Annotated in this window: 49 protein-coding genes, 1 tRNA gene and 2 pseudogenes; 22 read left to right on the top strand and 30 right to left on the bottom strand. The window is 71.3% G+C overall.

The window, feature by feature from the left end:
* Positions 1-154: 154 nt before the first annotated feature.
* Positions 155-226 (bottom strand) — tRNA-Val (locus tag ACFVYK_RS11040).
* 158 nt (positions 227-384) lie between these two features.
* On the opposite strand from ACFVYK_RS11040, the gene ACFVYK_RS11035 reads away from it, so the two are divergent.
* The 3 genes from ACFVYK_RS11035 (at position 385) to ACFVYK_RS11025 (ending at position 3,443) form a co-directional block, all read left to right on the top strand.
* A complete protein-coding gene (locus tag ACFVYK_RS11035) occupies positions 385-1,158 on the top strand; it encodes a DUF4097 family beta strand repeat-containing protein (RefSeq protein WP_389771452.1) in 774 nt (257 codons plus the stop codon).
* Positions 1,159-1,232: 74 nt separating this feature from the next.
* Positions 1,233-2,618: a hypothetical protein gene (locus ACFVYK_RS11030; RefSeq protein WP_389771449.1), complete on the top strand. Its 1,386-nt coding sequence runs from the start codon at positions 1,233-1,235 to the stop codon at positions 2,616-2,618.
* A 246-nt stretch (positions 2,619-2,864) separates the two neighbouring features.
* Positions 2,865-3,443 (top strand): DUF4383 domain-containing protein, encoded by a 579-nt coding sequence (locus ACFVYK_RS11025; protein WP_389771446.1) that lies wholly within the window; start codon positions 2,865-2,867, stop codon positions 3,441-3,443.
* Here the strand turns inward: ACFVYK_RS11025 and ACFVYK_RS11020 are convergent.
* The 3 genes from ACFVYK_RS11020 to ACFVYK_RS11010 all read right to left on the bottom strand — a co-directional run bounded on the left by ACFVYK_RS11020 (position 3,431) and on the right by ACFVYK_RS11010 (position 8,265).
* Entirely contained in the window at positions 3,431-4,603 is a 1,173-nt protein-coding gene (locus ACFVYK_RS11020; protein ID WP_389771443.1) for an amidase domain-containing protein, read from the bottom strand. The two genes, ACFVYK_RS11025 and ACFVYK_RS11020, sit on opposite strands and share 13 nt — an antisense overlap.
* 122 nt (positions 4,604-4,725) lie before the next feature.
* Positions 4,726-6,012 (bottom strand): hypothetical protein, encoded by a 1,287-nt coding sequence (locus ACFVYK_RS11015; RefSeq protein WP_389771440.1) that lies wholly within the window; start codon positions 6,010-6,012, stop codon positions 4,726-4,728.
* Between the two features lie 48 nt (positions 6,013-6,060).
* Positions 6,061-8,265, bottom strand: a complete 2,205-nt coding sequence (locus tag ACFVYK_RS11010) for a transglycosylase domain-containing protein (RefSeq protein ID WP_389771591.1) — start codon at positions 8,263-8,265, stop codon at positions 6,061-6,063.
* A gap of 285 nt (positions 8,266-8,550) precedes the next feature.
* On the opposite strand from ACFVYK_RS11010, the gene ACFVYK_RS11005 reads away from it, so the two are divergent.
* Positions 8,551-8,778 (top strand): zinc ribbon domain-containing protein, encoded by a 228-nt coding sequence (locus tag ACFVYK_RS11005; RefSeq protein WP_389771437.1) that lies wholly within the window; start codon positions 8,551-8,553, stop codon positions 8,776-8,778.
* A gap of 29 nt (positions 8,779-8,807) precedes the next feature.
* Here ACFVYK_RS11005 and ACFVYK_RS11000 read toward each other — a convergent pair whose 3' ends face one another.
* Genes ACFVYK_RS11000 through ACFVYK_RS10990 form a run of 3 tightly spaced genes read right to left on the bottom strand, consistent with a single transcriptional unit; the run spans position 8,808 to position 13,446 of the window.
* Positions 8,808-9,617, bottom strand: coding sequence for an HAD family hydrolase (locus tag ACFVYK_RS11000; protein ID WP_389771434.1), 810 nt, complete (start codon positions 9,615-9,617; stop codon positions 8,808-8,810).
* On the bottom strand, positions 9,617-12,253 hold the full coding sequence (locus ACFVYK_RS10995; RefSeq protein WP_389771431.1) for a phosphoribosyltransferase: 2,637 nt from the start codon (positions 12,251-12,253) through the stop codon (positions 9,617-9,619). The genes ACFVYK_RS11000 and ACFVYK_RS10995 overlap by 1 nt, the downstream gene beginning before the upstream one ends.
* A 26-nt stretch (positions 12,254-12,279) precedes the next feature.
* A complete protein-coding gene (locus ACFVYK_RS10990; RefSeq protein WP_389771428.1) occupies positions 12,280-13,446 on the bottom strand; it encodes an HpcH/HpaI aldolase/citrate lyase family protein in 1,167 nt (388 codons plus the stop codon).
* Positions 13,447-13,634: 188 nt separating this feature from the next.
* Here ACFVYK_RS10990 and ACFVYK_RS10985 point away from each other — a divergent pair, with 188 nt between their 5' ends.
* Positions 13,635-14,381: a TerD family protein gene (locus tag ACFVYK_RS10985; protein ID WP_389771426.1), complete on the top strand. Its 747-nt coding sequence runs from the start codon at positions 13,635-13,637 to the stop codon at positions 14,379-14,381.
* A 46-nt stretch (positions 14,382-14,427) separates the two neighbouring features.
* Here the strand turns inward: ACFVYK_RS10985 and ACFVYK_RS10980 are convergent, their stop codons facing one another.
* From ACFVYK_RS10980 to ACFVYK_RS10955, 6 genes are all read right to left on the bottom strand, one after another.
* Complete coding sequence (locus tag ACFVYK_RS10980; protein WP_389771424.1) at positions 14,428-15,165, bottom strand: Tellurium resistance; 738 nt, start codon at positions 15,163-15,165, stop codon at positions 14,428-14,430.
* Positions 15,166-15,284: 119 nt separating this feature from the next.
* Complete coding sequence (locus tag ACFVYK_RS10975) at positions 15,285-16,433, bottom strand: DUF475 domain-containing protein (RefSeq protein WP_389771423.1); 1,149 nt, start codon at positions 16,431-16,433, stop codon at positions 15,285-15,287.
* A 185-nt stretch (positions 16,434-16,618) separates the two neighbouring features.
* Positions 16,619-17,194: a TerD family protein gene (locus ACFVYK_RS10970; protein ID WP_389771420.1), complete on the bottom strand. Its 576-nt coding sequence runs from the start codon at positions 17,192-17,194 to the stop codon at positions 16,619-16,621.
* Positions 17,195-17,319: 125 nt separating this feature from the next.
* Positions 17,320-17,895, bottom strand: a complete 576-nt coding sequence (locus tag ACFVYK_RS10965) for a calcium homeostasis/redox stress adaptation protein (RefSeq protein WP_389771417.1) — start codon at positions 17,893-17,895, stop codon at positions 17,320-17,322.
* Between the two features lie 183 nt (positions 17,896-18,078).
* Entirely contained in the window at positions 18,079-18,537 is a 459-nt protein-coding gene (locus tag ACFVYK_RS10960; protein WP_389771414.1) for a peroxiredoxin, read from the bottom strand.
* Positions 18,538-18,672: 135 nt separating this feature from the next.
* The gene (locus ACFVYK_RS10955) at positions 18,673-19,110 is read right to left on the bottom strand and encodes a DUF3052 domain-containing protein (protein WP_057583034.1); all 438 of its coding nucleotides are present in this window, start codon (positions 19,108-19,110) and stop codon (positions 18,673-18,675) included.
* 427 nt (positions 19,111-19,537) lie between these two features.
* Here ACFVYK_RS10955 and aceE point away from each other — a divergent pair, with 427 nt between their 5' ends.
* Together aceE and ACFVYK_RS10945 are read left to right on the top strand one after the other, a co-directional pair.
* Positions 19,538-22,285, top strand: coding sequence for a pyruvate dehydrogenase (acetyl-transferring), homodimeric type (gene aceE, locus ACFVYK_RS10950; RefSeq protein ID WP_389771411.1), 2,748 nt, complete (start codon positions 19,538-19,540; stop codon positions 22,283-22,285).
* A 72-nt stretch (positions 22,286-22,357) separates the two neighbouring features.
* Positions 22,358-23,134, top strand: a complete 777-nt coding sequence (locus ACFVYK_RS10945) for a potassium channel family protein (protein ID WP_389771408.1) — start codon at positions 22,358-22,360, stop codon at positions 23,132-23,134.
* Between the two features lie 29 nt (positions 23,135-23,163).
* Here the strand turns inward: ACFVYK_RS10945 and ACFVYK_RS10940 are convergent, their stop codons facing one another.
* Both ACFVYK_RS10940 and ACFVYK_RS10935 read right to left on the bottom strand, forming a co-directional pair.
* On the bottom strand, positions 23,164-23,469 hold the full coding sequence (locus ACFVYK_RS10940; RefSeq protein WP_389771406.1) for a small hydrophobic protein: 306 nt from the start codon (positions 23,467-23,469) through the stop codon (positions 23,164-23,166).
* 257 nt (positions 23,470-23,726) lie between these two features.
* Complete coding sequence (locus ACFVYK_RS10935; protein WP_389771403.1) at positions 23,727-25,346, bottom strand: MFS transporter; 1,620 nt, start codon at positions 25,344-25,346, stop codon at positions 23,727-23,729.
* A 66-nt stretch (positions 25,347-25,412) separates the two neighbouring features.
* Between ACFVYK_RS10935 and ACFVYK_RS10930 the strand changes: the two genes are divergently transcribed.
* The 3 genes from ACFVYK_RS10930 (at position 25,413) to ACFVYK_RS10920 (ending at position 28,299) form a co-directional block, all read left to right on the top strand.
* Positions 25,413-26,075, top strand: a complete 663-nt coding sequence (locus ACFVYK_RS10930; RefSeq protein WP_389771400.1) for a TetR family transcriptional regulator — start codon at positions 25,413-25,415, stop codon at positions 26,073-26,075.
* Positions 26,076-26,167: 92 nt separating this feature from the next.
* On the top strand, positions 26,168-27,385 hold the full coding sequence (locus ACFVYK_RS10925; RefSeq protein ID WP_389771397.1) for an alpha/beta hydrolase: 1,218 nt from the start codon (positions 26,168-26,170) through the stop codon (positions 27,383-27,385).
* A gap of 68 nt (positions 27,386-27,453) precedes the next feature.
* Complete coding sequence (locus ACFVYK_RS10920; RefSeq protein WP_389771394.1) at positions 27,454-28,299, top strand: DUF4429 domain-containing protein; 846 nt, start codon at positions 27,454-27,456, stop codon at positions 28,297-28,299.
* A 21-nt stretch (positions 28,300-28,320) separates the two neighbouring features.
* Here ACFVYK_RS10920 and ACFVYK_RS10915 read toward each other — a convergent pair whose 3' ends face one another.
* Complete coding sequence (locus ACFVYK_RS10915) at positions 28,321-29,337, bottom strand: aldo/keto reductase (protein WP_389771392.1); 1,017 nt, start codon at positions 29,335-29,337, stop codon at positions 28,321-28,323.
* A 122-nt stretch (positions 29,338-29,459) separates the two neighbouring features.
* Positions 29,460-29,933: pseudogene (locus ACFVYK_RS10910) on the bottom strand (MerR family transcriptional regulator); the annotation flags it as partial.
* Positions 29,934-30,030: 97 nt separating this feature from the next.
* Between ACFVYK_RS10910 and ACFVYK_RS10905 the strand changes: the two are divergent.
* Positions 30,031-30,513, top strand: a complete 483-nt coding sequence (locus tag ACFVYK_RS10905) for a GNAT family N-acetyltransferase (RefSeq protein WP_389771389.1) — start codon at positions 30,031-30,033, stop codon at positions 30,511-30,513.
* A gap of 19 nt (positions 30,514-30,532) precedes the next feature.
* The gene (locus ACFVYK_RS10900) at positions 30,533-31,351 is read left to right on the top strand and encodes a serine hydrolase domain-containing protein (protein WP_389771387.1); all 819 of its coding nucleotides are present in this window, start codon (positions 30,533-30,535) and stop codon (positions 31,349-31,351) included.
* 17 nt (positions 31,352-31,368) lie between these two features.
* On the opposite strand, the pseudogene ACFVYK_RS10895 reads toward ACFVYK_RS10900, so the two are convergent.
* Positions 31,369-32,019, bottom strand: a pseudogene (locus ACFVYK_RS10895) (pirin family protein); the annotation flags it as partial.
* Between the two features lie 129 nt (positions 32,020-32,148).
* On the opposite strand from ACFVYK_RS10895, the gene fasR reads away from it, so the two are divergent.
* From fasR to ACFVYK_RS10870, 5 genes are all read left to right on the top strand, one after another.
* On the top strand, positions 32,149-33,351 hold the full coding sequence (fasR, locus tag ACFVYK_RS10890; protein WP_389771384.1) for a fatty acid biosynthesis transcriptional regulator FasR: 1,203 nt from the start codon (positions 32,149-32,151) through the stop codon (positions 33,349-33,351).
* Positions 33,352-33,440: 89 nt separating this feature from the next.
* Positions 33,441-34,358, top strand: a complete 918-nt coding sequence (locus tag ACFVYK_RS10885; protein WP_389771382.1) for an ACP S-malonyltransferase — start codon at positions 33,441-33,443, stop codon at positions 34,356-34,358.
* Positions 34,359-34,367: 9 nt separating this feature from the next.
* Complete coding sequence (locus ACFVYK_RS10880) at positions 34,368-35,363, top strand: ketoacyl-ACP synthase III (protein WP_389771379.1); 996 nt, start codon at positions 34,368-34,370, stop codon at positions 35,361-35,363.
* 81 nt (positions 35,364-35,444) lie between these two features.
* Positions 35,445-35,693, top strand: coding sequence for an acyl carrier protein (locus ACFVYK_RS10875; RefSeq protein ID WP_019067091.1), 249 nt, complete (start codon positions 35,445-35,447; stop codon positions 35,691-35,693).
* A 104-nt stretch (positions 35,694-35,797) separates the two neighbouring features.
* Positions 35,798-37,078, top strand: a complete 1,281-nt coding sequence (locus ACFVYK_RS10870) for a beta-ketoacyl-[acyl-carrier-protein] synthase family protein (protein WP_389771375.1) — start codon at positions 35,798-35,800, stop codon at positions 37,076-37,078.
* A 128-nt stretch (positions 37,079-37,206) separates the two neighbouring features.
* Here ACFVYK_RS10870 and ACFVYK_RS10865 read toward each other — a convergent pair whose 3' ends face one another.
* Positions 37,207-37,701 (bottom strand): DUF3145 domain-containing protein, encoded by a 495-nt coding sequence (locus tag ACFVYK_RS10865; protein WP_389771373.1) that lies wholly within the window; start codon positions 37,699-37,701, stop codon positions 37,207-37,209.
* 265 nt (positions 37,702-37,966) lie between these two features.
* Here ACFVYK_RS10865 and ACFVYK_RS10860 point away from each other — a divergent pair, with 265 nt between their 5' ends.
* Complete coding sequence (locus ACFVYK_RS10860; RefSeq protein ID WP_389771370.1) at positions 37,967-38,869, top strand: SGNH/GDSL hydrolase family protein; 903 nt, start codon at positions 37,967-37,969, stop codon at positions 38,867-38,869.
* 15 nt (positions 38,870-38,884) lie between these two features.
* A complete protein-coding gene (locus tag ACFVYK_RS10855) occupies positions 38,885-39,862 on the top strand; it encodes an aldose epimerase family protein (protein ID WP_389771367.1) in 978 nt (325 codons plus the stop codon).
* 87 nt (positions 39,863-39,949) lie between these two features.
* Here the strand turns inward: ACFVYK_RS10855 and ACFVYK_RS10850 are convergent, their stop codons facing one another.
* Together ACFVYK_RS10850 and ACFVYK_RS10845 are read right to left on the bottom strand one after the other, a co-directional pair.
* The gene (locus ACFVYK_RS10850) at positions 39,950-40,231 is read right to left on the bottom strand and encodes a fibronectin type III-like domain-contianing protein (protein ID WP_389771364.1); all 282 of its coding nucleotides are present in this window, start codon (positions 40,229-40,231) and stop codon (positions 39,950-39,952) included.
* A 237-nt stretch (positions 40,232-40,468) separates the two neighbouring features.
* Positions 40,469-41,266: an EI24 domain-containing protein gene (locus ACFVYK_RS10845; RefSeq protein ID WP_389771361.1), complete on the bottom strand. Its 798-nt coding sequence runs from the start codon at positions 41,264-41,266 to the stop codon at positions 40,469-40,471.
* A gap of 422 nt (positions 41,267-41,688) precedes the next feature.
* On the opposite strand from ACFVYK_RS10845, the gene ACFVYK_RS10840 reads away from it, so the two are divergent.
* Complete coding sequence (locus tag ACFVYK_RS10840; RefSeq protein WP_389771358.1) at positions 41,689-42,864, top strand: serine hydrolase domain-containing protein; 1,176 nt, start codon at positions 41,689-41,691, stop codon at positions 42,862-42,864.
* Between the two features lie 299 nt (positions 42,865-43,163).
* Here the strand turns inward: ACFVYK_RS10840 and ACFVYK_RS10835 are convergent, their stop codons facing one another.
* On the bottom strand, positions 43,164-44,183 hold the full coding sequence (locus tag ACFVYK_RS10835) for an NADP-dependent oxidoreductase (protein WP_389771354.1): 1,020 nt from the start codon (positions 44,181-44,183) through the stop codon (positions 43,164-43,166).
* 100 nt (positions 44,184-44,283) lie between these two features.
* Between ACFVYK_RS10835 and ACFVYK_RS10830 the strand changes: the two genes are divergently transcribed.
* On the top strand, positions 44,284-44,802 hold the full coding sequence (locus ACFVYK_RS10830; RefSeq protein WP_389771351.1) for a MarR family winged helix-turn-helix transcriptional regulator: 519 nt from the start codon (positions 44,284-44,286) through the stop codon (positions 44,800-44,802).
* 512 nt (positions 44,803-45,314) lie between these two features.
* On the opposite strand, the gene ACFVYK_RS10825 is transcribed toward ACFVYK_RS10830, so the two are convergent.
* Genes ACFVYK_RS10825 through ACFVYK_RS10815 form a run of 3 tightly spaced genes read right to left on the bottom strand, consistent with a single transcriptional unit; the run spans position 45,315 to position 46,845 of the window.
* Positions 45,315-45,515 carry a hypothetical protein gene (locus ACFVYK_RS10825; protein ID WP_389771348.1) on the bottom strand — a complete coding sequence of 67 codons (201 nt, stop codon included), beginning with the start codon at positions 45,513-45,515 and terminating at the stop codon, positions 45,315-45,317.
* A complete protein-coding gene (locus tag ACFVYK_RS10820) occupies positions 45,512-46,306 on the bottom strand; it encodes a GntR family transcriptional regulator (RefSeq protein WP_389771345.1) in 795 nt (264 codons plus the stop codon). Before ACFVYK_RS10820 ends, ACFVYK_RS10825 begins: the two co-directional genes overlap by 4 nt.
* Positions 46,303-46,845 carry a GntR family transcriptional regulator gene (locus ACFVYK_RS10815; protein WP_389771342.1) on the bottom strand — a complete coding sequence of 181 codons (543 nt, stop codon included), beginning with the start codon at positions 46,843-46,845 and terminating at the stop codon, positions 46,303-46,305. Before ACFVYK_RS10815 ends, ACFVYK_RS10820 begins: the two co-directional genes overlap by 4 nt.
* Before the next feature lie 194 nt (positions 46,846-47,039).
* On the opposite strand from ACFVYK_RS10815, the gene ACFVYK_RS10810 reads away from it, so the two are divergent.
* Positions 47,040-47,444, top strand: coding sequence for an ATP-binding protein (locus ACFVYK_RS10810; RefSeq protein WP_389771340.1), 405 nt, complete (start codon positions 47,040-47,042; stop codon positions 47,442-47,444).
* 13 nt (positions 47,445-47,457) lie between these two features.
* On the opposite strand, the gene yjfF is transcribed toward ACFVYK_RS10810, so the two are convergent.
* The 5 genes from yjfF to ACFVYK_RS10785 form a co-directional block, all read right to left on the bottom strand.
* The gene (gene yjfF / locus ACFVYK_RS10805) at positions 47,458-48,492 is read right to left on the bottom strand and encodes a galactofuranose ABC transporter, permease protein YjfF (RefSeq protein ID WP_389771338.1); all 1,035 of its coding nucleotides are present in this window, start codon (positions 48,490-48,492) and stop codon (positions 47,458-47,460) included.
* Positions 48,492-49,613 (bottom strand): ABC transporter permease, encoded by a 1,122-nt coding sequence (locus ACFVYK_RS10800; RefSeq protein ID WP_389771335.1) that lies wholly within the window; start codon positions 49,611-49,613, stop codon positions 48,492-48,494. The genes yjfF and ACFVYK_RS10800 overlap by 1 nt, the downstream gene beginning before the upstream one ends.
* A complete protein-coding gene (locus ACFVYK_RS10795) occupies positions 49,610-51,142 on the bottom strand; it encodes a sugar ABC transporter ATP-binding protein (protein ID WP_389771333.1) in 1,533 nt (510 codons plus the stop codon). The genes ACFVYK_RS10800 and ACFVYK_RS10795 overlap by 4 nt, the downstream gene beginning before the upstream one ends.
* Positions 51,143-51,238: 96 nt before the next feature.
* Positions 51,239-52,246, bottom strand: coding sequence for an ABC transporter substrate-binding protein (locus ACFVYK_RS10790; protein WP_389771330.1), 1,008 nt, complete (start codon positions 52,244-52,246; stop codon positions 51,239-51,241).
* 135 nt (positions 52,247-52,381) lie between these two features.
* Positions 52,382-53,428, bottom strand: coding sequence for a LacI family DNA-binding transcriptional regulator (locus ACFVYK_RS10785; protein WP_389771327.1), 1,047 nt, complete (start codon positions 53,426-53,428; stop codon positions 52,382-52,384).
* Between the last annotated feature and the right edge of the window lie 673 nt (positions 53,429-54,101).

Raw genomic sequence — 54,101 nt, 5'->3', positions numbered from 1 at the left:
CCCCAGCCCCTGCCCCGCGTGTCGGGCCGCGGGCCCCGCAGGGTGCCCGCGGGGGGTCTGACCCCATCCGCACCATGGGCCCCCCTCGGCGCCCCTCCGTACCGTTCCGGAGGGCCGCGGTCGGGACGCCTGGCACGTCCGGCGTCGTCCTCGGTGGGCGCGGACGGTTTCGAACCGCCGACATCCTGCTTGTAAGGCAGGCGCTCTACCCCTGAGCTACGCACCCGAGACGAGTCGACAGCCTACATGGACCGGGGCCGTGCCCCGCAAACCCCTGTCGGGGGTTATCCCCACCCCGTGTCCGGGAGTCTGCCGGATCGTCCGGACGGCCCCGTCTCCCTAGGGTCGTAACCGCATCGTCCAGCAGCTCAGGGGGAGAACACCATGGCCCGTACGGCCCTTTCCGCCCGCGCGGTCCTCGTCACCGCGGTCGTCGTGGCCTTCGCCGCCGGCACGGCCGGCTGCGGCGCGTCCGCCGCCGACGACGAGCACCCCGACCACCGCTCCTTCGCCCTGCAGGGCTCCACTCTCACGATCGACTCCGACGACTCGGCGCTGGAGATCGTCGCGTCGGACGCGGCGAAGACGGGCACGGTCGCCGTCACCCGGTGGTTCGAGGGATCCGTCACCGTCGGCGAGAGCCCCGAGGTCACATGGTCGATGAAGGACGACCGGCTGACGCTGCGGCTGCACTGCTCGGGCGTGATCGCCGACTGCTCCGCCAAGCACCGCGTCGAGGTGCCCCGCGATGTCGCCGTGAAGGTCGAGGACGACGACGGCAGCGTCCGCGCGCAGGGCTTCCGGGAGGCGCTGAGCGTGCACGCCGCGGACGGCTCCGTGCACGTCACCGACTCCAGCGGGCCGCTGGACCTGCGCACGCAGGACGGCTCGGTGCGCGCCGAGGTCTCCTCGCGCTCGGTGCGCACCCGCACCGAGGACGGCTCGGTCCGCCTCGACCTGAGCACCGTGCCCGACCGGGTGGACTCCGTCAGCGGGGACGGGTCCGTCACGATCGCGCTGCCCGCGGCCTCCTACCGGGTGACCGCCGAGACCGGCGACGGCGGAGTGGACGTGTCCGTGCCGCGCGACGAGTCCAGCGCGCACGTGGTGAGCGCGCGCACCGCCGACGGCAAAGTCACGGTGCGGAACGCGAACTAACGGGCCCGTGTGTTCGTCCTTAACGGGTGGGAGAATGACACCGGGCAGGGCGGATCACAGCACGGGAGAGGGATGTGACGGCGACACCATCGCAGCCGTATTCGCCGTCGAAGCCGCGCGCACGGGCCCGTGCCCGCGGCCGTGCTCTGCGTGATTCCCTCGCCCTCGCCGTCCTTCCTCTCGTGCTCGCCCTGGCGCTGCCCGCCGCGTTCGCCGGCGGCGGCACCCGGCGCTGGTTCGGCGGGCGGGCGGAGGGGCAGCGGGCCGAGGCCCAGGCCGCGAAGGACGCGGCGGCGGCCGCCTTCTACGAGCTGGACAGCGCCCAACGCGACCTGCGGATCTCGATCGAGACGATCAGAGCGGTGGACGATACGCCGGCCGCCCGCCGCGCGGTGTCCGACTTCGAGGCCGTCGGCAGGCGCATCGACGAGGCCAGCCGCCAGTACATCGACGCCGTCGACGCCCACGACCTCGACCGGGACGACCTGGAGGCCGCCGCGGCGTCTCAGGCGCGCACCGAGCTGACCCGCGCCAAGGACGAGCTGGGCCGCGTCAAGCGGGAGCTGGACCGGTTCGCCGAGGGGCTGGGCCCGCTGCTCGGCAAGGCGGAGACCCAGCTGGCCCGTCTCGCGCCCGCCGTGGAACGGGCCCGGCAGACGCTGCTGGCGGCGTCGAACGCCCTGGACGCCGTGCGGGAGAGCGGGCTGAGGGCGGACGATCTGGCGGCGCGGCTGGCGGCGCTGGCGCCCGAGCTGACCAAGCTGAACCAGGGCGCGGGACAGCACGGGGTGCCGCTCACCCTGGAGCGGGCGGAGCGGGTCTCGCGGGAGGCCGAGGCGGTCCGGGTGGAGGCCGGGCGGCTGCCGGAGCGGGCCGCCGAGATCGACCACCGGCTGGTCTCGCTGCGCACCCGCGCGCAGGCGCTGACCACCCGCTCGGACCAGGTGGAGCCGATCCTGAGCGAGCTGCGGCGGCGCTTCTCCGCCGCCTGCTGGCAGGACCTCCAGCACGTCCCCGAGCAGGCCGGGGAGCACGTCCGGCAGGCCGAGGCCAAGCTGGACGAGGCCCGGGCGGCGCGCGACGCGCAGCGGTGGCCGGACGCGACCTCGCTGTTGTCGACGGCGCGGGCCCTGCTGAACACCACGGACGAGGCGGTCTCGGCCGCCGGTGACCGGCTGACCAGGCTCAACGCGGTCCAGAAGGATCCGCGGGCGGAGATCGACCGGACCAGGTTCGCGATCCGCGACGCCCAGCGGCTGGCCATGGCGGGCCGCAACACGCCCGATCCGCGGCACGCGCGTCCGCTGGACGACGCGGTGGCCCGGCTGGAGCAGGCGATCGTCACGCTGGAGGGCCGGCACCCCGACTACTGGCACTTCCTGACCGAGACGGAGGCCGTCCGGCGGACGGTGGCCGGCGTGGTGGCCGCCATCCGCGAGGATCGCGGCGCGGGGCACTGACGCCCGCGACGAGCACCGGGGCGGCCGCGGGGCGCGGGGGTTCGAGCAGGCGCGGGGACGGTTGAGCGGGCGCGGGACGTCGGCCCCCGGGCCGGCGCGGGACGCCGGGCTCGACGGGCCGGCGCGGGACGCCGGGCTCGACGGGCCGGCGTTGCCCGTCGGGCTCGACGGGCGGATATTGAGAGGGGTACGGCCTCGTCGGCCTGTCCCACCACGCCGGCACGACTCACCCTCCGGGAGGCGGAGATGGCGGCACACGCGGTGCGTTCCGAGTCGCGGCGTATCAGGTTCAACGACCATCTGCCGCTCGACCACCGGCTGAACCTGGTCTACCGCATCGGCGCCGGGCTCATGGGCCTGGGTCTGCTCGTCTTCGGGATCTTCGGCATCATCGACAAGATCGGCTTCTTCGACACCGGCGGGGACCAGGTGTGGAGCCTCAACACCAACGGCGCGCTCAGCTGGCTGTCGGTGGCCGTGGGGCTGTTGCTCTTCGTGGGCATGGTGATCGGCGGGAACTTCGCGTCCACGCTGAACATGACGCTCGGCGTCCTGTTCATCCTCAGCGGGTTCCTGAACATGGCCCTGCTGCAGACGGACTACAACTTCCTGGCCTTCGAGATCCAGAACTGCATGCTCAGCTTCGTGATCGGGATCCTGCTGATGGTCTTCGGGATGTACGGCAGGGTGGGTTCCGCCCTGCCGCACGACAACCCCTACTGGCGGTCCCGCCATCCCGACCTCGTGGAGGAGCGGGACCGCCACCGGGAGCTCAGGGAGAACTGGCCTTCCTCGTCGCCCCCGTCGTCCGATCAGGTGCGGTAGGCGTAGAAGTAGGCGGTCGGGTACGACGAGACGAGGCTCGCGACGGACCGGCGCAGGGTGTTGTTCGAGTGGTACGTCACGTACGGCACGCCGTTGCTCTTGGCGGTGACGATCATCGTGTGGTCCTTGGACCCGTCGCGGTCGAAGTCCATCTGGAGGACGTCGCCGACCTCGAGCTGGTAGACGTTGGCGAGCGGGGTGGTCCGCTTGGAGTTCTGCGCGAACCAGGACCACTCGTTGACGCCGACGAACGAGTCCGACTGGATGTCGGCGTTGCCGAACCACTTCGTGTAGTCGTACACGTAGCCGGGGACGTGCTTCCAGCCGCCGGCCTTCAGCGACTGGCTGACGAAGTTGGTGCAGTCGCCGCCCGCGGTGTGGTTGTTGTAGTCCGGGTAGTCCTTGTTGTACGTGTACACGTACTTCTCGGCGTAGGCCGCCATCGCCTTGTAGTCGTAGGCGGTGCCGGTCTTCGGGACGGCGACCGGGTTGCGGGTGGTGGCCGCGCGCGGGGCGTTCGGCATGGTGTCGTCGGCGGTGGTCGCCGTCTTGACCGAGACCGGCTTGGACAGCGTGTTCACCGCCAGACCGCCCTGGTCGGTGTCCCGGATGGTGGTGAGCTGCCAGTCGCCGTTCCGGTCGGCCCTGAAGGTCAGCTCGTGCGTGGCCTGGAACCCGGTGGTCTTCGGCGCGTTGCCGCGGGCCTGCGCGTAGGTCAGGGTCGTGGTCTCCGTGACGTCCGCCTTGGCCGTGCGGCCCGTCACGCGGGTGGCGTTCAGGGTGACGGTGGTGGTGGCCTCGCTGTACTTCTCGCCGGCCTTCGCCAGCTTGTCCTTGCGCTGCCCGAGGGAGGACAGGGTGGCGTCCTCGGTGCGGGCCGTGCCGGAGGACAGCTTGACGTCGCCGGAGAAGCCGTTGGCCAGCGGCTTGTCACGGTCGCCCTGGGCGCCGGTGACCAGCGCGTCGGTGCGGTCGGTGAAGACCGCGTCGGCGAGCCGCTGGAAGGTGGCCTTGGTCCGGGCGTCGACCGTGGGGTCGTCGACGACCGCGGCGCCCGCGGACCAGTTGGGCAGCAGTGCGACCCCGGCGACGACCGAGGTGGCGGCTGCCCCGAGTATCGTGACGCGGCGGCGCGTGCCGCTCAATTTCCTTGACTTCACTGGTGTTTCCCCTCTTGCCCCGGCGGAGGGATGCCGGGAGGGCATCTTTGCACGGGGTGTGCGGCGGTTGTGAAGGGGGTAGCGGTTGAGGTTTGGTTACGTCACCGCCGCCCCCGGGCGGGTCACTTCACGACTGTCGACCAGTCGGGATTCTGGGCCGGATCAAGGCTGCGCAGCCGTTCCAGCGTCGCGGGTGACTGGACGTCCATCCAGTCGGACAGCTCCTTGAAGGACACGCACCTGACGCCCTTCTTGGTGCACACGGTCTTGATGACCTCGTCGACGGCCTTCATGTAGATGCCGCCGTTCCACTCCTCGAAGTGGTTGCCGATGAACAGCGGGGCCCGGCTGCCGTAGTAGACCCGGTTGAAGCCCGCCATGTAGGCGTCGAGCGTCTCCTGCTCCCACTGCGGGTACTTGGCGGGGTCGCCCTCGGGCTCGCCGTCGGACTGGTTGGCGAGGAAGTTGAAGTCCATGGACAGGCCCTGGTACTTGCCGCCGTCGTACGGGAGCGCCTGGAGGGGGAAGTCCCACAGGCCGTTCTTCTTCGTGGGCCAGATCTGGAAGTCGCCGGAGGAACTGGCGTCGTAGCGCCAGCCGTAGGCCTTGGCGGCCTTGAGGAGGTTCGCCTGGCCCTCCAGGCAGGGCGCCCGGCCGCCGGTGACCTCCTTCTTGAAGTCGAAGGGCAGCGGGGGTATGTCCTTGTAGCCGGTGTTGGTCTTCCAGTTCTCCACGAACTTGTAGAACTGGTCGATCTCGCTCTTCCACTCGTCGACGCTCCAGAAGCCGCCGCCCTTGGCTCCGCAGAAGTGGCCGTTGAAGTGGGTGCCGATCTCGTTGCCCTCTTTCCACGCCTCGCCGAGCTGTTCCAGCGTGGTGCGGATGTGTTCGTCGGTCGGGTAGCTGATCGCGGCCGAGCCCACCGGGTGCTGGGGCGGGGAGTACAGGTCCTTCTTGCTCTTGGGCAGCAGGTAGATGCCCGTGAGGAAGAACGTCATGTTGGCGTTGTACTGCTCGCCGAGCTTGCGGTAGTGCTCGAAGAGACCGTCGTCACTCTGCAGCGCGCCGTCCCAGGAGAACACCACGAACTGCGGCGGCTTCTCGCCGGGCTTGAGCGGGACGGCCTTCAGCTGCCCCGTCTGCGGCCCGGTGTAGGAGGTGGAGCCGTCCCCCAGGACATGGGTCTTGCCGTCCCACTTCGGCTCCTTGGTGGCCTCCGCCGACGCCTTCTTGCTGTCCCCGGAGGAGGCGGTCGGCTGGGTGTGGGAGGTGCGGTTGAGCACCAGGTAGCCGCCGACCAGGGACGCGACGACGAGGAGCGCCGCCAGCGTGAGGAACCCCGGGTGCGTGGCAGCGGGGCGGCGCGTTGTTGCCGGGGCCTTGCGGCGGCGGCCCGACGGTGACTTCATGGGCGGATCATTCTCCGGGGTTCGGGGGCGCGGGTGCCGGTTCGGTGGTCAGCCGAGCGGGCTCATGGCACCTGACCAGATGCCGTACGGGACGCTGTCTCGGGTCGTGCCGGCGATGCCCTTCAGGGGAAGCGGTTCGAGGCTCTTGCCGAGGTCGATGCGGTAGACGACGACCGCCGTGGACACCGTCTTGGCCGTGCCGACGTACCAGGCGGCGGTGTCGTTCTGGGTGGTGCCCGCCTTCCCGGCGACCTGGCCGAGCGAGCCGGTCCGGGTGGACTGCGCCTGCGAGGCGGGCACGTCGTCCGGGTGGGCGGTGCGGAAGGAGTCCGCGAGCGCGGAGTTGACCTCCTCGGCCGCTTCGGCGCCGAACGCCCGGCTCGCGCTCGGCGTCTCCAGCGCGATCTTGGTGCCGTTCCTGGTGACCAGGCGCACCGAGTAGGGCTCGGTGTGCTTGCCGCCCGCGGCGAAGGTGGAGTAGCCGCTGGCCATGCGGATCGCGCTGGGCGTGACGCTGCCCGTGGACAGCGCGGGCACCTGGGCCCCGAAGCTGGAGGGCAGCAGCCCGGACTTCTCGGCGGTGGAGCGCACCACGTCCAGTCCGGTGTCCATGCCGAGCTGCATGAACGGCGTGTTCACCGACAGTTCCAGCGCGCGGTGCAGGGAGATCCGCCCGTAGGAGGTGCCGCCGTCGTTCCTGGCGGCCGCCTTCTTCCCGTTGCGGTCCCAGTACGGCCCCTCGGGCGTCGTCACCGGCACCGCGTCGTCGCCGTCGTAGAGCGTCTGTCCTGTGACCGTCTCGGTGTCCCCCTCGCGGGTCTTGTGGACGCCGTGCTCCAGAGCGGCCGCGTACACGAACGGCTGGAAGGCCGATCCGGCGGGGACGGTCGTGGCGTTGGACTCGTTGTAGCCCTGCGTACGGTGGTCGGGGCCGCCGTAGACGGCGAGGATCCGGCCGTCGGAGGCCACCGAGGAGGCGCCGAAGTGCGCGTCCTTGGCGTTCTTCGGGTCGTCCTTCAGGGCCTTCTTGCGGGCCGCGGTGACGGCGTCGGTGAGCTGGCTCTCGCGCTTCTTGTCGAACGTCGTGTAGATCTGGTAGCCGCCGAGGTCGTAGTCCTTGTCGGAGATGTCCCCGGCCTTCTTGGCGTACTGGGAGGCGAGCTCCACCAGGTAGTCGCTCTGCTGACCGGTGTCGTACAGCGGGTTCGTCTTGAGCGGCTCGGGGAACTTCTTGTACTTGGCGCGCTCGGCCTTGGACAGCTTGCCGATGTCGACCATGCGGTCCAGGGTCCACGACCAGCGCTCGACGGCCCGGGCGCGGTTGGCGGGGCCGAGCGTGGGGTCGTAGAGGCCGGCGCCCTTGAGGAGGGAGGCGAGGAACGCGGCCTCGCTCGCGTTGAGCTCGCCGACGTCCTTGCCGTAGTAGGCCTGGGCGGCGCGCTGGATGCCGTAGGTGCCGCGGCCGAACCAGCTGGTGTTGAGGTAGCCCTCGAGGATGTCGTCCTTGCTCATCTGGTTGTCGAGCTTGAGGGCGATCATCGCCTCGGTGAACTTGCGGCTGACCGTCTGGTTCTGGTTCAGGTAGACGTTCTTGACGTACTGCTGGGTGATCGTCGAGCCACCCTGGGTGTCGCCCTGGCCGATGGTGCGGAACAGGGCGCGGCTGATGCCCTTGAAGGAGATGCCGGGGTCGCTGTAGAAGCTGGCGTTCTCGGCGGCGAGCACCGCCCAGCGGACGTCCTCGGGAATGTCCTTCAGCGGCATCGCCTGGCGCTGGACCCATCCGGTGCGGGCCATCGGCGTGCCGTCGGCCCAGAAGTACACGTTGTCCTGCTGGGTGGCGTACGTGTTCAGGTTGTCCGGGATGTCGGTGGCCGCGTAGGCCACGACCAGGAGCATGCTGCTCAGTCCTATGGACGCGAGGACGCCGCCGAGGCACTGGCGCCAGGAGGGTATCCAGCGCCGCCAGTCGGTGCGGCCGGGCCGCGGGTACAGCGGGCGCAGCTTGCGGGCGTACGGCGTGACACGAGCCACATACGGCGTCAGGACGGCGATGAGGGGGGCCAGTCGGGGCCCCAGAGCGGCCCATATCCGGACATGGGGTGAAAGGCGCGGGGCCTTTCTCCTGTTCTTCGAAGAGCGCGTCTTGTCGTCGTCACCCTCTTCGGACATGTCCGGAAGCGCCGGTATATCCGACACCCGCAGTTGCATGGTCTCGTCCGCCTTGAAAGAGGCAGGAACCTTCAACTGCATGGTCTCGTCCGGCTTTTGGGGCTCCTCCCCCTGCCCCGCCTGGGTCACGACGCGTCTCCCTCCGCATTCCGTATTGCTCGCGGGCAGACGTACAGACTTACGAGGGCCTGACATGGTTGCCGTTGACGCGGCCGCAAACCTCGAACCCTCCCGACCTCGGGGTTCAACACGGCGCTCTCAAATTACCAGCGCCCTTCGCAAATTCTCCACATAAGTAATCGACAGAAGTGAACAGAGGTCAAAGTACTGACGCCACCACCGAGCATAGGGCCTTACTCTGACGGCATGCCTCGCTATGAGTACCGCTGCCGGACCTGCGGCGACACCTTCGAAGTCAGCCGCCCGATGGCACAGTCCGCCGACCCCGCCGACTGCCCCGCGGGCCACGACGACACAGTGAAGCTTCTCTCGACGGTGGCGGTGGGCGGCACGAAGTCCGCCTCCGCCCCCGCGCCCGGCTCGGGCGGCGGAGGCGGAGGCGGTGGCTGCTGCGGCGGCGGCTGCTGCGGCTGACCGCGGCGACGGCCGGGGCCGCCCGGCCGCTACCTGACGCGCGAGCCCTTCAGGAACTCCCGCAGGATGCGCTCGCCGGCCAGCACGCCCCGCTCGGGCAGGGCGGTGATCCGGGGGGCCGTCCAGGCCGCGTCGGCCAGCTCGCCGTGGCCCGGACGCCAGCCCCGGTCCGCCGCCAGCAGCAGATCGGCGTCGAGCAGCGAGTCGCCCGCCGCCAGCGTCAGTTCGGCGCCGGTGCGGAGGGCCACCTCGCGCACGGCCGCGCTCTTGGTCAACGGCTTGGGCACCGCGTAGATCTTGCGGCCCTGCAACGACACCGTCCAGCCCCGGCCCTCCGCCCAGGCCGCGAGCTCCTTCACCCACTCCTCGGGCAGCAGCTCGCGCTCCACGACCAGGTAGGCGAAGAGGTCCTCGGCGATCCGCTGCTTGCGCAGCCACAGCGGGTCCGCCGTCTTGGTCAGGTACTCCTGCACCTCCGCGAGCGGCGCGCACTCCGCGGCCAGCCGCGCGAGCACGGCCGCGTGCCAGTCCTGGTCGGTCGCCCCGTCGACCAGGAGATGGCCGCCGTTGGCGCAGATCGCGTACGCCGGCGGCGGGCCCGGCAGGTTGATGCGCTGGTACTGCTTGCGGGTGCGCGTGGTCGTCGGCACGAACACGGCCGTGTCGCCGAGCTCGGTCAGCAGCTGCGCGGACGTCTCCGTCATGAACGACAGCGGCCTCGCCTCGTGCACCTCCACGCACAGCAGCCGCGGCGCCCGCGCGTCCGGCATGGTCAGCGCCAGGGCGGCCGCCGAGTAGATGAGCGTACGGTCCAGGTCGCTCGCCACCAGCACCGGCATCAGACCGTCACCGCCCTGCCGTCGGCGCCGGTCGCCCCGCGGGTGTACTGCGGGTGGATGAGCCCCACGCAGGTGTACGGCAGGTCGCCGACCTCCTCGACGGGCACCCCTCGCTGCTCGGCGAGCAGGCGTACGTGGTCCAGGTCGGCGCCCGCCCCGGCCCGCGCCAGGATCTTCCACGGCACCCGGCGCAGCAGCACCCGGGTGGTCTCGCCGACGCCCGGCTTGACCAGGTTCACGTCGTGGATGCCGTACTCCTCGCTGATCCGCTCGACGGCCGCCCAACCCTCCCAGCTCGGCGTGCGGTCCCCGGCCAGCAGCTCCTTCACCGCGCCGGCGACGGCCTCGGCGACCTCCGGGAAACGGGCGGCGACGGCGTCGAGGAAGGCCACCGAGACGTCCGTGCCGGCCAGCTCGCGGTAGAACTTCGCGCCGTGGAAGTCGTCGGGTCCGACCAGGTCGGCCCGCAGCACGGTCCGCGAGATGAGCCCCGAGACGGTCGAGTTGAGGCAGGCGGACGGGATGAGGAAGTCGTCGCGGGTGCCGAAGGTGCGCACGCACGAGCCGGGGTCGGCCAGCACCGCGATCTCGGGGTCGAAGCCGGCCGCTCCGCCGCCCGCCTCGAACTCCTCGACGGCCGCGGCCAGTTCCCGGGTGATCGCGCCCTTGCCGGTCCAGCCGTCCACGAAGACGACGTCCCGCGGGTCGTGATGGGCGGCCAGCCAGCGCAGCGCGTTGGCGTCGATCCCCCGGCCGCGCACGATGGACACCGCGTAGTGCGGCAGGTCGAGTCCGTGCCGGAACTGCGCCCAGCGGCGCATCAGCACGCCGACGGGGGTGCCGGCCCGGGCCAGCGAGACCAGGACGGGCCTCGGCGAGCGCTCCGCGATCACGGTGTCCGTGACGACGCCGACGGCCTGTGCGATCCGCGCCGACGAGGTCTGCAGAGCCGCGTGGAACAGCTCCTGGTACTGCTCGCTGGGCTGGTACTCGACGGGCAGCGACTCCGCGTAGTGCGCGCCGCCGCTCTGGATGGCCTCCTCCCGCTCCTCGGTCGGCGCCTCCAGCGTCACGTCCGAGAGGTCCTGGAGCAGCCAGCCGACCTCCTCGGGCGCGTACGAGGAGAAGGCGGGGCCGCGGAGGGGCTCGGGCAGCATGGCGGGTCTCTCTTCAGACAGGGCGGCTACGTACAGCGGCTCGGGGACGTACGAGGGGACGACCGCGAGGACCACGTGCGGCGTGTGCGCGGCGAGCTGGGACAGCAGGCCGTCCGGGGCGTGCAGCTCCGGGGTGTCGGCCACGGAGTCCACGACGGCGACGACGGCGTCGAAGCCTGCGTCCGCGACGTTATAGGCATAGCGCTCGCCGGGTCCGTCGGCCGGGTCGTCGTGGGCCGGGAATACGAGACGGCTGCGGATCGCGTAGCCCGGGTCGGCGACCGCGAGGACGGGCGAGCGGGTGGTGGTCGAGTAGCGGACCTCGGCGGGGACGCTCCCCTCCAGCTCCAGGGCCAGTCGGAGCGGCGCGTACATCAGCTCCTCGAAGCCCAGCACGAGGACGCGCCGCGCGTCCTCGGGTATCGCCTCGGCGAGGCGGGCCGTCATGGCGGGGAGGGCGGTCTCCAGGCGTGTGCGGTGTCGCGGGGTGAAGCCGTGCCGGCCGCCGTCGGGGAGGCCGCGGGGCCAGAAGAGGTCCACGCGGCTTGTCCGGCCCACCGGCCGCGTCTGCCGCATCCGGTTGTCGTCCGGGTGCAGGTGCGGTGTGGCCGGTCGCGCAGTTCCCCGTGCCCCGAGGGGGTCGGACTTCACGTCGGCTTCGAGGTCGACGGCCTTCTCCAGGGGCGCGCGGCCCTGTGCGAGGGGCCCGCGCGGACCGGCGGACGGCCGGCCGTCGCTCGCGGGGCCCTCGGCCTCGTACCGCGCGACCAGCTCCTGTCCCTTCTCCAGCACCCCCTCGGGGAGCCGCACCGAGCCGGAGGCGGTGGCGATCAGATCCACCCGGGCGTCGATCTCGCGGGCGAACTCCGCCAGCCGGCCCGCGTCGGCCGCCGAGCGCATGTCGACGAGGGCGACGACGACGTACCGCCGTCGCGGATACCGCTCGTGCAGCTCGCGGATCGTGTTCAGGACCGTGTTGCCGGTGGAGAACTCGTCGTCGACCAGGACCAGCGGGCCGTCCCCGACCAACAGCGAGGGGTCCTCCGGGAGCAGCAGGTGGGAGGTGGCGTGGGAGTGCGACTCCTCGAAGCCGCCGGCGGTGACGACGCCCGCCACGGGGCGGCGGGTGGAGTGCAGGTAGGGGGCCGTTCCCAGGCCGTCGGCGACACAGTGGCCGAGGCCGGTGGCGGTCTCCGCGTAGCCCAGGACGACCGCGCGGGCCGCCTCCTCGGCGCCGAGGAGCTCGCGCACCCGGCGGCCCAGCGTGAAGCCGTGCCCGTGCACCACGGACGGTGACTGCGGGACGTGCTTGCCCAGCACGTGGGAGACCAGCAGATGCGCCCGCTTGGGGTTGCGGCGCAGCGCCAGCCCCAGCAGGTCCGTCAGCGAGTCGTCGCCGACGAGCTCGACGCCGAGCCGCTCGGCGACCCAGGTCCCGGACCAGATCGCGTCGTCCCCGTTGTTCACTGCGTTGTTCATGCGTCCCTTGTGGATGAGATGGGTGTTCAGCCGGGTATGCCGGCGGCGAGCAGGTCGACGAAGCTGACGTCCTCGTGGGCGACGCCGAAGACCTCCGCGCGGAGCATGGTGCGCTCGGCCCAGGCGCGGTGTGGTTTCACCTCGTTCATCTTGTTCGTGTACTGCGAGCGCAGGACACCTCCGCCGCCGCGTTCCGGCCGCAGGATGTCCGCCGCGTCGCTGTACTCCTCGTGACTGACCACGGACAGTGCGTGCACGGCCGGCACGTGCGAGGGGTGGATGCAGGTCTTGCCGAGCAGACCGTTGGCGTGGTCGAGGGAGATCTCACGCAGCAGTCCGTCCATCGCGTGCTCGATCAGTCTCTCGCGCAGCTCCACGGCCTGTCCCTCCAGGAAGGGGCTGTGCCGCAGCATCGGCTTGAACATGCGCTCGGGGACCCGGAAGTACTCCCAGACCGGGCCGGTCACCGTGAATCCGGTGCCGTCGGCGCGTCCCAGCATGTTCACCACGTCGGCGATCACCGAGGCGACGATCTGGACGTCGTAGGCGGTCATGTCGGGCGCTCTGCGCAGCCCGTAGGAGGAGCAGAAGTCGGTCACGCCCAGGCGCAGCGCGAGGACCCGGCTGCGGTACTTCTCGACGGCGCGGGCGATGCCCTCCAGGGCGTCGACGCGCGACTCGCGGTACATCAGCTCGGGCGTCTCCAGCACGGGCATGCCGAACAGCCGGCGGCCGCTCGTCGCCTCGGCGTCGGCCAGGGCCTCCAGGAAGGGGATGCCCCGTTCCTCCGTGAACTTCGGGAAGACGAACCCGCTGAGCAGCTCGGCGGTGGCCCCCAGGCGCCGGACCAGGTCGGGGATCTGCTCGGGCGTGCGCACCCGGATGAACAGCAGCGGCTGCTCCAGGCCCGGCCGGGTCGCGAGGTCGGCGAACTGGCGGACCAGGTTCTCCTCGCCGGCCTCGACGTCCTCGTCGCCGATGGAGTCCTCCAGGCACAGCACCATCGACACGACGCCGCGCTCGGTCTGCTTGACGATGTCGTCCGCCAGGCGGGGCCGCGTGGCCGGGCTGTAGAGCGTGGCTCCCAGGGCGGCGGAGAGCAGCTTGGCCGGGGAGCCGGCGTCGAAGACGCAGGGCTCCCGGTAGAAGAGGCGGTGCCGCACCTCAGGGGCGAGGTGCCCGAAATGACGCATGAATCTCCCCCGTGGTGCAAGGTAAGGCGATGGATTCGGCAAGAGGTGGCCGGTAATAGTACGTAGGGATCCGTGTCGCGGGTTCCCACCGGTCATGAACTTCAGGTAACTCGGACCCGCACACTCGTGTGCGGGTCCCCGAGTACCCCGCATTGTCGTGAGCAGGCCCGAGAAGGCAGGATGACCGCATGACGCACGCGATGCTGAAGGGGTCGAACGTCCCGCTGGAGGCCACCACGGTCCGCGCCGTGCTGCGCTGGACCCCCGGGCAGGGGGTCCCGGACGTCGACGTCTCGGCGCTGCTCCTCGGTCTCGACGGCCGCGTGCGCTCCGACGAGGACTTCGTCTTCTACAACCAGCCCCGGCATCCGTCCGGGAAGGTGTGGCGGCTCGGCAAGAAGCGCGTCGCCGAAGGCCTTACCGACACCATCCAGACGGATCTCTCCGGTGTCGAGTCCGGCGTCGGCCAGATTCTGCTGGTCGCTTCGGCGGACGGCGTCACGTTCGACCGCGTACGTTCCCTCAGCATCCTGCTGTACGACGCGGCAGCCGACGGCGAGCCCCTGGCCACCTTCGACATCCGCCCCGAGACGGGTGAGGAGACGGCCCTGATCTGCGGTGAACTGTACCGGCGTGGCGAGGGCTGGAAGTTCCGCGCCCTGGGCGAGGGCTACTCCAACGGCCTCAAGGGGCTGGCCACCGACTTCGGCATCTCGGTGGACGAGTCGGAGGAGGCCGTCGCCGACCCGGCGCCGGCCCAGGAGCCGCAGACCCCCGGCCCGTCCCAGCCGCTGCCGCCGGAGCAGCCGGCGTCGGCCGTGCCCCAGCAGCAGCCCGCCTACGGCTACCCGGCGAACCTGCCGACGTACGGCTACGGCTACCAGGACGGCGCCTTCCGCCTGCCGCCGCAGGGCCCGCAGTTCATCGGGCGGTGAGACGCGGGCGGGCCGGCGCGGGCGCCGGGACGAGCGCCGCGCGGCGCTACTTCCCGGCCTTCGCCTTGTAACCCCGCCCCCACTGCAGCCCCCACCCGTAGAGCCGGTCGAGTTCCGCCTGGAAGCCGTAGACGAAGCGCACCTCGCGCCGCACGATCAGCTCGTCCTTGACGTTCTCGATCATCACCACCGCGCAGGAGCGGGCCTGCGGATGGCGCTCGTCGAGGCCTATCTCGATCCGCGGCCCGTTGCTCGGGTAGAGCGTGACGATCGCGTGCGTGCGGTCGAAGGCCGGCGTCTGGTCGTAGATGTAGACGAAGACCAGCAGCCGCTTGATCTGCTCGCGGTGGTCGAGGTTGACGTACATCGTCTCGCCGGAAGCCGACCCGAACCGGTCGTCTCCGCTCAGCTTCACGTAGGGTGCCGCGTTCACGTCGCCCAGCAGGCCGCCCAGCGGCTGGACGACGCCCTTGGTGCCGTCGGCCAGCTCGTACAGGCAGCCGAGGTCGAGGTCGACGTTGACCATGCTCTGGCTGTGCTCGATGACCTCCGGGGGCCGCAGCGCCTTGAAGGGATGGCGCAGCAGGCTCTCCCGCTGCGGCCCGCCGATGTCGGACGTCCGCATCCGCCAGGCCAGGTTCACGCGCAGGTTGCCGGTCGCGGCTCCCTGTTTGGTCAGCGACACCGTGTGGTGCCGCTTGGTCAGCTCGATCGCGTTGGTGGCCGCGCTGCCCGAGTCGAAGTCGGCCGCCCTGCTGCCCAGAAGTCCGTCGAAGAATCCCATTTCTCGCCCCCCACATCCCCGTCCACGGCGCCCGCCGGGACAGACCGGCGGGGCGGCCGCGTGCAGGACAGTGTCCGCACCGGCCGCCCCGCTCAGAGCGTTCCTCACTCGGCGTGCGGTCACACCCCGGACGAGACCTCAGTCTTGTCGTCCGAGCCCGCCGCTTTTCCCTCTGCCGCTGCCAGGGCCCGGTTGCGGCGCACGGAGGACCAGAAGGACCAGGCGATCAGGACGACGCCGACGAGGCCGGTGATGACCTCGTTGATCTGGTACTGGATGGTGACCATGAGGAGCACGGCGAGGGCGCCGATCGCGTAGTGGGCGCCGTGCTCCAGGTAGACGTAGTCGTCCAGGGTGCCCTGGCGGACCAGGTACACGGTCAGCGAACGGACGTACATCGCGCCGATGCCCAGACCCAGGGCCATGAGCACGATGTCGTTGGTGATGGCGAACGCGCCGATCACGCCGTCGAAGGAGAACGACGCGTCCAGGACCTCCAGGTAGAGGAACATGAAGAACGCGGCCTGACCGGCGAGGACGACCGGCGAACGCTTCTTGCCGGTGCGCGCGGCCTCTTCCTCCTCGTCGTGCTCCCGCTCCTCCTCTTCCTCGAGCTTGTCCTCGAAGTAGCCGGAGAGGCCGCCGACGACCATGTACGTGATCAGACCGGCGATGCCGGAGATCAGGACCGTCTGCGCCTTGTCGGCGTGCGCCCCGCCGTGCTGGTGGGCGTGGGTGGCGAAGGTGAAGGAGGTGATCAGCAGGACGATCAGCGCGATGCAGACCGACAGCATGTCGACCTTGCCGAGCTTGGCGAGCGGGCGCTCGATCCAGCGGAGCCACTGGATGTCCCGGTCCTCGAAGATGAAGTCCAGGAAGATCATCAGCAGGAACATGCCGCCGAAGGCGGCGATCGAGGGGTGGGCGTCGGTGACGAGCTGCTGGTACTTGTCCTTGTCGTTGAGCGCGAGGTCCACCGCGTCGATCGGACCGATCTTGGCGCTGATGGCGACGATGACGACGGGGAAGACCAGCCGCATGCCGAAGACGGCGATGAGCACGCCGACCGTGAGGAAGATCTTCTGCCAGAAGGCGCTCATCTTCTTCAGGATTCCGGCGTTGACCACCGCGTTGTCGAACGACAGCGAGATCTCGAGGATGGTGAGGATCGCGACGATCCCGAGAGCCTCCCACCCCCCGTAGAAGACCGCTGCGACCAGGCCGAGCGCGGTGACCGCGAACGACCAGCCGAAGGTTTTCAGAAGCACTGGCTACCCAATCCCTGTATCGGGGGCACCTCCCAGACGGAGTCTGGGGGAGGGTCTCCCCCGCGCCGCACTCGGCTTTACGAAACGTTGACTATCAGTTGCAGAGTCTAAGGGTCGATCGTCGCGTGCGGTACGGGTGACCCCGTACCCGTCGGTAGCCGGGAGGCCGGGGGACCCGAGGTGCGCTACGAGACGTTGACCCCGAAGTCCAGGGCGATGCCCCGCAGTCCCGACGCGTACCCCTGTCCCACGGCCCTGAACTTCCATTCGCCCTGATACCGGTAGAGCTCGCCGAAGATCATCGCGGTCTCCGTGCTGGCGTCCTCGCTGAGGTCGTAGCGGGCGAGTTCCTGGCCGTCGGCCTGGTTGACGACCCGGATGAAGGCATTGGCGACCTGGCCGAAGGTCTGGCCCCGCTCGTCGGCCAGGTGGATGGAGACCGGGAAGACGATCTTGTCGCACTGCGGCGGCACCTTGGGGAGGTTCACCAGGAGCGACTCGTCGTCGCCCTCGCCCTCACCGGTGAGGTTGTCGCCGGTGTGCTCGACCGAGCCGTCCGGGCTCTTGAGCTGGTTGTAGAAGACGAACCACTCGTCCCCCATCACCCGCCCGTCGGTGCACAGCAGCGCGCTGGCGTCCAGGTCGAAGGGGGCTCCGGTGGTGGAGCGCGCGTCCCAGCCGAGTCCGACCATCACCTGAGTGAGGTTCGGCGCGGCCTTGGACAGGGAGACGTTGCCTCCCTTGGCGAGCGTGACGCCCATGTTGCTGGTCCTCCCCTAGGTGGTGCTCGGTGCTGCTTCTTGGTTGTCCTGCACGTCCGGCGCCGACCGTAAACGGTGCGGCGCCGGACGGACGGACGTTCAGGCGACTTCGGCCCTGCGGTGGCTCAGACGTTGACGCCGAAGTCCTGCGCGATGCCGCGCAGGCCCGACGCGTAGCCCTGGCCGATGGCGCGGAACTTCCACTCCGCGCCGTGCCGGTAGAGCTCGCCGAAGACCATGGCGGTCTCGGTCGAGGCGTCCTCGCTCAGGTCGTAGCGGGCGATCTCCGCACCGCCGGCCTGGTTCACGACGCGGATGAACGCGTTGCGGACCTGGCCGAAGGACTGCTGACGGTTCTCGGCGTCATAGATCGAGACCGGGAAGACGATCTTCTCGATGTCGGCCGGGACGGCGGCGAGGTTCACCTTGATCGCCTCGTCGTCGCCCTCGCCCTCACCGGTGGTGTTGTCACCGGTGTGCTCGACCGAGCCGTCGGGGCTCTTGAGGTTGTTGAAGAAGACGAAGTTGGCGTCGCTGCCGACCTTGCCCGAGCTGTTCAGCAGCAGTGCGCTGGCGTCCAGGTCGAAGTCGGTGCCGGTCGTGGTGCGCACGTCCCACCCCAGACCGACGATGACCGCGGTCAGGCCCGGGGCCTCCTTCGTCAGCGAAACGTTGCCGCCCTTGCTGAGGCTGACTCCCACGAGTCCTCCATTGGTGTCCTGGGGCGGGGAGCCCCGTCGAGCATCGGATATCGGATCAACGAGTCGATCCTACTGACGGGTTCCCGCCCTACGCAGGCCCCGCACCCGAGAATCCCAGGGTGTCGGCGTCCAGGAATCCCAGGGTGTCGGCGTCCAGGGTCCGCGAGTACCGGACCGGCGGGATCAGAGGGTGTCGAGCGCCTTGACGTAGGCGCCGAGGTCGCGGGCGTCCGGCAGCGCGTTGACGACCGTCCAGCGCACGACGCCCTCCTTGTCGATGACGAAGGTGCCGCGCACCGCGCAGCCCTTGTCCTCGGCGAAGACGCCATAGGCGCGGGAGACCTCGCCGTGCGGCCAGAAGTCGCTGAGCAGCGGGTACTCCAGGCCTTCCTGCTCGGCGAAGACGCGCAGGGTGTGGATGGAGTCGTTGGAGACGGCGAGCACCTCGGTGTCGCGGTCCGCGAACCTCGGGAGGTTGTCGCGCACCTCGCACAGCTCGCCGGTGCAGACGCCGGTGAAGGCGAAGGGGTAGAAGATCAGGACGACGTTCTTGCTGCCCCGGAAGTCGGAGAGCCTCACGTCCCGGCCGTGGTTGTCCTTGAGCTCGAAGTCGGGGGCCTTGTCGCCGACCTGGATCGCCATCGCCTGGATGTCCCTTCGTGGGCTGTCTGGGTGGAACCAGCCTACGCAGTGATCACCGGAGCCGACGGACGGGCCGGGCCGCGGGGGCCCGGCCCGTCCGGGCTCGATCACTTCTCGGACGTCACTCCCTGGACGTCACTTCTTGGACTTGGCCGCCTTGGGCGTCACCAGCCGGCTGCCGCTCCAGTCCTTGCCCACGCTGACGCTCTTGCTGGCCGACAGACCCGCAGTCGTCGCGGCTTCGGAGATGTCGCTCGGCTCCACGTATCCCGTTCGGCCGGTCTTCGGCGTCAGGAGGAGGATCGACCCGCCTTCTTCGATGTACGTGGTGGCGTCCACCAGCGCATCCGTCAGGTCTCCGTCATCGTCGCGGAACCAGAGCACTACGGCGTCGGCGACGTCGTCGTAGTCCTCGTCCACCAGATCGCTGCCGATGACTTCCTCGATGGACTCGCGGAGCTCCTGGTCGACGTCGTCGTCGTAGCCGATCTCCTGGACCACCTGCTCGGGCTGGAAACCCAGCCTGACGGCAGGGCTGGTCCGCTCCTCCGCGTGGTCCGCGGTCGCGCTCACGGGTTGCCTCCTGATCATGTTTCGGATGGGGTGCCCCCCGGGCCCGTCCAGGGCGTGGGGGAAACTCAGCCACGCGCGTGCGCGCAGCATTGGCCGTAGTCCACACGGGCGGGACGGATCGCGCAAGTACCCGGCGGTTCGGACCGCCGAAACGGTGACGATCCTGGCCGTGTCGACGCAACTCCAGGCACTCGATGGGGACAGATGGTGACGTACACCACACCTACTTGCCCTGTTTGCGCATTTGAGAACCATCCAAGGGTACGAGATTCGAACGGGTGCCGGTTACCTAGGGGTAGAGATGACGTTTGCGGCCCCTAGGTAGACGATGGGGGCGGTGCAGCTACTGGACAAGCAGCTCGATGCCCGCCGGACCCCCCAGCGGGAGAAACAGCCCCACACAGCCCTCTGACAGGTAAGGAACAGCGTGGCTTCCGGATCCGATCGCAACCCGATCATCATTGGCGGCCTTCCGAGTCAGGTTCCTGACTTCGACCCCGAGGAAACCCAGGAGTGGCTCGACTCCCTCGACGCCGCGATCGACGAGCGCGGCCGGGAGCGGGCCCGCTATCTGATGCTGCGCCTGATCGAGCGGGCCCGCGAGAAGCGCGTGGCCGTGCCCGAGATGCGCAGCACGGACTACGTCAACACCATCCCCACCAGGGCCGAGCCGTTCTTCCCGGGCAACGAGGAGATCGAGCGCAAGATCCTCAACGCGACCCGCTGGAACGCGGCGGTGATGGTGTCCAGGGCCCAGCGCCCGGGCATCGGCGTGGGCGGTCACATCGCCACCTTCGCCTCCTCCGCGTCCCTCTACGACGTCGGCTTCAACCACTTCTTCCGCGGCAAGGACGAGGGCGACGGCGGCGACCAGGTCTTCTTCCAGGGCCACGCCTCGCCGGGCATCTACGCGCGCGCGTTCCTGCTCGACCGGCTCAGCGAGGACAACCTGGACGCGTTCCGCCAGGAGAAGTCGAAGGCGCCGCACGGGCTGTCCTCGTACCCCCACCCGCGTCTGATGCCCGACTTCTGGGAGTTCCCGACGGTGTCGATGGGCCTCGGCCCGATCGGCGCGATCTACCAGGCGCGGATGAACCGTTACATGCACGCGCGCGGGATCGCCGACACGTCGAAGTCGCATGTGTGGGCGTTCCTCGGCGACGGCGAGATGGACGAGCCGGAGTCGCTCGGCCAGCTGACCATCGCCGCCCGCGAGGGCCTGGACAACCTGACCTTCGTCGTCAACTGCAACCTGCAGCGGCTCGACGGCCCGGTGCGCGGAAACGGCAAGGTGATCCAGGAGCTGGAGTCGGTCTTCCGCGGCGCCGGCTGGAACGTCATCAAGCTGATCTGGGACCGGTCCTGGGACCCGCTGCTCGCGCAGGACCGCGACGGCATCCTCGTCAATCGGATGAACACGACTCCGGACGGCCAGTTCCAGACCTACGCCACCGAGTCCGGCGCCTACATCCGCGACCACTTCTTCGGCGACGACCAGCGGCTGCGCGCGATGGTCGAGGGCATGACCGACGACCAGATCCTGCACCTGGGCCGAGGCGGTCACGACCACAAGAAGATCTACGCGGCCTTCAAGGCGGCCGTGGAGCACACCGGCCAGCCGACGGTCATCCTCGCCAAGACGGTCAAGGGCTGGACGCTGGGCCCGAACTTCGAGGGCCGCAACGCCACGCACCAGATGAAGAAGCTGACGGTCGCCGACCTCAAGGGCTTCCGCGACCGGCTGCACCTGCCGATCTCCGACAAGGAGCTGGAGGGCGGCCTCCCGCCGTACTTCCACCCCGGCCGGAACTCGGAGGAGATCCAGTACATGCACGACCGCCGCAAGGGCCTCGGCGGTTACGTGCCGACCCGCGTGGTGCGCTCGAAGCCGCTCGCGCTGCCGGACGACAAGACGTACGCGACCGTGAAGAAGGGCTCGGGTCAGCAGTCGATCGCCACAACCATGGCGTTCGTGCGGCTGCTCAAAGACCTCATGCGGGACAAGGAACTGGGCAAGCGGTTCGTGCTGATCGCGCCGGATGAGTACCGCACCTTCGGCATGGACTCGTTCTTCCCGAGTGCGAAGATCTACAACCCGCTCGGTCAGCAGTACGAGTCGGTCGACCGGGAGCTGCTGCTGGCGTACAAGGAGTCCCCGACCGGGCAGATGCTCCACGACGGCATCTCGGAGGCCGGCTGCACGGCGTCGCTGATCGCCGCGGGCTCGGCGTACGCCACGCACGGCGAGCCGCTGATCCCGGTCTACGTCTTCTACTCGATGTTCGGTTTCCAGCGCACCGGTGACCAGTTCTGGCAGATGGCCGACCAGCTGGCGCGCGGATTCGTCCTCGGCGCGACCGCCGGCCGTACGACCCTGACCGGCGAGGGCCTGCAGCACGCGGACGGCCACTCGCAGCTGCTCGCCTCGACGAACCCGGGCTGCGTCGCCTACGACCCGGCGTACGGCTTCGAGATCGCGCACATCGTGCAGGACGGCCTCAGGCGGATGTACGGCAGCTCCGCCGAGCATCCGCACGGCGAGGACGTCTTCTACTACCTCACCGTCTACAACGAGCCCATCCAGCACCCGGCCGAGCCGGAGAACGTGGACGTCGAGGGCATCATCAAGGGCGTCCACCGCTTCAGCGAGGGCGTGTCGGGGTCGATCCCGGCGCAGATCATCGCCTCCGGCGTCGCCGTGCCGTGGGCGGTCGAGGCGCAGAAGATCCTCGCCGAGGAGTGGGACGTCCGGGCGGACGTCTGGTCGGCGACCTCCTGGAACGAGCTGCGGCGCGAGGCCGTCGAGGTCGAGCGGCACAATCTGCTGCACCCGGAGGAGGAGCAGCGGGTGCCGTACGTGACGCGCAAGCTGGCCGGCGCCGAGGGGCCGTTCGTGGCCGTCTCGGACTGGATGCGGTCGGTGCCGGACCAGATCGCCCGCTGGGTGCCGGGCCCCTACCAGTCGCTGGGGGCGGACGGCTTCGGCTTCGCCGACACCCGCGGGGCCGCTCGCCGGTTCTTCCACATCGACGCCCAGTCGGTGGTCGTCGGCGTGCTCACCGAGCTGGCCAAGGAAGGCAGGATCGACCGGTCGCTGCTGAAGCAGGCCATCGACCGGTACCAGCTGCTGGACGCGTCGGCGGCGGACCCGGGGGTCGCCGGGGGCGACGCCTAGCGGCCACGCGCGCGAGGGGCGGGGGGAGCTTCCGGCTCCCCCCGCCCCTTACTCGTTCTTTACTATGCGGACATGCGACGACGAACGGCACAGGACCGGCAGGACCGGTGGGAGCAGTGGACCCAGCGGCCGTTGCTGGCCCTCACCGTGGTGTTCGCCGTCGCCTACGCGGTGCCGATCGTGGACACCTCGGCCGGCCGCCCGCTGACGGTCGCCTGCACCTCGGTGGAGTGGGCGGTGTGGGGGGCGTTCGCCGCGGACTACCTGGTCCGGCTGGCGCTGACGCCCGAACGGCGCCGGTTCGTGCGCAGCCACTGGCTGGACCTGTGCGCGGTGGTGCTGCCGTTGCTCCAGCCGCTGCGGCTGCTCCGGCTGGTCGCGACGCTGCTGCTGGTGGGGCGGCGGGCGCGGATGGCCTCGCAGATCCGCATGACGACCTATGTGGTGGGGGCGGTCGTCGGGCTGCTGATGTTCGGCTCGCTGGCCGTGCTGTCGGTCGAGCGGGGGTCCCCGGACGGGAACATCCGCACACTGGGTGACGCCCTGTGGTGGTCGTTCACCACGATGACGACCGTGGGATACGGCGACCACTCGCCGACCACCGGGCTGGGACGGATCATCGCCGTCGGGTTGATGCTCTCCGGGATCGCGCTGCTCGGTGTGGTGACCGCGAACATCGCGGCGTGGTTCATCGAACGGTTCGAGAAGGACGACGTCGAGGAACGCGCCCAGACGGCGGCGATCCTGGCGCTGACGGAGGAGGTGCGGGCGCTGCGGCAGGAGGTCGCGGCGCTGCGGGACGGGGTCCGCGAGGCCCGGCCGCTGACCACCCGCCACCCCTCGGGGTAACGGCGGGGCGACGGGGAGGCCCGGCCGACTCAGAGCAGCCCGTTGCCGGATCCCGTCGCGCCTGCCAGCCAGACGATCGCGAGCAGTGTGTCGATCGCGCCCAGGACGACGGCGACCAGGGCCGGGACCGGGCGGGAGCCCGCCCAGCTGCGGCCCATGGCCAGCCAGCCGCAGACGATCGCCGCGGGGCCGAGGACGATCCCCAGCGCGAAGAATCCGGCGACCGCGCAGACGAGGCCGATGATGCCGAGCGTCGCGCGATCCGGCCCGGACTGTGACCCCGTGCGGCCACTCGAACGGGGGTACCTGCGGGCGCCGTTTCCGAAGCCGGCCATCGTCAACTCCCTGGATTCCGGGGCTGTTCGATGCTCGGGTACCCGCGACACGGGGACTATGCCCCGCAGTTGCCGGGCAGTCGGCGCGCTGTCCCCCTCCGGCAGCGCGCCGCGGCCCTGACCGCCCTGCCATCCGGAGGGCATGACTAACTGTGACCTGCGGCGTGTGCCGGATGCGAGGAACCTTTAGCGTTGTCACCCTGATAGGGGAATTTCGTTGACATCCCGTCAGGTTCGACCGGTCGGCGGTAAGCGCCTCAGATGTGGCCCACCCCGGCGCCCGCGTCCGCGTTCTCCCCACGCTTGGTGAAAAGCGCGACGACGACGGCGACGACCGCGACCCCGGACGCCACCAGGGACGCCAGGCTCATGCCGGAGATGAACGTGTCGTGGGCGACGTCGGCGATCTTCGCGGCGATCGCCTCGGGGGTGCCCTTGGCCACCGGGGCCGCGCCGACCTGAACCGCCTCCGACGCCTGGTCCAGTTGGGCGGGGGTGAGCTCGGGCAGGCCCGCGCCCTTCCAGTTGACCGGTAGGTCGCTGTCGACCTTGGAGGCCATCACGGCGCCGAGCACCGCCGTGCCGAGGCTGCCGCCGATCTGCATGGCCGCCTGCTGGAGACCGCCCGCCACGCCCGACAGCTCCATCGGCGCGTTGCCGACGATGACCTCGGTCGCGCCGACCATGACCGGCGCGAGGCCGAGGCCCAGCAGCGCGAACCAGACGGACATGACGCCGCTGCCGGTGTCCGTCTCCAGCGTGGACATGCCGTACATGGCGATCGCGGTGGCCGCCATGCCGCCGGCCAGCGGGATGCGCGGGCCGAGCTTGGTGATCAGCGCGCCGGCGAGCGGGGAGCCGACGATCATCATGCCGGTGAGCGGAAGGAGGTGCAGGCCCGCGTCGATGGGGCTCATGCCGTGCACGTTCTGGAGGTAGAACGTCACGAAGAACAGGCCGCCCAGGAAGGCGATGGCCATCAGGACCATCAGGACCACGCCCGCCGACAGCGGGACCGAGCGGAACAGCCCGAGCGGGATCAGCGGTTCGCGGACCTTCGTCTCCCAGTAGGCGAAGACGGCGAACAGCACCGCGGAGCCGAGCACGAACGCCCAGGTCGCCCCGTCGCCCCAACCCCAGGCCGGAGCCTTGATCAGGGCCCAGACCAGGCAGAACATCGCACCCGAGAGCAGGGCGATGCCGAGGACGTCGAAGGAGCGGGGGGCGTTCTCGGCGCGGTGGTCCAGCAGGATCAGCACGCCCAGGACCAGGGCGAGGCAGCCGACCGGCACGTTGATGAAGAACACCGACTGCCAGTTCACGTGCTCGACGAGGACGCCGCCGAGGATCGGGCCGCCCGCGGTGGACGCGCCGATGACCATGCCCCACAGGCCGATGGCCATGTTGAGCTTCTCCGCCGGGAAGGTCGCGCGCAGCAGACCGAGCGCGGCGGGCATCAGCAGGGCGCCGAACACGCCCTGGAAGACGCGGAAGACGACGACCAGAGCGATGCTGTCGGACAGGCCGATCGCGCCGGAGGCGGCGGCGAAGCCGACCACGCCTATGAGGAACGTCTGCCGGTGGCCGAAGCGGTCCCCGAGCTTGCCCGCGGTGATCAGGGAGACGGCGAGGGCCAGGAAGTAGGCGTTGGTGATCCACTGGACCTCGGCGAAGGTGGCGCCCAGGTCGCTGGCGATGGCCGGGTTGGCGATGGCCACGATGGTGCCGTCGAGGGCCACCATCATGACGCCGACGGCGACGGTGAGCAGAGTGAACCACGGGTGGCCGCGCAGCCCCTCGGCACGCGGTCCCTCCGACGGGCCTGCCGGCGTCCTGCCCTCCGGCCCCGTCGAGTCGATGGCGGTCTGACTAGTCATGTGTTCGAGGCTAGTGACAGCCGCTGACAATTGACAAACGAGTTCACAAGTCGGTAACTGACACGTATGCACACACTGCGCGAACGCAAGAAGCAGCGCACCCGGGACGCGCTGCTGCGGGCCGCCGTGGAGCTGTTCACCTCCCAGGGCTACGACAGGACGACGGTCGACGAGATCGCCGAGGCCGTCGACGTCTCCCAGCGCACCTTCTTCCGCTACTTCGCCGGCAAGGACGAGGCCGCGCTCGGCCTGGTGGAGATGACGGTGGCCCGGTTCGTCGAGGCGGTGCGCGCCCGCCCGCCGCACGAGGCGCCGATGCGGGCGCTGCGGCAGGCCGTCGTCGACGGCTGGTACTCGATCAACGAGGTCGTCGAGTCCGTCGTGCCGGTCGAGCTCTACCTGCGCATGTACCGGGTGATCGAGGCGACGCCGGTGCTGCTCGCCGCGCATCTGAGGCGCTCGGCGGAGGTGGAGGAGGACCTGGCCCGGGTGATCGCCGAGCGCGAGGGGCTGGACGTGGACGCCGACCCGCGGCCGCGCCTGGCGGTGGCCGTGTTCAGCGGGGTGATGCGGGCGGCGGAGCGCCAGTGGTCCGCGGGCGAGGACGTCGGCCCGGAGGGGATCCGGCTGCTCACCGCGCGGTGTCTCGACGGGGTGGGACCCGCGCTGCTGGGCGAGTGGCGTGAGTTGGAAGCGGGCCGCGGGGCCGGAAGCGCCTCACAGGCCTGAAGAGGATCATGACCATCTCTGCGCCACTTGAAACGTGATACGCGTCACTTGGTTCACCCGAGACCCTCCCGTTCTCCTAGTGTGTCCTTACAGTGACTTCCTTCGACACATCCCCGCAGCTCAGCGTCTGGCGCGCACTGGCCGCTCTGGCCGTGGTGTTCGTGATGCTGACGACCACCGGCTGGACCGCCCTGCACCAGCACCGGGGCACCACCGCCCTGCAGGACTCGCGCACGGCGTGGGAGCACGGCCGGGTCGACGGCCGGCGGCTGCCGGACCTCGACTCCGCCCCCGCCCGGCTCTCCCGCTTCTTCGCCGCGCTGACCACGCCGCAGCGCAGCGCACTCGCGCACGACTACCCGCTCGCGGTGGGCAACATGAACGGCGCCCCCGCCGAGCTGCGCTACCGCGCCAACCGCCTCGCCCTGCTCCAGCAGATCCGGCTGGAGCGCAGACGGCTGCACGACAGCCGGCTCACCCTCGCCGGGCAGCGGCTGGCCGACCGGCGCATGCACCGCTACGAGGCGTTGAGCACCCCCGACCGGCAGATCCTCGCCTTCGACCCGGAAGGCTCCGGCCGCGCCGCAGAGGTGTTCGGCAGTCTCGACGAGGCCGAGCGGATCTCCGTGGTCGTCCCCGGCGTCGACACCGACCTGCTCACCTTCCAGCGCACCAACCGCAGGTATGCGGCGCCGGTCGGCATGGCGCAGGCCCTCTACGCGGCCGAGCACGAGGCGAGCCCCTCGACGCGCACGGCCGTGATCGCCTGGGCCGACTACACCTCGCCCGACGGTCTGGGCATCGACTCCGCCACCGCGATGCGCGCCGTGAACGGCGCCGCCCGGCTGAACTCTCTGCTCGGCGCCCTGCCGGGCCGCACGCCGGTGTCGATGTTCTGCCACAGCTACGGCTCCGTGGTGTGCGGGGTCGCCGCGCGCGCCATGCCGGAGCGGGTCACCGACATCGCGGTGGCCGGCAGCCCCGGAATGCGCGTGGACAAGGCGGCCCAGCTGGGCACCGGCGCCCGGGTGTGGGCGATGCGGGACGCCGACGACTGGATCCAGGACGTGCCGCACCTGGAGGTCGGCGGCCTGGGGCACGGCGAGGACCCGATGGCGCGGGCGTTCGGCGCACGGGTGCTGTCCGCACGGGAGGCCGAGGGCCACGCAGGCTACTTCGAACCGGGCACGGACAGCCTGCGCAACTTCGCCGAGATCGGCACCGGCGCATACCGCTCGGTGGAGTGCGCCCACGATGATGACGCCTGCACGGCGGGTTTGTCCGACACGACAGAGGCTGGACGCGCGTAGAGACGCAGGAATTGCGGGTGCGCGCGGGGAGGGGACGAAGAATGGGTGTCCCGCATACGATGAGCCGCATGGGTGACGTACTGGCCGGATTTCATGCCGCCTGGGAGTTCGAGTCCGACTCCGTCCTCATCCGCTACGAACGGGGGCTTCGCACGCCGAAGCTGCTCTCGGCGCTCGGGGAGCGCCGGATCCCGCTGTCGGCCATCGACCGGGTGACGCTGACCCCCGGCAAGCGGGGGACGGTCGTCCTGCGCGCCGAGCCCCGACCGGGAGCCGATCCGCTGATGGACGCGGCCGCCGGTCAGCTGAGGGAGGGGAGCGACCCCTACCGGCTGGTGCTGCCCGCCGAGCGCGAGACGCTCGCCGAGTACTACGCCGACGAGCTGCGCTCGCGGCTGACCGGGTCCGGGCCGGCCGAACGGTTCCTGGTGGACGCGCCCGAGGCGCCGCTGTCGTTCAAGGCGTACGACGGCAAGGCCTCGTTCGACGGGCGGACGGTGCGCTTCCGGTGGTTCTGGACGGGGGCGTCGTCCGCGAAGTGGAAGGCCGGCGACCAGAGCTTCGCCGTCTCCGAGCTCAGCGGGATCGAGTGGCGCTCGCCGGAGGTGTTCGAAGGACACCTCCGGCTGATCAACGGACACGACGCGCCGGCCCAGCCCGACCAGGATCCGGCGACCGTCGTCTTCGGGCTCGGCTACGGACCCGTGCACGAGTCGCTGCCGTTCGCGGCGGCGGTGCTGGCGGCGGTCCGCGGACGCGGCGCCTCGGCGGCCGTCCCCGCCACGACCGTGCCGCGGCGGGATCCGGCCGACATCGCCGACCGGATCCGCCACCTCGGGGAGCTGCACCAGGCCGGGCTGGTGACCGACGAGGAGTTCTCCGTCAAGAAGGCCGAGCTGCTGGCCGAACTGTAGGAGCGCGACGGGGCGGGGGCGTCACTCGCGTCCGGCGGAGGCGAACCGCATGTCCGCGTAGCGGTCGCCGGCCACCTTCGCCGAGATCGGCTCCAGCAGGTCCAGTTCCTCGTCGCTCAGCACGATCGCCGTCGCCGCCGTGTTCTCCTCCACCCGGCCCGGCTTGCGGGTGCCCGGAATCGGGATCACCGGCAGGCCGTGCACCGCGCTCCGCTGCTGCACCCAGGCCAGGGCGATCTGGCCGGGCGAGGCGTCGTGGGCCTCGGCCACCGCGCGGACCGGCTCCAGCAGCGCCGCGTTGGCGGCCGCGTTCTCGCCGGTGAACCGGGGCTGCTGACGGCGGAAGTCGTCGGCGGTGAGGTCCGTCGCGGCGTCGGCGAAGGAGCCGGTGAGGAAGCCCCGGCCGAGCGGGGAGTACGGCACCAGGCTCACGCCGAGCTCGCGGGCGGCCGGCACCACGTGCGCCTCGATGTCCCGGCTGAACAGCGACCACTCCGACTGCACGGCGGCGATGGGGTGGACGCCGTGCGCCGCGCGCAGTTCGGCGGCCGTCACCTCGCTCAGGCCGAGCTGCTTGACCTTGCCCTCGCGCACCAGGTCGGCCATCACGCCGACGGTGTCCTCGATCGGCACGTCCACATCGCGCCGGTGCATGTAGTACAGGTCGATGACGTCGACGTCCAGGCGCCGCAGGCTCGCCTCGACGGCCTGGCGGATGTAGGGCGCGTCGTTGCGGATGATCCGCCGCGAGGGGTCCTCCGGGGGTATCGCCAGGGCGAACTTGGTGGCGATCACGACCTCGTCGCGGTGCGCCTTGAAGAACGGGGAGAGGAACTTCTCGTTCTCGCCCGCGCCGTAGGCGTCGGCCGTGTCGTAGAGCGTGACGCCCAGCTCCAGGGCCCGTTCCAGGGTGGCGCGGGACGCCTCGGCGTCCGTGGGGCCGTACGCGAAGCTCATGCCCATGCAGCCGAGGCCCTGGACACCGACCTCGGGACCGTTCTCGCCGAGTCGTGCCGTCGGGATCGTGCTGGAGGTCATCGGGCGGTCCTTTCCGCTGCGGGGAGCAGCGGTTCGTGGGTCTGGGTCTGGGTCTGGGGCTGGGCTTGAGGCCGCGATGGAGACTGGGGCCGGGGCTGGGGCTCGGCCTCGTGCAGACGGGTCTCGTAGGCCCGGGCGCGGGTGGCGTCCCCGTAGAAGGTGATCTTCCGGTCCAGCACGGCGAGCGTGTCCTGGAGTTCGGCGATCCGGGCCCGGACGTCGCGCCGGGTGTTCTCCAGCAGCTCGTACCGGTCGCCGAACGTGTGGTCGCCCTCGCGGACCAGCTCGGCGTAGCGCACCATGTCGGCGACCGGCATGCCGGTCAGCCGCAGCTTCCCGACGAGGTCGAGCCAGTCCAGGTCGCGGTTGCTGTAGCGGCGCTGGCCGGTGTGCGAGCGGTCGATGTGGGACATCAGCCCGATCCGCTCGTACCAGCGCAGGGTGTGGGCCGTCAGGCCGGTGAAGGCGACGACCTCGCTGATCGTGTAGCTGTCCTGCCCGTCGGGGCGGGGGTGCCGCGGCGGGGGCGCGGAGCAGACGTCCGCGGGGGTGGGGCTCTGCTCGATGGTCACGGGCGTGGTCTGCAACACCGTCATGACCACCACGCTATGGCCTTCGAGTGCGCTCCAAGCAAGCGGATACGGTAAGAAAACCGGGGGACGCGGCTCGATCGCGCCGGTTAGCGTGCCGGGCATGAGTGCCGTACGCCGGGCCCTGCCCGAGGATGCCGCGGAAGTGCTGCGGCTGCGCCAGGTGATGATCGACTCGCTGTCCTCCGGCGGCGGTTCCGGCGGCGGTTCCGCCGACTGGCACGCCGAGTCGCTGCCCACGCTGCGCCGACGTCTGTCCGAGCCGGACGGGGGCTTCGCCGCCTTCGTCGTCGACCATCCGGAGCGGGCCGGGGCGTTGGCCGCGCTGGTCGCCGGGACGATCGAGTACCGCATCGGGCGGGCCGGCGACCCGCACGGGGCCGTCGGGTACGTCTTCTCCGTCGCCACGGACCCCGACGCGCGCCGCCGGGGGTACGCGCGCGCCTGCATGGACGAGCTGCTGGCGTGGTTCCGGGCGCGGGGCGTCGCGCGGATCCAGCTCACCGCGTCCGCGGACGCGGCGCCCCTCTACGCCTCGCTGGGCTTCCGGCCCAAGCCGGACCCCTTGATGGAGCTGCTGATGTGAGCCGCATAGGGTCGTCGGCATGTCGTTGAAGAGTCTCGCGCTGATCGAGAACTGGCCGGTTCCCTCCGCCGCCGCGGGCGTCGTGCGGGCCGACGGCACGGTCCTGGGCGTCCGGGGTCCCGTCGACCGGCGCTTCGCGCTGGCCTCGGTCACCAAGCCGCTCGCCGCGTACGCCGCCCTCGTCGCGTACGAGGAGGGCGCGGTGGAGCTGGACGAGCCCGCGGGGCCGCCCGGGTCCACGGTCCGTCATCTCCTCGCGCACACCTCCGGGCTCGCCTTCGACGAGCACCGGACGACGGCCGCGCCCGGCGAGCGCCGCCTCTACTCCAACGCCGGGTTCGAGCAGCTCGGCGACCACATCGCGAAGGCGACGGACATCCCCTTCGCGGAGTACCTGCGCCAGGCGGTCCTGGAGCCGCTCGGGATGACGGCGACGTCCCTCGACGGCTCTCCCGCCAAGGACGGCGTCTCGACGGTCGAGGACCTGCTGCGGTTCGCGGCCGAGGTCCAGGCGCCGCGGCTGCTGGATCCGCGGACGGTGGCGGCGGCGATGACCGTGCAGTACCCGGGAACGAAGGGCGTCCTGCCCGGCTACGGGCACCAGAACCCCAACGACTGGGGGCTGGGCTTCGAGATCCGCGACGCCAAGTCGCCGCACTGGACCGGGAGTTCGTCGTCCCCGCGCACGTTCGGGCACTTCGGTCAGTCCGGCACGTTCCTGTGGGTGGACCCCGACGCGGGCGTCGCGGCCGTCGCGCTCGCCGACCGCGCCTTCGGACCGTGGGCGGCCGAGGCCTGGCCGCCGTTCACGGACGCGGTGCTGGCGGAGATCGGCTGACCGGTCGGCTCCCGGCCGGTCAGTTCCCACAGCAGCACCTCCGCCGCCGCCGTCCTCCCCACCGCCTCCAGGTCCCTGGCGTCCGTGACGCGCGCCGCGTCCCCGGGCGCCAGCTCGTCGTCTCCCAGGCGGACCTCGCCGCGCACCACGTGCACGTAGACCTGGGGGGCGTCCGGCACCGCCGTGCGCTCCCCGGCGCCCAGTCGCCGTACGTGCAGCATCGCGCCCGCCCGCGGGACGGCGTACGGGGTGGAGTCGGCGATGCCCCGGACGATCTCGTAGGACGGGTCGCCGCCCGGGTCCAGCGGGGCCAGCCACATCTGGACGAAGGTCAGGGGCGTGCCGGCGTCGTTGCGTTCCACGTGCCGCACCCCGCCGGCCGAGCTGAGCCGCTGCACGTCCCCGGGACGCACGCGGGTCTCGTGCCCGGCCGAGTCGCGGTGGGTCAGCTCGCCCTCGACGACCCAGGTCACGATCTCGGTGTGGCTGTGGGGGTGCTCGTCGAACCCGGCGCCCGGGGCGAGGCGCTCCTCGTTGCAGGCGATGAGCGGGCCGAAGCGCAGGTTGCCGGGGTCGTAGTGGGGGCCGAAGGAGAACGCGTGCCACGACTCGATGCCTGCGGCCGGGTCTCCGCCTCGGTAGCGCGCGTCGGCGCGCCGTACGTCCATCACGGCACCCACGGTAGACCCGCGCCGACCCTGGCGCGGGGGCCCGGCCCGCGGCGGTCCCGGTGTCCGGCGGGAACGGCGACGACCCACCGGCGCGAGCAGGCGCGGCGATAAGGCAGTCTTGTCCACGTGCCCGAACCAGAAACGAGTCGCCCCCAGCCCGCGGTCGCCGTCCACTCCCACCCCGCCACGCTGAAGCGGCTGGAGAAGTCCTCCGGAAGCCTCGCCGCCCAGGCCATCGCGCGGATGGACGAGACGCTGCCGTGGTACCGGGCGATGCCCCCGGAGAACCGTTCCTGGATCGGACTGGTCGCCCAGGCGGGCATCGCCGCCTTCACCGAGTGGTTCCGGCGCCCGGACGCCCCGCAGGCCATCTCCACCGACGTGTTCGGCACGGCCCCGCGCGAGCTGACGCGGGCCATCACGCTGCGGCAGACCGTCGAGATGGTGCGGACGACGATCGAGGTCATGGAGTCCGCGATCGACGAGGTCGCGGCCCCCGGCGACGAGAACGTGCTGCGTGAGGCGCTCCTGGTGTACGCCCGGGAGATCGCCTTCGCCACCGCCCAGGTCTACGCCCAGGCCGCCGAGGCACGCGGCGCCTGGGACGCCCGGCTGGAGTCGCTCGTCGTGAACGCCGTGCTGAGCGGCGAGGCCGACGAGGGGGCCGTGAGCCGGGCCGCCGCGCTCGGCTGGAACTCGCCGGAACATGTGTGCGTCGTCCTGGGCACCGCCCCGGACGGCGACTCGGAGCTGACCGTGGAGGCCATCCGGCGGGCCTCGCGGCACTCCAAGCTCCAGGTGCTGACCGGAGTGCTCGGAACCCGGCTGGTGGTGATCGCCGGCGGCAGCGACAACCCGCTCGCCGTCGCCAAGTCGCTGATCGGGCCGTTCGCCGCGGGACCCGTCGTGGCCGGACCCGTCGTGCCCGACCTGCTGGCCGCGACCCGGTCCGCACAGGCCGCCGCGGCCGGCCTCAAGGCCTGTTCCGCCTGGCAGGACGCACCCCGCCCGGTGCTGGCGGACGATCTGCTGCCGGAGCGCGCCATGGCCGGTGATCCCGGTGCGCGCGAGCAGTTGGTGGAGGAGATCTACAGACCGCTGGAGGAGGCCGGGTCGGCGCTCCTGGAGACGCTCTCCGTATACCTCGAACAGGCGTCCAGCCTCGAAGGGGCGGCCCGAATGCTCTTCGTGCACCCGAACACCGTGCGCTACCGGCTCCGACGTGTGACTGACGTCACCGGCTGGTCGCCTTCGGATGTACGCTCCGCGTTCACGCTCCGGATCGCGCTGATCCTGGGGCGTCTGGCCGACGGAGATCCTCAGACCTAGCCTTTTGTCGGAGCTCCACAAAACCCCCTGCCGTTCTTCGTCCCTGTCCCCACGGGCGGCTTCGGCCGTCCCCAAGAGAGAGTGTGAGAGTGCTCGTACTCGTCGCTCCCGGCCAGGGCGCCCAGACGCCCGGCTTCCTGACTCCTTGGCTCGAACTGCCCGGCGCCGCCGCCCGCGTCGCCGCGTGGTCGGACGCCATCGGCCTGGACCTCGCCCACTACGGCACGCAGGCCGACGCGGACGAGATCCGCGACACCGCGGTGGCCCAGCCGCTGCTGGTCGCCGCCGGAATCCTGTCCGCCACGGCGCTCGGCGACGCGTCCGCCGCCGCGGTCGCGGGTCACAGCGTCGGCGAGTTCACCGCCGCCGCCCTGGCCGGCGTCCTGGACGACACCGTCGCGCTGGGCCTCGTGCGCAAGCGCGGCCTGGCCATGGCCGAGGCCGCCGCCGTCACCGAGACCGGCATGTCCGCGCTGCTCGGCGGGGACCCCGAGGTCTCCGTGGCGCATCTGGAGAAGCTGGGGCTGACCCCGGCGAACATCAACGGCGCGGGCCAGATCGTGGCCGCGGGCACGCTGGAGCAGCTCGCCGCGCTGGCCGAGGACAAGCCCGAAGGCGTCCGCAAGGTCGTCCCGCTCAAGGTCGCCGGCGCCTTCCACACCCGGCACATGGCGCCCGCCGTCGAGACCCTGGCCAAGGCGGCCGCGGAGCTCGCCCCGGCCGACCCGACGGTCCGCTACGTCTCCAACAAGGACGGACGGGCCGTCGCCACCGGCGCCGAGATCCTGGACCGGCTGGTCGGCCAGGTCGCCAACCCGGTCCGTTGGGACCTGTGCATGGAGACCTTCAAGGAGCTCGGCGTGACCGCGCTCGTCGAGGTCTCCCCCGGCGGCACCCTGGTCGGTCTCGCCAAGCGCGCCCTGCCCGGTGTGAAGACGCTGGCGCTGAAGACCCCCGACGACCTCGACGCCGCTCGCGAGCTCATCGCCGAGCACGGCGTCGTCTGAGGAGCCCTGATGGCGAAGATCCGGCCCAGCAAGGGCTCCCCCTACGCACGCATCCTCGGGGTCGGCGGCTACCGGCCCACCCGGGTCGTGCCCAACGAGGTCATCCTGGAGACGATCGACTCGTCCGACGAGTGGATCCGTTCCCGTTCCGGCATCGAGACCCGGCACTGGGCGAACGACGAGGAGACCGTCGCCGCCATGTCGGTCGAGGCGTCCGGCAAGGCGATCGCCGACGCCGGGATCACCGCCGAGCAGATCGGCGCGGTGGTCGTCTCGACCGTCTCGCACTTCAAGCAGACGCCGGCCGTGGCCACCGAGATCGCCGACAAGCTCGGCACGGACAAGGCCGCCGCGTTCGACATCTCGGCCGGCTGCGCGGGCTTCGGCTACGGCCTGACCCTCGCCAAGGGCATGGTGGTGGAAGGTTCCGCCGAGTACGTGCTCGTCATCGGCGTCGAGCGGCTGTCCGACCTGACCGACCTGGAGGACCGCACCACGGCCTTCCTGTTCGGCGACGGCGCGGGCGCGGTCGTGGTCGGCCCCTCCAAGGAGCCGGCGATCGGCCCGACGGTCTGGGGCTCCGAGGGCGACAAGTCGGAGACCATCAAGCAGACCGTGCCGTGGACGGAGTACGACAGCTCCGGCAAGTTCCCCGCGATCACGCAGGAGGGCCAGGCGGTCTTCCGCTGGGCCGTGTTCGAGATGGCGAAGGTCGCCAAGGAGGCGCTGGACGCCGCCGGCGTCACCGCCGACGAACTCGACGTCTTCATCCCGCACCAGGCCAACGAGCGCATCATCGACTCGATGGTGAAGACTCTCAAGCTGCCGGAGTCCGTCACGGTCGCCCGTGACGTGCGCACCACCGGCAACACCTCGGCCGCCTCGATCCCGCTCGCGATGGAGCGGCTTCTGGCGACCGGCGAGGCGAAGAGCGGCGACACCGCGCTCGTCATCGGATTCGGGGCGGGTCTCGTCTACGCCGCCACTGTCGTTACCCTCCCCTAGGCACTCCGTGCCGGATCATCCGGTCCGGCACGGGACACACCCAATGCCACACCCTCTGGATATCTACGAAGGAGCGCCAACATGGCCGCCACTCAGGAAGAGATCGTCGCCGGTCTCGCAGACATCGTGAACGAGATCGCCGGCATCCCGGTTGAGGACGTCCAGCTGGACAAGTCCTTCACCGACGACCTGGACGTCGACTCGCTGTCCATGGTCGAGGTCGTCGTCGCCGCCGAAGAGCGCTTCGACGTCAAGATCCCGGACGAGGACGTCAAGAACCTCAAGACGGTCGGCGACGCGACCGACTACATCCTCAAGAACCAGGGCTGATCCCACCCGGTCCCCTGGACCGGACTGCCCCGCCACCCGGCGGTGGCGCCGTTCTCCCCGCTGAGGCGGGGGTAGTCCTCCTCGCAACGTTGGAGAAAGAATCCGTGAGCCCGACCAATCGCACCGTGGTCGTCACCGGTATCGGCGCAACCACACCGCTGGGTGGCGACGCAGCCTCTACCTGGGAGGGTCTCGTCGCCGGCAAGTCCGGCGTCAAGGCCCTGCAGGAGGAGTGGGCGGCCGACCAGGCCGTCCGTATCGCGGCCCGCGTCGCGGTGGAGCCTCTCGAGGTCATCCCGCGGCCGCAGGCCCGCAAGCTGGACCGTTCGGCGCAGTTCGCGCTGATCGCGGCCCAGGAGGCCTGGAAGGACGCCGGCTTCTCCGGCAAGGCCGGCGAGGAAGGCAGCGAGGGCGACGTCGAGCCCGATCGTCTGGGCGCGGTCATCGCCTCCGGCATCGGCGGCGTGACCACCCTCCTCGACCAGTACGACGTCCTGAAGGACAAGGGCGTGCGACGGGTCTCCCCGCACACCGTCCCCATGCTGATGCCCAACAGCCCCTCCGCCAACGTGGGTCTGCTGGTGGGCGCCCGCGCGGGCGTGCACACGCCGGTCTCGGCGTGCGCGTCGGGCGCGGAGGCCATCGGCTACGCCATCGAGATGATCCGCACCGGCCGCGCCGACATCGTCGTCGCCGGCGGCACGGAGGCGGCGATCCACCCGCTGCCCATCGCCGCGTTCGGCAACATGATGGCGATGTCCAAGAACAACGAGGACCCGCAGGGCGCCTCGCGCCCCTACGACGTGGCCCGCGACGGCTTCGTCATGGGCGAGGGCGCCGGCGTGATCGTCCTGGAGTCCGCCGAGCACGCGGCCGCGCGCGGGGCCCGCGTCTACGCCGAGGCCGTCGGGCAGGGCATCTCCGCCGACAGCCACGACATCGTGCAGCCGGAGCCGGAGGGCCGCGGCATCTCGCACGCCCTGCAGAACCTGCTGGACAACACCGACCTGGACCCGGCCGAGATCGTGCACGTCAACGCGCACGCCACCTCGACGCCGGCCGGCGACATCGCCGAACTGAAGGCGCTGCGCAAGGTCTTCGGCGAGGACGCGGACCACATGGCGGTCTCGGCGACCAAGTCGATGACCGGTCACCTGCTGGGCGGCGCGGGCGGCGTCGAGTCCGTCGCGACGGTCCTCGCGCTGTACCACCGGGTCGCTCCGCCGACCATCAACGTCGAGAACATCGACCCCGAGGCCGAGGCGAACGCGGACGTCGTGCGCGGCGAGGCCCGCAAGCTGCCCGTGGAGGGCCGTATCGCCGCCCTGAACGACTCGTTCGGGTTCGGCGGCCACAACGTGGTCCTGGCGTTCCGTACGGTCTGAGACGTGCCCGTACGCGCTCGCGTACACCACTGAAGGGGCCCCGCCTTCGAAAGGCGGGGCCCCTTCGGGCTGTCCGGACGCGCGGCCCCTGCGGGGAGGCGTGACGCCGACCGGTTCCCGGGCCGGTCTCAGACCACCTGGTGCAGCCAGCGCACCGGGGCGCCCTCGCCCGCGTGGCGGAAGGGCTCCAGTTCGTCGTCCCACGGCTTGCCGAGGAGCTTGGAGAGTTCGCCCTCCAGTTCCGTCTCGCCGCGGCGGCTGCGCAGCAGGGCCGCGCGCAGGCGGTCCTCCGGGATCAGGATGTCGCCGTGGATGCCGGTGACGGCGTGGAAGATGCCGAGGTCGGGGGTGCAGCTGTAGCGCTCGCCCTCGGCGGTGGCGCAGGGCTCGGAGGTGACCTCGAAGCGCAGCAGATGCCAGCCTCTCAGCGCCGACGCCAGCTTGGACGCCGTGCCGGCCTCGCCCTTCCAGGAGAACTCCGAGCGCCAGGTGCCGGGCGCGGCGGGCTGCCGGATCCAGTCGAGGCCGACGCGCGCGCCGAGCACCCCGGCGACGGCCCACTCGACGTGCGGGCACAGCGCGCGCGGCGCGGAGTGCACGTACAGAACTCCACGTGTCGTCACCGGGACCTCCGGGCAGAGCGGGACAGTCTTGCTGGCTGGCAATGGCGGCGGTGGCAGGCAGCCGCGTTGATGGCGAGGCTACCGTGCGGCGGCGCAAGGAGTGTGACGTACCGTCGGTCCCGATGCCCTGAAACCTCCGCCATTCACCCGGCAGGACGCCTGTACGGGTGGGAAGCGTTCCATCTTGTGGGTGTGATGTGCCCGGGAACTCCCGTGCGTTGTCCTAGGGGGAGCGTTGTTCGAAGAGTGAGGGGAACACCAGCGGATGCGGAAGCGAAACCGGCACGTGCGGGCCGTGCTCGCGGGCACGACGGCGGCTGTCCTGGGCCTGGCGGGCTGTGACGCCCTGGGCGGCGGCGACGGATCGGGGCCGTCGGGCTCGCAGGCGCGCCACGGGAAGCCCTCCGCTTCGCCGGCCCCGCTGTGGGACCCCAGCCCGTCGTCGCTCGCGGCGGTGGGCGACTCCATCACGCGCGGGTTCGACGCCTGTACGGTGCTCGCGGACTGTCCGGAGGTGTCCTGGGCGACCGGCGGCAGCACCGACGTGAAGAGTCTCGCGGTCCGGCTGCTGGGCCCGGCCAGGGCGGCCACGCACAGCTGGAACCACGCGGCGACCGGGGCGCGCATGGCGGACCTGCCGGCCCAGATGGCGCAGGCGGCGCTGGACAAGCCGCAGTTGGTCACGGTGATGGCGGGGGCCAACGACGCGTGCCGCGCCTCGACGGCCGCGATGACGCCGGTGGCCGACTTCCGCGCGCAGTTCGAGGACGCGCTGCGCACGCTGCGCCGGGCGCTGCCGAAGACGCAGGTGTACGTGTCGAGCGTGCCGAACCTGAAGCGGCTGTGGTCGCAGGGGCGGACGAACGCGCTGGGCAAGCAGATCTGGAAGCTGGGCATCTGCCCGTCGATGCTGGGCGACGCGGACGCGCTGGACTCGGCGGCGACCCTGCGGCGGGACACCGTGCAGAAACGGGTGGAGGACTACAACGCGGTGCTGAAGGGCGTCTGCGCGAAGGACGTGCGGTGCCGGTTCGACGGGGGCGCGGTGTACGACTTCCGGTTCGGCACCGACCAGCTGAGCCACTGGGACTGGTTCCACCCCAGCAGGGACGGGCAGGCGCGGCTCGCGGAGCTGGCCTATCGAGGAGTCACCGGGAAGACCTCGTGACTTAGGGTTTCGCCCATGAGCGAACACTTCGGAACACTTTCCGACGGCACCCCGGTGCACCGCTGGACCCTGGAGCGGGCGGGCACGCGGGTGCGGGTTCTGTCGTACGGCGGGATCGTGCAGTCCGTCGAGGTCCCCGGCCGGGACGGCCACGCGGCGGACGTGGTGCTCGGTTTCGCGGACCTGGAGGGCTACCTCGCCCATCCGGAGCCCTACCTCGGCGCGTTGGTCGGGCGGTACGCCAACCGGATCGCGCAGGCCCGCTTCCCGCTGGACGGGGTGACCTACGCGCTGGAGCCCAACGACGCGCCCAACTCCCTGCACGGCGGGCCGGGCGGGTTCGACAAGCGGGTGTGGGACGTGGAGCCGGTCGAACACGGGCTGCGGCTCAGCCGGGTCGCCGCACACGGCGAGGAGGGCTTCCCGGGGCGCCTGCAGGTGACGGCCACGTACACGCTGGACGCGTCGGGGGCGCTGCGGTTCGCCTACCGTGCCGTCACCGACGCGCCGACGGTGGTGAACCTGACCAACCACAGTTACTTCAACCTCGGCGGACCCGGCAGCGGCGGCGCGGGCGGCCACGAGCTGCGGCTGGCCGCCTCCCGGTACACGCCGGTGAACGCCGACCGGGTCCCGACGGGCGAGCTCGCGCCGGTGGCCGACGGCCCCTTCGACTTCCGCACGGCCCGCAAGATCGGCGCCGGCTACGACCACAACTTCGTGCTCGACAAGGGCGTCACGGACACGCCGGCCGAGGTCGCCGAGCTGCACGACCCGGCGTCCGGGCGGGTCCTGACGGTGTCGACGACCGAGCCGGGGCTGCAGCTGTACACCGCCGACCACCTGGGCGAGCCGTTCGTGCCCGGCGAGGGCGTCGCGCTGGAGACCCAGCACTTCCCGGACTCCCCGAACCGGCCGGAGTTCCCGAGCACCGTGCTGCGGCCGGGCGAGGTCTACCGGTCGCAGACGGTGTACGGCTTCTCGGTCCGCTAGGACGATGTTGCCCCGGCCCAGGGGTCAGGTCCCGGGCCGGGGCTGTTCACGGGGCGACGGCCGCGCCGGGTCGGGCGGCCGTGCCGATCACACGTTAATCGTCGCGGTGATCCGGCGGTCGGCGATCGAGCGGCCCACCTGGATTTCGTACGAACCTTTCACAAAGGACCACCGGTGGTCCGCCTCGTCCCCCACCTCGAAGGAACGGGCGGGGATCTGCACGGCGACCTCGGCGCTCTCCCCCGGCCCCGCTTCGACGACGGCGGAGCCGGCCAGCCGGCGGGCGGGACGCTCGGGCGCCGCCGACGTCCCGGTCGGGGCCGGACAGACCTGGACGACCTCCCGGCCGGCCCGCTGCCGGGCGGCCATGTGCACACGCCGGTGCCGCAGTTCGCGGCCGGCAACGCCGACCCCGCGACCGGGTCGGTGACCGATCCGCAGTTCGTGCAGTGCGTGCGCAACCGGCTGGGCATCGTCGCCCGGGTGCGGGCGATCCGACGGCGGCGCTCGGGGCGACGGAGCGGGCCCGGGGCTGACGCCGGGGCCGCGAGGCGGGGGCCGGCGCTCTCGTCGAGGCCCTTGCGGGCTCCCCGGCGCGCGCCTCCGTCACGAGGCGGCGTTCTCCTCCTCGGCCGCCTCGGCCGTATCCCCCTCGCAGATCTCCTCGCCGAGCAGCTCACGGGCCAGCAGCGTGGCGCCCGCGACCGCGCCGGGCATCAGGAACACCGCGACGAAGGGCACCAGGAAGGCCAGGCCCAGAGGGGTGCCGAAGCCCCACACCAGCGTCCGGCGGGCGCGCAGCAGGGCGAGCCGGGCGCGCAGGTCGACGTCCCGGCGCTGGAGGGAGACGGCGACGAGTTCCTCGGTGAGGAAGAAGCCGGTGACGAAGAACCCCATCACCGGGACGACCGTCTGGCCGACGACCGGGACGAACCCGAGGGCGAACAGCAGCACCGCCCACACCAGGGCGCGCAGGAGGATGCGCAGGCTGTCACGGGCGGAGACCCACAGCTCGCGCCAGAGCGGCAGACCCGACTCCGGAGTCGTGCCGTCGGGCGAGACGTCCCGGTCGACCTTCTCGGAGAGGCTCTCGTAGAAGGGCTGCCCGATGAGCAGGGTGACCGCCGTGAAGGTGAGCACGGCGAGGAGGAGGCCGAGGGCGAACAGCACGGCGGTGAGGAAGCCGCGGAAGAGACCGGCCCAGGGGGTGGACCAGTCGTCGGCGAACGGCGTCGCCCAGCCCACGAAGTCCTCGCCCCACACCGCGAGCGCCACCAGCGCCGCCGCGTAGAGGACGAGCGTCAGCAGCCCGGGGACCAGCCCGAACCCGTACTGCCTGCCGTGCCGGGCCACCCATCGCTGGCCCTTCAGGAGGTATGTGAACCCCACCCCGAGATCGCGCATGGCCGAACTCTATCGGTCGTGCTCATTTCAGGCCGCCACCCCGTGCGCGCTGCCCCCGGCCGCGCGGGCGCGCACTCTCCGTCGGGCGGCGGCCGGGCCGGGGTCGGCGGCCTCGTAGGCCATCCGGGGCATCGACGACACCGACGCCCTCTTCTCGCAGTTGAGTCGAACGGGTACACCTCGCCGTACCGATCTCCGGAAGCAACGATCCAGGCAAGTCCAGGAGGTGGACGTGCGCACATCGGGCACCTGTCCGGCCCGACCTGTTCCGATGACCGCGCGCGCCGCCGCAGCCGTCGTCCACCCGCGCACGGCCGGCGCCCCGGATCGCGGTTTCGTCCCCACGCCGGCGCCCCGGCGCAGATCGCACAGGCGTTGATCACCATGGCACAGGCAAGCAGCGGGCTGGTTGAGGAGAGCGCATGACTCGTTTGGCTCGGACGACACAGGAGATCCACGGCACGGTCGCCGACGGATTCGAGGCGGTACGGGAGGAGTTCGCCGCGTTCGTGGCGGAGGAACAGCCCGACTACGAAGGTCAGTTGTGCGCGTATGTGGACGGCCGCCGGGTCGTCGACCTGTGGGCTCCCGGCGACGGCGCCGGCCCCGACTCCCTCTACGGCGTGTACTCCTCGACCAAGGGCGCCGCGTATCTGGTGGTCGCCCTGCTCGTCCAGGAGGGCACGCTGGAGCTGGACCGCAAAGTCACCTACTACTGGCCGGAGTTCGCCGCCGAGGGCAAGGGCGCGCTGACCCTGCGCGAGCTGCTGGCCCACCGGGCCGGCGTGGTGGGCACGGACGGCGGGTTCTCGCCGCGGGAGCTGGCCGACGACCGGCAGCTCGCCGAACGTCTCGCCGACCAGCGGCCGTTCTGGCGGCCGGGCACCGCCTTCGGCTACCACGCGCTGGTCATCGGGGCGCTCACCGGCGAGGTCGTGCGCCGGGCCACGGGCCGTACGCTGCAGGAGCTGTACGAGGAGCGGGTGCGGCTCCCTTACGGCCTGGACTTCTTCCTGGGGCTGCCGGCGTCGCACGAGCCGCGGTTCCGCACCGCGCAACGAATGCCCCCGACGGCGGAGCAGCGGGCCCTGCTGGACTCCCTGCCCGGCGGCCCGCACACGCTCGCCGCCGTCGCCTTCAACCGCCACGCCGCCGAGCCGACCGACCTGGAACTCCTGCCGAACGACCCGCTGATCCGGGCCAGGGGGCCGGCCTCGGTGGGCGGGGTCGCCTCGGCGCGCGGGCTGGCCGGGCTGTACGCGGCGGCGATCAGCGAGGCCGGCGGGAAGGCGCCGCTGCTGAAGGAGGACACGGCGGCGGAGTGCGGACAACTGCACTCCGTCGGCTACGACGTGGTGGCGCGCTCGCACAAGTCGTACGGGCTGGGCTTCCAGGCCACCGCGGACACCTGGCACCCGTTTCTGGGCGTCGGGGCGTTCGGGCACAGCGGGGCGGGCGGCTGCCAGGCGTTCGCCGACCCGCGCAGCGGGCTCGCCTACGGCTACACGCGGCGGCGTTTCGCCTTCCCGGGCGGCGCGGCCCCGGAGAACGACCGGCTCGCGGGCGCCGTGCACCGCGCGGCCCTGGCCGCCGGCTGACGACCGGCGAAGGCCGCACCCCACGCACAACGCTCGGCTGGGAAACCCCAGCCGAGCGCCTGTCTCAACTGCTCGCGGCCTGGACAACCGACCACGTGTTGCAACGACCCCTGGAAACCGCCGGGTCTTCCCGGGAGTGCGGCCTTCGGCGTACGCGACGCCGGGCGCCGGGCGCCCTACGGCGGGCGGCGGGCGACGGGCACACGGCCGTGCCGGTGTCGCCGCACGGCGGTTTGCGGCGGTTCGCGGCCGTTGGCGGTCGTTCGCGGCCGTTGGCGGTCGTTCGCGGCCGTTGGCGGTCAGAGCTTGACGATCATCTTTCCGGTGTTGTCGCCGCGCAGGACCCCGAGGAACGCCTCCAGGTTGTTCTCGATGCCCTCGACGACCGTCTCGCGGTACTTCAGCTCACCGGAGCGGACCCAGGCGCCGACCTCCTGGACGAACTGCGGCTGCAGGTCGTAGTGGTCGCCGACGAGGAAGCCCTCGATGCGGCCGCGGGTCTGGATGAGGCGGGCGAGGTTCTTCGGGCCCGGGGCGGGCTCGGTGTTGTTGTAGACCGAGATCATGCCGCAGATCGCGATGCGGCCCTTCTCGTTGAGGGAGCCGATGGCGGCCTCCAGATGGTCGCCGCCGACGTTGTCGAAGTAGACGTCGATGCCGTCGGGGGCGGCCGCGCGCAGCTGCTCGGCGACGGGGCCGTTCTTGTAGTTGAAGGCCGCGTCGAAGCCGTACTCCTCGACGAGGAGCTTGACCTTGTCGTCCGAGCCGGCCGAGCCGATGACGCGGGAGGCGCCCTTGAGCCGGGCGATCTGGCCGACCTGGCTGCCGACGGCGCCGGCCGCGCCCGACACGAAGACGGAGTCGCCCTCCTTGAACGCGGCCGTGCGCAGCAGACCGGCGTAGGCGGTCAGGCCGGTCATGCCGAGCACGCCGAGGTAGGTGGAGAGCGGCGCGGCCTCGGGGTCCACCTTGACGGCCTGCCGGGCGTCGAAGGTGGCGTACTCGCGCCAGCCGCCGAAGTGCAGGACGTGGTCGCCGGCCTCGACGCCCTCGGCCTCGGAGGCGACGACCTCGCCGACCGCGCCGCCCTGCATGGCCTTGCCCAGCTCGAAGGGGGCGACGTAGGACTTGGCGCTGCTCATGCGGCCGCGCATGTACGGGTCGACGGAGACGAACGCGTTGCGCACCAGCACCTCACCCGGGCCGGGGCGGCGGATCTCCGCCTCGGCGAGCTCGAAGTCCTCGGGCTTCGGCCAGCCGACGGGGCGGCTGAGCAGACGCCATTCGCGGCTGGTGGTGGGGAGGGCCGAGTCAGTCATGGGAGAGGCTGCCTTTCACACGCTCGAAAATGCTTCACTACCTGAAACAACCATGCGCCTGGATATTTCAGGATGTCAAGTAACGGGGTACCCTCGATCCATGCCCGCCTCACATCCGACCTCGCCGGCGCCCTCACATCCGACCTCGCCGGCACCCTCACGGGCGTCCGGGCCGACCGGTCCGACCACGCACCCCGACGCCCTGACGCTGGAGGTCGTGGAGCTGATCGGGGAGGTCGTGGCCCGTTTCTACGAGGACTACGAGGACGCCGCGGCCGACCACTCGCTCACCGGCGCCCAGGCGCGGCTGCTGAGCCTGCTCTCGCTGGAACCGCTGCCGATGCGCAAGCTGGCGCAGAAGCTGAAGTGCGAGCCGTCGAACGTGACCGGCATCGTCGACCGGCTGGAGTCGCGCGGTCTGGTGGAGCGGCGCCCCGACCCGGCCGACCGCCGGGTGAAGCTGGCGGCGGCCACCGAGGAGGGCCGGCGGATCGCCAGGGGGCTGCGCGAGTCGCTGCGGTTCGCCCGCGAGCCGTTGGCGGGGCTGGCCGAGGAGGAGCGGCTGGCGCTGCGCCGACTCCTGCACCGCATGCTCACGACCGAGACCGCCCGGCACTGACCCCCCGGGGCCAAGACCGCCCGGCACTGGCCCCCCCGGGCCGAGACCGCCCGGCACTGGCCCCCCGCCTGGGCGGGACCGCCCGGCGCTGACCACCCGGGGCCGAGACCGCCGGGCACTGGCCCCCGTCTGGGCCGGGACCACCCGAGGCCGGGACCGCCCGGCACTCGCCCCCCCACCTGGGCGGGACCGCCGGGCACTGGCCCCCGTCTGGGCCGGGACCACCCGAGGCCGGGACCACCCGGCACTGGCCCCCGCCTGAGCCGGGACCCACCCGGGGCCGGCCGCCCCGCCCGGCCCGAGGGCGACGCTTCCCGTCGTCCCCGGCCGGTGTCAGTCGTCCGGGGTCGGTCGCGGGCGCCGGCCGGGACCGCCCGGCACTCGCCCCCCACCTGGGCGGGACCGCCGGGCACTGGCCCCCGCCTGAGCCGGGACCACCCGAGGCCGGGACCACCCGGCACTCGCCCCCGCCTGAGCCGGGACCCACCCGGGGCCGGCCGCCCCGGCCGGTGTCAGTCGTCCGGGGTCGGTCGCGGGCGCTTGCCGGCGGTGCGGTTCGCCTGCCGGACGAGTTCGCCCGCGGCGAGGGTCGCGACGGCCACGGCGCGCACCGGGCGCGGGCCGCCGCGGGCCGCCCACCAGACGCAGGCGCAGCCGCCGAGGACCAGGACGAGGACCAGGACCAGGACCCCCGCGAGGACGGACGCGATCACGCCTCCCCCCGCTCATCCGCCGTGAACTCGTACTGCAACTCGTAGAGATGGCCCGCCTTGACCATCACCGTCACCTCGACGGGACGGCCGGCGTCGTCGGTGACCACGCGCAGCGTGCGCAGCACCGGCGTGCTGCTGGTGAGGCGCAGGACCCGGTACTGGTCCTGGGTGGGCACGCGGGCGGAGACGCGGTCCGTGCTGCGGCGGGGCGCGTGGCCCAGTCCGGCCAGCACGGCGGGGGCGCCGCCCCGGATCCTGCGCCCCTCGGCCAGGGGCGTGCCCCGGGCGATGTCCAGCGGGTAGTAGGCCTCGACGAGTTCGGCGGGCTCGTCGTCGACGAGGAGTATCTGGCGGCGCAGCATCGCCACGCCGTCCGGCGGGAGACCGAGGGCGGCGCGGACGTCGGCGGGCGGGCGGGCCTGCGTCACGTCGAGGAGTTCGACGCGGGCGTGCGTGCCGTGCTTGGCCGCCTCGGCGAGCCACCGGTAGGGCTCCCCGGGGCCGCCCGGCGCCATGAGGGATGCGGGCCGGACGGTGCGCTGGCGGTGCTCGCGGACGGTGACGGCGGCACCCGCGCGACCGATCACCAGGCGCTCGTCCTTGAGCAGCTGCAAGGCCTTCTGCACGGTCGCGCTCGACGCCTCGAAACGCTCCTTGAGCTGGGCTGTGGTGGGCAGGTTGGCGCCGGGGGCGAGCTCTCCGCTCATGATGTCGTCGCGCAGATCGGCCGCGATGCGCTCGTGCAGGGAGCGGCGGTCGACGGCTTCCGGGTCTGCCTTGGGCACGGTCATCCGATCCTGATCTGGTAGCGCAGCCTCTGCCGTAGGGCAGGCATCACCATACGGTCGGCCTGGATCGGCCGGTCGTCGCGGTCCAGGGTGAGCCGGACCAGCCGCAGGACCGGCTCGCCGGGGGCCGTGCCCAGGGCCTCGCGCTCCTCGTCGTCCGGCATCCCGGCCGTGACGTCCTCGCGGACCAGGGCGCCGACGTGGCCGAGTTCGGCGAGCAGGGTGAGGGCGCCGCCGGGGATCTTGGCGGTTCCGGCGAGACGGGTGCCGGCGGCTATGGCGGCCGGGTAGTAGGTGTCCGTCAGCTCGCTGGGCCGGTCGTCCAGGAGGATCAGGCGCCGACGCACCACGACGGGCTCGCCCTCGGGAACGCCGAGCAGCTCCGCCACCTCGGCGGGCGCGGGCACCTCGCCGGCGTGCAGGATGCGCTGGGCGCCGCGCCGCCCCCGCGCCGCCGCCTCGGCCGCCCAGGCGTCGCCCTGCCCGGCGAGCCGGGGCGTCAGATACGGCAACGACGTGCTGACCCAACCGCTCCCACCCACGACGTCCTCCTGTACGGCCGACCGTTTTCCCGACCCTGCCGTCCTACACGGTAGGCGACTCGCCCCGTCCGCCGACCGCCACCCTCGAGCCACCCTCAGCCACCGGCAGCGCCACCCTCAGGCGCCTTGTTGCCTTTCGCGAACAACAGTAAGGTGTCGCCGCAGGACGCCCCTGAGCCACGGAGGTGCCCCCCGTGCCCTTGTCACGGCAACGTCGTTTCCCCCGCTCGCGCGCCTCGGTAGGGGCCGCCCGCACCTTCGTCCACCAGGTCCTCATGGACTGGGACCGCCTCGACCGGCTGGACGACGTCACGCTGTGCGCGTCGGAACTGGCCACCAACGCCCTTCTGCACGGCGTGCCGCCGGGCAGGCAGTACTGCGTGACGCTCACCCTCGACGGCCCGCTGCTGCGGCTCGCGGTGCGCGACACCGGCGACCACCCGGCCCCCGCGGGCCCGCCGGCCGAGGACGCCTGCTCGGGCCGGGGGCTGCACCTGGCCCGAGAGGTGTCGGACGACCTGGGCGTCACCGAACACGTCATCGGCAAGACGGTGTGGGTGGTCTTCAAGACGGACGGCGAGACGGACGGCGGTGTCTGACGCCGCCGGCGGCTCAGGTCCTCTTACGGGTCGTCATGAACCGCTGGACCAGGATGAACGCGCACAGCAGCACACCGGTGGCGATCTTGGTCCACCAGGAGCTGAGCGTGCCCTCGAACTGGATGATGCTCTTGATCAGGCCCAGCACGAGGACGCCGAAGAGGGTGCCCAGGACGTATCCGGAGCCGCCCGTCAACAGCGTGCCGCCGATGACGACCGCGGCGATCGCGTCGAGTTCCATGCCGGTCGCGTGCAGCGGGTCGCCGGACTGGATGTAGAGGGTGAACAGCAGCCCGGCGAGCGCCGAGCAGAACCCGCTCACCGTGTACACGGCGATCTTGGTGCCGCCCTGCGGGAGACCCATCAGCATGGCCGACTGCTCGTTGCCGCCGATGGCGTACACCCGGCGCCCGAAGCGGGTGTAGTGCAGGACGTAGAACGCCACGGCGAGGACGACCAGGGAGACGATCGCGCCGATGGACAGGAACCCCACCCCGAGCGAGGCCTGCGCCTGGGCCAGGCTGCTCACGGTGGAGTCGCCGATGGAGATCGACTCCTTGCTGATGACCAGGCACAGACCGCGGAAGAGGAAGAGGCCGGCGAGGGTCACGATGAAGGGCTGGATCTCGAAGTTGTGGATCACATAGCCCATGAGGAAGCCGCCGAAGGCGCCGACGCCCAGCGCCAGGGGGATCACCAGCAGCAGCGGCAGGCCCTGGCGCTCCACCAGCCAGGCCGTGAACATCGTGGTGAAGCCGATCATCGAGCCGACGGAGAGGTCGATGCCGCCGGACAGGATGACGAAGGTGACGCCGACCGCGGCGACCAGCAGGTAGCCGTTGTCGATGAACAGGTTCAGGAAGACCTGCGGTTCGGCGAACCCGTAGTACTGGTACCGGGCCAGGCCCCCGCCGTACATGAGCAGGAAGAGCAGGGCCGTCACCGCGACGGGCAGCCTCCGGTCGCCGAGCAGCCGGGCCGCCCGGGACGAGGACGCGGACGGGGTACGGCTGTCGGAGGCCGTGGGGCCCTGGGTGGTCGCGGTCATCACGACACCTCCATCTTGGGAGCGGCCTCGGTCGCCGCGGCGGGGTCGGCCGGAGCCGCGGCCGGCTTGGCGCCGCCCTTCGCGCCGAACCGGCCGGCGAACTTCGCACCGAAGACCTTGGCGCGGAACTTCGGGGACTGCAGCAGGCAGACGACGATGACGACGGCGGCCTTGAAGACCAGGTTGGTCTGGGTCGGCACGCCGATGGTGTAGATCGTGGTGGTCAGCGTCTGGATGACGAGGGCGCCCACCACCGTGCCGCCGATGGAGAACCGGCCGCCGAGCAGCGAGGTGCCGCCGATCACCACGGCGAGGATCGCGTCGAGTTCGATCCACAGGCCGGCGTTGTTGCCGTCGGCGGCCGAGGTGTTGGAGCTGATCATCAGTCCGGCGATGCCCGCGCACAGCGCGCAGAACATATAGACCATGATCTTGATGCGGCGGGACCTGATGCCGACCAGGCGGCTGGCCTCGGCGTTGCCGCCGACCGCCTCGACCAGCAGGCCGAGCGCCGTGCGTCGGGTCAGCGCCACGGTGACGGCCACCACGACGGCCACCACGAAGATGGAGAACGGCAGGGTCAGCCAGTAGCCGCCGCCGATCAGCTTGTACGGCTCGCTGTTGATCGTGATGATCTGGCCGTCCGTGATCAGCTGGGCGACACCGCGTCCGGCGACCATGATGATCAGCGTCGCGATGATCGGCTGAATGCCCATCCGGGCCACCAGGAAGCCGTTCCACAGCCCGCAGACGACCGCGGCCAGCAGGCCGAGGCCCATCGCGAGCAGCACCCCGGACAGCGCGCCCTGGTCGTGCTGGTCGCTGATGTACGAGCAGGCCAGCGCTCCGGTGATGGCGACCACCGCGCCGACGGAGAGGTCGATGCCGCCGGTGGCGATGACCAGCGTCATGCCGACCGCCACCAGGATGAGGGGCGAGCCGAACAGCACGATCGAGACGAGGCTGCCGTAGAGGTGGCCGTCGGCCATCCTGATCGAGAAGAAGTCGGGCGTGAAGGGGACGTTGACGAGCAGCAGGAGGACGAGGACCGCCACGGGCCAGAACAGGTGGTGGCGGGTCAGCGTCCGCCACGGGGAAGAGGTGGTCGGCTCGGTGGTCACTGGTGCTCTCCGCTCGCGATGGTCTCCAGGATCCGGCTCGTGGTGATGTCGGGCCCGTTGGCGATCTGCGCCACCAGCCGGCGGTCGCGCAGCACTCCGATGGTGTGGCTGAGCCGGAGCACCTCCTCCAGCTCGGCCGCGATGTACAGCACGGACACGCCCTCCTCGGAGAGCGAGACGACGAGCTTCTGGATCTCCGCCTTGGCGCCGATGTCGATGCCGCGCGTCGGCTCGTCGAGGATCAGCAGCTTCGGCTGGGTGATCAGCCAGCGGGCCAGCAGCACCTTCTGCTGGTTGCCGCCGCTGAGCCGGCCCACCCTGGCCTCGGGGTCGGCCGGGCGGATGTCGAGGGCCTTGATGTACTTGGCGACCAGTTCGTCGCGCTGGGCGGCCGGGATCGGCCTGGTCCAGCCGCGCGAGGCCTGCAGGGCCAGGATGATGTTCTCCCGCACCGTCAGTTCGGGCACCAGGCCCTCGCTCTTGCGGTTCTCCGAGCAGAACGCGACGCCCGCGCCGATCGCGTCGTTCGGGGCGCTCATGGAGACGCTTCTGCCCTCGATCGTCACCGTGCCGGTGTCCGGCTGGTCGGCGCCGAACAGCAGCCGGGCGAGTTCGGTGCGGCCCGATCCGAGGAGGCCGGCGAGCCCGATCACCTCGCCCTTCCTGATCTCCAGGTCGAACGGCGCGATGCCGCCGGCCCGGCCCAGACCCTGGGCGTGCAGCAGTGTGTCGCCCGCGTCGGCGTGCAGCTGCTGTTCGTGCAGCTCGTCCAGCTGGCCCATGGCCTTGCCGAGCATGAGCTGGACGAGGCCGACCTGGTCGAGGTCGCTCACCATGTGCTCGCCGACCAGCGTGCCGTTGCGCAGCACGGTCATCCGGTCGCAGACCTCGTAGATCTGGTCGAGGAAGTGCGAGACGAACAGGATCGCGACGCCCTCTTCCCTCAACCGCCGCATCAGGGCGAAGAGTTGGAGGACCTCGTCGCGGTCGAGGCTGGACGTCGGCTCGTCGAGGACCAGCACCTTGGTGCCGGGTCCCTCGCCGTCGCCGGTGTTCAACGACCTGACGATCGCGACCAGTTGCTGGACGGCCAGTGGGTACGAGGACAGGGGCGCGCCGACGTCGATGTCCAGCCCGAGCCGGTCCACCAGCTCCGCCGCCTCCCGGCGCAGCCGCTTCCACTGGATGCGGCCCATGCGGGTCGGTTCACGCCCGATGAAGATGTTCTCCGCCACCGACAGGTTGGGGCAGAGGTTGACCTCCTGGTAGACCGTGCTGATGCCGGCCTGCTGGGCCTGCAGCGGGCTGGCGATCCGCACGGACCGACCGTCCAGGGTGATCGTGCCGCCGTCCAGGGAGTAGACGCCGGTGAGCACCTTGATGAGGGTGGACTTGCCCGCCCCGTTCTCGCCCATCAGGGCGTGGATCTCGCCGGGGAAGAGCCGGAAGTCGACGTCCGACAGAGCCCGTACCCCCGGAAACTCCTTGACTATGCCCGTCATTTCCAGGACGGGCCGCGGCTCTGCCATGGCAGCGCTCCTCATGAGATTGGTCAGGCCCGCAGGGAGCCCCGGGACCGATGGCGCTCGGTCGGCCGCGGGCTCCCCGCCGGTGGGTGCGTCGGTTCAGTACTTGCGGCTCGGGAGCGCGGCCTTGGCCTGGTCCTGCAGGAAGTCGCCCTCCTTGGTCTTGATCCAGCGCTCGACCGTCTCGCCGGCCTTGACCTTCTTCACGGTGTCCATCAGCTGCGGGCCGAGCAGCGGGTTGCACTCGACGATGGCGTTGATCTTGCCCTCGGACATGGCCACGAAGCCGTCCTTCACGCCGTCGATCGAGACGATCAGGATGTCCTTGCCGGGCTTCTTGCCCGCCGCCTCGATGGACTGGATGGCGCCGATGGCCATGTCGTCGTTGTGCGCGAACAGGACGTTGATGTCCGGGTTCGACTGCAGGAAGGCCGCCATGACCTGCTTGCCGCCGGCGCGGGTGAAGTCACCGGTCTGGCTGACGACGATCTTCCAGTCGTCCTTGTGGCCGGCGTCCATGACCTCCTTGAAGCCCTTGGCGCGCTCGATGGCCGGAGCGGCGCCGGTGGTGCCCTCCAGCTGGGCGATCTTCACCGCGCCCTTGTGGCCGGCCTTCTCCAGGACCTTCTCCAGGATCTTGCCGGCGCGGCGGCCCTCGTCGGTGAAGTCGGAGCCGACCAGCGTGACGTACAGGGAGTCGTCCGAGGTCTCCACCGAACGGTCGGTGAGGACGACGGGGATCTTCGCGGCCTTGGCCTCCTTGAGGACCGCGTCCCAGCCGGTGACGACGACCGGCGAGAAGGCGATGACGTCGACCTTCTGGGCGATGTAGCTGCGGATCGCGGAGATCTGGTTCTCCTGCTTCTGCTGGGCGTCGGAGAACTTGAGGTTGTACCCCGCCTCCTTGGCCGCGTCCTTCACCGAGGTGGTGTTGGCGCTGCGCCAGCCGCTCTCCGAGCCGACCTGGGAGAAGCCCAGCGTGATCGTCTTGCTGCCGCCCGAGGAGGAGGAGCCGGAGGAGTTGTCGTCCTTCTTGGCACAGGCCGTCAGACCGCCCGCCGCCGCCACGCCGACCGCCGCGGTGAGGAAGTTCCTTCTGCTGAGCATGTTCTTCTCCTTTGAAGAGCCGGCCCGGGGACGGACCTGCTGGTACTTGACGGGACCGGCTGCACTGCGTCCAGCCTGTCGATCACTGTTCGGGATTTCGGCCACACTGCCGGAGCGGGTCGGCCGACGGGTTCGTCAGAGAGGTGTGCCGTCCGGCTGGGCGGCGGAGGGGAAGGTACTGGCCCGGACGACGAGCTGGGGTTCGATCGCCACCCGGGGAGTGACGGAGGGCGGCCGGCCCTCGATCTGGTCGAGGAGCAGGGCGATGCCCCGCTTGCCCACCGCCGAGAAGTCCTGCCGGACGGTGGTCAGCGGCGGAGCGAAGAACTCCGCCTCCGGGATGTCGTCGAAGCCGACCACCGCGACGTCCTGGGGCGTGCGCACCCCCGCTTCCCGCAGGGCCCGCAACACCCCCAGCGCCATCTGGTCGTTGGCGACGAAGACCGCGGTCAGCCCCCGGCCCACCCAGCCGGCCAGTTCCTGGCCCGCACGGTAGCCCGACAGCGGACTCCAGTCGCCGCGCAGCAGCATGGGCGGCTCGACGCCCGCCGCTTCGAGGGTGTCCCGCCAGCCGGCGGCTCGGTCGGCCGCCTCCTGCCAGTCCTCGGGCCCGGCGAGATGCCAGACCGTGCGGTGGCCGGCGGCCAGCAGGTGGCCGGTGGCCAGCCGTGCCCCCAGATGCTGGTCCACGCCGACGCCGGCGATGTCCACACCCGGCCCGCCGCCCACGATCACGACGGGGAACGGGTGGCGCAGTTCGGCGAGGGCGTCCACCGCCGACCGCTGCGGCGCGATGGCGACCACCCCTTCGACGCCGCCCTCGCTGAGGTGGTCCAGGGCCTCGGCCAGACTGTCCATGGTCAGTTTGCGCAGACTGACCGTCGAGACGAGGTATCCCTCGGCACGCGCCGCCTCCTCCAGCGCGAACAGCGTGCTGGCCGGTCCGTACAGGGTGGTGTCGGAGGCGACCACGCCCAGCGTCCGGGTGCGGCGGGTGGCCAGGGCCCGCGCGGAGAAGTTGCGGCGATAGCCCATCTCCTCGATCGCGCGCAGCACTCGGGCCCGTGTCGCGTCCCGCACGTTGGGGTGGTCCCCCAGCACCCGGGACACGGTCTGGTGGGACACGCCGGCCTGACGCGCCACGTCGGCCATGGTGGGCGGCCGAAGCCGGGTGTGTGCCACGGGCGCCCCTCCTTGACTGTCGTTCGTCGACACGGCCTGCGCTGCGGGCGGACGGTTCCGCGCCGCGGACGTCACTCCGGGATCCCGGAGAGCCCGACGGCTGCGGGGGAAAGGACGAGTCGAGGCGATGTCGGCACGACGCTCGCTCCTCCCCCGGCGTTGGGCGTTGACTGGTGAATGCGGAGGTCATTGTGAGCGCTAACAATTCGCGGCGGTCAAGAGGGCTGCAGCCATACGTCGTCACGGTTCCATAACGCGTCATAGCGCCTCGACCCATCACCCCTGGTCAGACCCCTGAGGACGCGCCGAAGCGCCGACGCCGGCCGACCCCGCGCCCGGGGGCCGCCCGACCGGCCGAGAGCGGGAACCGGGCACGGGCCGGACGAATCCCGGCCAGGGAAACACCGATCACACCGCCCTGGACGAGCCGTCCACACCTCGGGCGCCCGGCCCGGCGCCCCGCACGAGGCTCCGACGCGACGCATCCCGGCCACGGCTCACCGAGCTCGACCGCACCGGAACCGGCCGCGGACCTGCGCCACGGCCCACAGCCGACGGTAGGAGGCCGACGGCAGGCGGCACGCGGCACGCGGCCGACGGCAGGCGGCACGCGGCCGACGGCAGGCGGCACGCGGCCGACGGCAGGCGGCACGCGGCCGACGGCAGGCGGCAC

This window comes from Streptomyces sp. NPDC058291 (assembly GCF_042880855.1).
In the GTDB taxonomy this organism is placed as follows: Bacteria; Actinomycetota; Actinomycetes; order Streptomycetales; family Streptomycetaceae; genus Streptomyces.
Note: the sequence above shows the minus strand (reverse complement) of the source record. Positions and strands in the feature narration are given on the sequence as shown.

Coding starts and splice junctions, on each gene's coding strand:
- ACFVYK_RS11035 (WP_389771452.1), top strand. CDS start 385: ATGGCCCGTACGGCCCTTTCCGCCCGCGCGGTCCTCGTCACCGCGGTC.
- ACFVYK_RS11025 (WP_389771446.1), top strand. CDS start 2,865: ATGGCGGCACACGCGGTGCGTTCCGAGTCGCGGCGTATCAGGTTCAAC.
- ACFVYK_RS11015 (WP_389771440.1), bottom strand. CDS start 6,012: ATGAAGTCACCGTCGGGCCGCCGCCGCAAGGCCCCGGCAACAACGCGC.
- ACFVYK_RS11010 (WP_389771591.1), bottom strand. CDS start 8,265: ATGCAGTTGAAGGTTCCTGCCTCTTTCAAGGCGGACGAGACCATGCAA.
- ACFVYK_RS11005 (WP_389771437.1), top strand. CDS start 8,551: ATGCCTCGCTATGAGTACCGCTGCCGGACCTGCGGCGACACCTTCGAA.
- ACFVYK_RS11000 (WP_389771434.1), bottom strand. CDS start 9,617: ATGCCGGTGCTGGTGGCGAGCGACCTGGACCGTACGCTCATCTACTCG.
- ACFVYK_RS10995 (WP_389771431.1), bottom strand. CDS start 12,253: ATGAACAACGCAGTGAACAACGGGGACGACGCGATCTGGTCCGGGACC.
- ACFVYK_RS10990 (WP_389771428.1), bottom strand. CDS start 13,446: ATGCGTCATTTCGGGCACCTCGCCCCTGAGGTGCGGCACCGCCTCTTC.
- ACFVYK_RS10985 (WP_389771426.1), top strand. CDS start 13,635: ATGACGCACGCGATGCTGAAGGGGTCGAACGTCCCGCTGGAGGCCACC.
- ACFVYK_RS10980 (WP_389771424.1), bottom strand. CDS start 15,165: ATGGGATTCTTCGACGGACTTCTGGGCAGCAGGGCGGCCGACTTCGAC.
- ACFVYK_RS10970 (WP_389771420.1), bottom strand. CDS start 17,194: ATGGGCGTCACGCTCGCCAAGGGAGGCAACGTCTCCCTGTCCAAGGCC.
- ACFVYK_RS10960 (WP_389771414.1), bottom strand. CDS start 18,537: ATGGCGATCCAGGTCGGCGACAAGGCCCCCGACTTCGAGCTCAAGGAC.
- ACFVYK_RS10945 (WP_389771408.1), top strand. CDS start 22,358: ATGCGACGACGAACGGCACAGGACCGGCAGGACCGGTGGGAGCAGTGG.
- ACFVYK_RS10940 (WP_389771406.1), bottom strand. CDS start 23,469: ATGGCCGGCTTCGGAAACGGCGCCCGCAGGTACCCCCGTTCGAGTGGC.
- ACFVYK_RS10935 (WP_389771403.1), bottom strand. CDS start 25,346: ATGACTAGTCAGACCGCCATCGACTCGACGGGGCCGGAGGGCAGGACG.
- ACFVYK_RS10930 (WP_389771400.1), top strand. CDS start 25,413: ATGCACACACTGCGCGAACGCAAGAAGCAGCGCACCCGGGACGCGCTG.
- ACFVYK_RS10920 (WP_389771394.1), top strand. CDS start 27,454: ATGGGTGACGTACTGGCCGGATTTCATGCCGCCTGGGAGTTCGAGTCC.
- ACFVYK_RS10915 (WP_389771392.1), bottom strand. CDS start 29,337: ATGACCTCCAGCACGATCCCGACGGCACGACTCGGCGAGAACGGTCCC.
- ACFVYK_RS10905 (WP_389771389.1), top strand. CDS start 30,031: ATGAGTGCCGTACGCCGGGCCCTGCCCGAGGATGCCGCGGAAGTGCTG.
- ACFVYK_RS10900 (WP_389771387.1), top strand. CDS start 30,533: ATGTCGTTGAAGAGTCTCGCGCTGATCGAGAACTGGCCGGTTCCCTCC.
- ACFVYK_RS10880 (WP_389771379.1), top strand. CDS start 34,368: ATGGCGAAGATCCGGCCCAGCAAGGGCTCCCCCTACGCACGCATCCTC.
- ACFVYK_RS10875 (WP_019067091.1), top strand. CDS start 35,445: ATGGCCGCCACTCAGGAAGAGATCGTCGCCGGTCTCGCAGACATCGTG.
- ACFVYK_RS10860 (WP_389771370.1), top strand. CDS start 37,967: ATGCGGAAGCGAAACCGGCACGTGCGGGCCGTGCTCGCGGGCACGACG.
- ACFVYK_RS10855 (WP_389771367.1), top strand. CDS start 38,885: ATGAGCGAACACTTCGGAACACTTTCCGACGGCACCCCGGTGCACCGC.
- ACFVYK_RS10850 (WP_389771364.1), bottom strand. CDS start 40,231: ATGGCCGCCCGGCAGCGGGCCGGCCGGGAGGTCGTCCAGGTCTGTCCG.
- ACFVYK_RS10845 (WP_389771361.1), bottom strand. CDS start 41,266: ATGCGCGATCTCGGGGTGGGGTTCACATACCTCCTGAAGGGCCAGCGA.
- ACFVYK_RS10840 (WP_389771358.1), top strand. CDS start 41,689: ATGACTCGTTTGGCTCGGACGACACAGGAGATCCACGGCACGGTCGCC.
- ACFVYK_RS10835 (WP_389771354.1), bottom strand. CDS start 44,183: ATGACTGACTCGGCCCTCCCCACCACCAGCCGCGAATGGCGTCTGCTC.
- ACFVYK_RS10830 (WP_389771351.1), top strand. CDS start 44,284: ATGCCCGCCTCACATCCGACCTCGCCGGCGCCCTCACATCCGACCTCG.
- ACFVYK_RS10820 (WP_389771345.1), bottom strand. CDS start 46,306: ATGACCGTGCCCAAGGCAGACCCGGAAGCCGTCGACCGCCGCTCCCTG.
- yjfF (WP_389771338.1), bottom strand. CDS start 48,492: ATGACCGCGACCACCCAGGGCCCCACGGCCTCCGACAGCCGTACCCCG.
- ACFVYK_RS10795 (WP_389771333.1), bottom strand. CDS start 51,142: ATGGCAGAGCCGCGGCCCGTCCTGGAAATGACGGGCATAGTCAAGGAG.
- ACFVYK_RS10790 (WP_389771330.1), bottom strand. CDS start 52,246: ATGCTCAGCAGAAGGAACTTCCTCACCGCGGCGGTCGGCGTGGCGGCG.